Annotated in this window: 38 protein-coding genes (1 of these 38 running past the window's edge); 20 read left to right on the top strand and 18 right to left on the bottom strand. The window is 70.7% G+C overall.

Annotated elements, in window-relative coordinates; translation table 11 throughout:
* Positions 1-994, top strand: the 3' portion of a protein-coding gene (locus ABZ564_RS23135; RefSeq protein ID WP_360859593.1) for an LCP family protein. Its footprint begins 110 nt before the window's first position; 994 of the gene's 1104 nt are visible here — the last part of the coding sequence; the start codon falls outside the window, past its left edge; it ends in the stop codon at positions 992-994.
* A gap of 52 nt (positions 995-1046) precedes the next feature.
* On the opposite strand, the gene ABZ564_RS23130 is transcribed toward ABZ564_RS23135, so the two are convergent.
* The gene (locus ABZ564_RS23130; RefSeq protein WP_360859590.1) at positions 1047-2177 is read right to left on the bottom strand and encodes a hypothetical protein; all 1131 of its coding nucleotides are present in this window, start codon (positions 2175-2177) and stop codon (positions 1047-1049) included.
* Positions 2178-2383: 206 nt separating this feature from the next.
* Here ABZ564_RS23130 and ABZ564_RS23125 point away from each other — a divergent pair, with 206 nt between their 5' ends.
* A complete protein-coding gene (locus ABZ564_RS23125; protein WP_360859587.1) occupies positions 2384-2779 on the top strand; it encodes an NTP pyrophosphohydrolase in 396 nt (131 codons plus the stop codon).
* Positions 2780-2836: 57 nt separating this feature from the next.
* Here ABZ564_RS23125 and ABZ564_RS23120 read toward each other — a convergent pair whose 3' ends face one another.
* The 9 genes from ABZ564_RS23120 to ngcE all read right to left on the bottom strand — a co-directional run bounded on the left by ABZ564_RS23120 (position 2837) and on the right by ngcE (position 15033).
* On the bottom strand, positions 2837-4342 hold the full coding sequence (locus tag ABZ564_RS23120) for an amino acid permease (RefSeq protein ID WP_360859585.1): 1506 nt from the start codon (positions 4340-4342) through the stop codon (positions 2837-2839).
* 168 nt (positions 4343-4510) lie between these two features.
* Positions 4511-6439, bottom strand: coding sequence for a 1-deoxy-D-xylulose-5-phosphate synthase (gene dxs, locus ABZ564_RS23115; protein ID WP_360859582.1), 1929 nt, complete (start codon positions 6437-6439; stop codon positions 4511-4513).
* A gap of 222 nt (positions 6440-6661) precedes the next feature.
* Complete coding sequence (locus tag ABZ564_RS23110; protein WP_360859579.1) at positions 6662-7960, bottom strand: sugar ABC transporter permease; 1299 nt, start codon at positions 7958-7960, stop codon at positions 6662-6664.
* Positions 7957-8745 (bottom strand): ATP-binding cassette domain-containing protein, encoded by a 789-nt coding sequence (locus ABZ564_RS23105; protein ID WP_360859576.1) that lies wholly within the window; start codon positions 8743-8745, stop codon positions 7957-7959. Before ABZ564_RS23105 ends, ABZ564_RS23110 begins: the two co-directional genes overlap by 4 nt.
* 232 nt (positions 8746-8977) lie before the next feature.
* Positions 8978-10036 (bottom strand): substrate-binding domain-containing protein, encoded by a 1059-nt coding sequence (locus ABZ564_RS23100; RefSeq protein ID WP_360859573.1) that lies wholly within the window; start codon positions 10034-10036, stop codon positions 8978-8980.
* 131 nt (positions 10037-10167) lie between these two features.
* A complete protein-coding gene (locus ABZ564_RS23095) occupies positions 10168-11367 on the bottom strand; it encodes an ROK family transcriptional regulator (RefSeq protein WP_360859570.1) in 1200 nt (399 codons plus the stop codon).
* Between the two features lie 234 nt (positions 11368-11601).
* Positions 11602-12519 carry a carbohydrate ABC transporter permease gene (locus ABZ564_RS23090; RefSeq protein WP_360859567.1) on the bottom strand — a complete coding sequence of 306 codons (918 nt, stop codon included), beginning with the start codon at positions 12517-12519 and terminating at the stop codon, positions 11602-11604.
* A 94-nt stretch (positions 12520-12613) separates the two neighbouring features.
* Positions 12614-13537, bottom strand: a complete 924-nt coding sequence (locus tag ABZ564_RS23085; RefSeq protein ID WP_360859565.1) for a sugar ABC transporter permease — start codon at positions 13535-13537, stop codon at positions 12614-12616.
* A 50-nt stretch (positions 13538-13587) separates the two neighbouring features.
* Positions 13588-15033: an N-acetylglucosamine/diacetylchitobiose ABC transporter substrate-binding protein gene (gene ngcE / locus ABZ564_RS23080; protein WP_360859562.1), complete on the bottom strand. Its 1446-nt coding sequence runs from the start codon at positions 15031-15033 to the stop codon at positions 13588-13590.
* Between the two features lie 777 nt (positions 15034-15810).
* Between ngcE and ABZ564_RS23075 the strand changes: the two genes are divergently transcribed.
* The gene (locus ABZ564_RS23075) at positions 15811-19377 is read left to right on the top strand and encodes a GH92 family glycosyl hydrolase (RefSeq protein ID WP_360859559.1); all 3567 of its coding nucleotides are present in this window, start codon (positions 15811-15813) and stop codon (positions 19375-19377) included.
* 60 nt (positions 19378-19437) lie between these two features.
* Here the strand turns inward: ABZ564_RS23075 and ABZ564_RS23070 are convergent, their stop codons facing one another.
* Positions 19438-20082 (bottom strand): histidine phosphatase family protein, encoded by a 645-nt coding sequence (locus ABZ564_RS23070; protein WP_360859556.1) that lies wholly within the window; start codon positions 20080-20082, stop codon positions 19438-19440.
* A 165-nt stretch (positions 20083-20247) separates the two neighbouring features.
* Positions 20248-21141, bottom strand: coding sequence for a LysR family transcriptional regulator (locus tag ABZ564_RS23065; protein ID WP_360859625.1), 894 nt, complete (start codon positions 21139-21141; stop codon positions 20248-20250).
* Between the two features lie 153 nt (positions 21142-21294).
* Here ABZ564_RS23065 and ABZ564_RS23060 point away from each other — a divergent pair, with 153 nt between their 5' ends.
* Entirely contained in the window at positions 21295-22467 is a 1173-nt protein-coding gene (locus tag ABZ564_RS23060; protein ID WP_360859553.1) for an alpha/beta hydrolase, read from the top strand.
* Here ABZ564_RS23060 and yicI read toward each other — a convergent pair.
* Positions 22436-24688, bottom strand: coding sequence for an alpha-xylosidase (yicI, locus tag ABZ564_RS23055; protein ID WP_360859550.1), 2253 nt, complete (start codon positions 24686-24688; stop codon positions 22436-22438). The two genes, ABZ564_RS23060 and yicI, sit on opposite strands and share 32 nt — an antisense overlap.
* A gap of 268 nt (positions 24689-24956) precedes the next feature.
* Here yicI and ABZ564_RS23050 point away from each other — a divergent pair, with 268 nt between their 5' ends.
* Genes ABZ564_RS23050 through ABZ564_RS23035 form a run of 4 tightly spaced genes read left to right on the top strand, consistent with a single transcriptional unit; the run spans position 24957 to position 29422 of the window.
* Complete coding sequence (locus ABZ564_RS23050) at positions 24957-26186, top strand: sugar ABC transporter substrate-binding protein (protein ID WP_360859547.1); 1230 nt, start codon at positions 24957-24959, stop codon at positions 26184-26186.
* Between the two features lie 11 nt (positions 26187-26197).
* The gene (locus ABZ564_RS23045; protein ID WP_360859544.1) at positions 26198-27157 is read left to right on the top strand and encodes a sugar ABC transporter permease; all 960 of its coding nucleotides are present in this window, start codon (positions 26198-26200) and stop codon (positions 27155-27157) included.
* Positions 27158-27162: 5 nt separating this feature from the next.
* A complete protein-coding gene (locus ABZ564_RS23040) occupies positions 27163-28014 on the top strand; it encodes a carbohydrate ABC transporter permease (RefSeq protein WP_360859541.1) in 852 nt (283 codons plus the stop codon).
* Between the two features lie 28 nt (positions 28015-28042).
* The gene (locus ABZ564_RS23035; RefSeq protein WP_360859538.1) at positions 28043-29422 is read left to right on the top strand and encodes a GH1 family beta-glucosidase; all 1380 of its coding nucleotides are present in this window, start codon (positions 28043-28045) and stop codon (positions 29420-29422) included.
* Positions 29423-29499: 77 nt separating this feature from the next.
* On the opposite strand, the gene ABZ564_RS23030 is transcribed toward ABZ564_RS23035, so the two are convergent.
* On the bottom strand, positions 29500-29760 hold the full coding sequence (locus ABZ564_RS23030) for a GlsB/YeaQ/YmgE family stress response membrane protein (RefSeq protein WP_360859535.1): 261 nt from the start codon (positions 29758-29760) through the stop codon (positions 29500-29502).
* Positions 29761-30029: 269 nt separating this feature from the next.
* Between ABZ564_RS23030 and ABZ564_RS23025 the strand changes: the two genes are divergently transcribed.
* Entirely contained in the window at positions 30030-30887 is an 858-nt protein-coding gene (locus ABZ564_RS23025; protein WP_360859532.1) for a VCBS repeat-containing protein, read from the top strand.
* Positions 30888-31051: 164 nt separating this feature from the next.
* Complete coding sequence (locus tag ABZ564_RS23020) at positions 31052-31930, top strand: VCBS repeat-containing protein (protein ID WP_360859622.1); 879 nt, start codon at positions 31052-31054, stop codon at positions 31928-31930.
* Between the two features lie 101 nt (positions 31931-32031).
* On the opposite strand, the gene acnA is transcribed toward ABZ564_RS23020, so the two are convergent.
* Positions 32032-34746, bottom strand: coding sequence for an aconitate hydratase AcnA (acnA, locus tag ABZ564_RS23015; protein WP_360859529.1), 2715 nt, complete (start codon positions 34744-34746; stop codon positions 32032-32034).
* Positions 34747-34944: 198 nt separating this feature from the next.
* The gene (locus ABZ564_RS23010; RefSeq protein WP_360859526.1) at positions 34945-35622 is read right to left on the bottom strand and encodes an MOSC domain-containing protein; all 678 of its coding nucleotides are present in this window, start codon (positions 35620-35622) and stop codon (positions 34945-34947) included.
* A gap of 148 nt (positions 35623-35770) precedes the next feature.
* On the opposite strand from ABZ564_RS23010, the gene ABZ564_RS23005 reads away from it, so the two are divergent.
* The 8 genes from ABZ564_RS23005 (at position 35771) to ABZ564_RS22970 (ending at position 54774) form a co-directional block, all read left to right on the top strand.
* A complete protein-coding gene (locus ABZ564_RS23005) occupies positions 35771-37300 on the top strand; it encodes a UDP-N-acetylglucosamine 1-carboxyvinyltransferase (RefSeq protein WP_360859523.1) in 1530 nt (509 codons plus the stop codon).
* Between the two features lie 1075 nt (positions 37301-38375).
* Positions 38376-39281, top strand: coding sequence for a sterol desaturase family protein (locus tag ABZ564_RS23000; protein WP_360859520.1), 906 nt, complete (start codon positions 38376-38378; stop codon positions 39279-39281).
* Positions 39282-39397: 116 nt separating this feature from the next.
* On the top strand, positions 39398-48718 hold the full coding sequence (locus tag ABZ564_RS22995; protein ID WP_360859517.1) for an amino acid adenylation domain-containing protein: 9321 nt from the start codon (positions 39398-39400) through the stop codon (positions 48716-48718).
* Positions 48705-50390: an NAD(P)/FAD-dependent oxidoreductase gene (locus ABZ564_RS22990; RefSeq protein ID WP_360859514.1), complete on the top strand. Its 1686-nt coding sequence runs from the start codon at positions 48705-48707 to the stop codon at positions 50388-50390. The genes ABZ564_RS22995 and ABZ564_RS22990 overlap by 14 nt, the downstream gene beginning before the upstream one ends.
* Positions 50391-50401: 11 nt before the next feature.
* Entirely contained in the window at positions 50402-52045 is a 1644-nt protein-coding gene (locus tag ABZ564_RS22985) for an NAD(P)/FAD-dependent oxidoreductase (RefSeq protein ID WP_360859619.1), read from the top strand.
* A complete protein-coding gene (locus tag ABZ564_RS22980; RefSeq protein ID WP_360859511.1) occupies positions 52042-53097 on the top strand; it encodes an NADP-dependent oxidoreductase in 1056 nt (351 codons plus the stop codon). Before ABZ564_RS22985 ends, ABZ564_RS22980 begins: the two co-directional genes overlap by 4 nt.
* Positions 53094-54188, top strand: coding sequence for a Rieske 2Fe-2S domain-containing protein (locus ABZ564_RS22975; RefSeq protein ID WP_360859508.1), 1095 nt, complete (start codon positions 53094-53096; stop codon positions 54186-54188). Before ABZ564_RS22980 ends, ABZ564_RS22975 begins: the two co-directional genes overlap by 4 nt.
* Positions 54189-54249: 61 nt before the next feature.
* On the top strand, positions 54250-54774 hold the full coding sequence (locus ABZ564_RS22970) for a hypothetical protein (protein ID WP_360859505.1): 525 nt from the start codon (positions 54250-54252) through the stop codon (positions 54772-54774).
* A 270-nt stretch (positions 54775-55044) separates the two neighbouring features.
* On the opposite strand, the gene ABZ564_RS22965 is transcribed toward ABZ564_RS22970, so the two are convergent.
* Positions 55045-55803, bottom strand: coding sequence for a MerR family transcriptional regulator (locus tag ABZ564_RS22965; protein ID WP_360859502.1), 759 nt, complete (start codon positions 55801-55803; stop codon positions 55045-55047).
* 143 nt (positions 55804-55946) lie between these two features.
* Entirely contained in the window at positions 55947-56444 is a 498-nt protein-coding gene (locus tag ABZ564_RS22960; protein WP_360859499.1) for an ATP-binding protein, read from the bottom strand.
* A 123-nt stretch (positions 56445-56567) separates the two neighbouring features.
* On the opposite strand from ABZ564_RS22960, the gene ABZ564_RS22955 reads away from it, so the two are divergent.
* Both ABZ564_RS22955 and ABZ564_RS22950 read left to right on the top strand, forming a co-directional pair.
* A complete protein-coding gene (locus tag ABZ564_RS22955; RefSeq protein ID WP_360859496.1) occupies positions 56568-57422 on the top strand; it encodes a helix-turn-helix transcriptional regulator in 855 nt (284 codons plus the stop codon).
* Positions 57419-57607 carry a DUF397 domain-containing protein gene (locus tag ABZ564_RS22950; protein ID WP_360859493.1) on the top strand — a complete coding sequence of 63 codons (189 nt, stop codon included), beginning with the start codon at positions 57419-57421 and terminating at the stop codon, positions 57605-57607. Before ABZ564_RS22955 ends, ABZ564_RS22950 begins: the two co-directional genes overlap by 4 nt.
* The last annotated feature ends 64 nt before the right edge of the window (positions 57608-57671 follow it).

Below are 57671 nucleotides of genomic sequence, written 5' to 3'. Positions count from 1 at the left end.
GGTGTCGGCCCTGGTGCTCGTCGTCGCCGCGGGCGGTACCGCCTGGTGGCTCTGGAGCCGCCTCGACGGCAACATCAAGGGCGTCGACATCAACAAGGCGCTCGGTGAGGACCGGCCCGAGAAGCTGCCCACCAGCGGGCAGAACCTGCTGGTCCTGGGATCCGACTCGCGGGCCGGTTCGGAGAACAAGGAGCTGGGCGGCGGTGCGGGGGTCAGCGGGGCCCGGTCCGACACGGCGCTCGTCGTGCACATTCCGGAGGGCCGCCAGAAGGCCGTCGCCGTGTCCATACCGCGCGACACCCTGGTGACCCGGCCCGAGTGCGCCAAGGCCGACGGTGCGACGGTGCCGGCCAAGGACCGTGTGATGTTCAACTCCGTGTACTCGCAGGTCGGTCCGGCGTGTGTGGTCAAGACCGTCGAGAAGATGTCCGGGGTGCGCATCGACCACTACCTGGAGATCAACTTCGCCGGGTTCAAGGGGCTCGTCGACGCCATCGGCGGAGTGAACATCGACGTCAAGGAGCCCATCCACGACAAGAAGACCGGGCTGGACGTGGACGCCGGGCCGCACAAGTTCGACGGCACCGAGTCCCTGAAGTTCGTCCGTACCCGTTACAGCCTCAGCGACGGCACCGACCTGAGCCGCATCGGGCTCCAGCAGCAGTTCCTCATGGCGCTGCTCAAGGAGGTCAAGAGCCAGGACCTGCTGGGCAGTCCGACGAGCGCCTACAAGATCGCCAACTCGGCCACCGGCGCCCTCACCACGGACGACGAGCTGGCCTCCCTCACGTCCCTCGCGAAGTTCGCCCGGTCGATGAACGGGGTCGACCCGGAGTCGATGGAGACGATCATGCTCCCCGTCGAGTACGACAAGATCGACCGCAACCGGGTCGTGGCCGTGGAGTCGCGGGCGTCGGCCCTGTGGAAGGCGATCCGCGAGGACGCCCCCATCCCCGAGTCGGCCAAGAAGTCCCCGGCGCTGGGCCAGGGCTGACACGGACCGGCGGGGCCGCGGGATCGGAAGCGGTCGCGCGGCCCCGCCCCGTTCACACCCGCCGGGCCGGCCCCAGCGCGAGCCCCGGCTCGTCGTTCTGCCGGGCCACGTAGAGCCCGCCGTGCTCGCCGATCACCGCGAGCACCACGCGTCCCTGACCGTCGAGCGCCAACGCCGGGGGCGCCGAGGTGCGTTCGCCCGTCGCCGCCCACCACAGGCCGCCCGCCTCGTTCTCCGTACCGCAGGCGGCGAGCAGCACGCGGCCGTCACGGGTGCGGTGGGCGAGCACCGTGCAGTCGTAGGCGTCCAGTTCGGCGCGGAGGACGGCGACCGGGCCCTCGGCCGGGGTGTCCCCGATCGTGATGGCCGGGGCGTCCGGGCGGTGGGCGACGAGGGTGCCGGTGGTGGCGTCGGTCCAGTAGTAGGTGTTGCGGTCCGGCGCGGTCTCCAGCACGCTCACCGCGCCGCCGGCGATCCTGACGTTCAGGTTGGCGCCCTTCTCGAACGCGCCGCCCGGCTCGCTCTGGGTCCACCGCATGGCCTTGTTGGTGCCGGGGACGAGCAGCTCGATCCGCCCGGACTCGGCGACCGCGACGGCCATCGTCTCCTTGCCCAGGGTGCCCCGGAGGTCCTTCCACCCCTCCCACTTGCCGTTCTTGCCCTCGCGGCGCAGCATCATGCCGCCGTTGGCGTTGCGGACGAAGACGTGGACCGTGCCGGCCGGGGCGACACCGGCGGCCGGCGGGCCGATGCGGGCGGCCCTCTCGTCCCCGTCCTTGTACGGATTGCCCAGGGTCCGCCATGCGGTGACCGGGCGGCCCGTCTGGTACTGGATGGCGTGCACGAGGTCGACCTCCGGCAGGCCGTCCTCCCCGTCCACGCTCCGGCGCCCGATGAAGTGCACGTAACCGTCCGCGCCCTGGGCGAGGCCGAGGTGCGTCAGGTCCGGTACGGGGAAGAACTCCGGGCCCTGCCAGCCGGGTCCGCCGGGGCGTTCCTCGGTCCAGCGCAGGAGCCCGTCCTCGTCGCGCGCGTAGGCGGTGAGCCTGCCGTCCTTGCCACGCACGAGCCAGCGTCCGTCGACCGGGGTCTCGGCCGTCCCCCGGGCGCTGTCGGCGTCTCGCGGGGCGTCGTCGCCCTTGCCCGAGGCGCTCCCCTGGGCACGTCTCGACCTGACTCGCATGTCGTGGCGTCTTCCTTCCGTGATCGTCCGCTCCCGATCTGCGGCTTTGTGTCACGACCGGCACCCGGAAGTCGGGGAGCACCCATCATAGAATCACCGTTCGAACCCTTGGAATCACCGCGTCCGGCCCGCGTCCGGCCCGCGTCCGGCCCGCGTCCGCGACGCTTCGGGACCGCGTACGCGGCCGGACATGGCACCCTGGGCCCATGCCGAGCCCGCTGCCCCTGGTGATCGTCGACGCCGCCAATGTGGTCGGGTCCGTCCCGGACGGCTGGTGGCGGGACCGCCGGGGCGCGGCCGAGCGGCTGCGCGACTCGCTGGTGCCCTACGCCTCCGACGGGCTGCCCGGCCTGCCCGGCCCCGTCGACCTGGTCCTGGTGGTCGAGGGGCGGGCCCGGGACGTCGCTCCGGTGGCCGGGGTGCGGGTGGAGGCGGCGACGGGCAGCGGTGACGACCGGATCGCGGAGCTGGCGGCGGGCGCCGCGGCGGAGTCCTCGCCGCGGCCCTGCGTCGTGGTCACCGCCGACCGCGAGCTGCGGCGCCGGGTCGAGGCGCACGGGGCTCGGTGCACGGGCCCGCGCACGGTGCGACCGGGGGCGTGACGGCCGTCGGCGGAGGTGAGGCGAGCCACGCCCCGCGGTCGTGTCCGGGCCCGGCGGTCACACCCGCTTGCGGTGCATCCGGCTGTGCGAGCGGCCGTACGCGAAGTAGATGATCACTCCGATCACCATCCAGACCCCGAACCGCACCCATGTCTCGGCCGGCAGGTTGAGCATCAGCCAGACCGAGGCGGCCACCGACAGGATCGGGATCAGCGGCACCCACGGCGTGCGGAACGCGCGGTGCAGGTCCGGGCGGGTGCGGCGCAGCACGATGACGCCGAGGGCGACGACCACGAAGGCGAAGAGCGTGCCGATGTTCACCAGCGTCGCGAGCTCGTTGATGCTGGTCACCCCGGCGACGACGGCGATGACGACGCCGAGCAGGATGGTCGGGCGGTAGGGGGTGCGGAAGCGCGGGTGCGTCTTGGAGAAGAACCTCGGGAGCAGCCCGTCGCGGCTCATCGCGAAGAACACCCGGGTCTGGCCGAGCAGCAGGATCATGCAGACGGTGGTGAGGCCGACGGCGGCGCCGAAGCTGATGACGCCCGCGTAGAAGGGGTGCCCGACGGCCTTGAAGGCATCGGCGAGGGGGGCGCTGACGGACAGCTCGGTGTATTTCTGCATGCCGGTGACGACGATCGACACGGCGACGTAGAGCACGGTGCAGATGAACAGGGAGGCCAGGATGCCGCGCGGCATGTCGCGCTGCGGCAGCTTGGTCTCCTCGGCCGCGGTGGCGACGACGTCGAAGCCGATGAAGGCGAAGAAGACGATGGAGGCGGCGGTGAAGATGCCCATGACGCCGAAGTTCGTCGGGGCGTACCCGAAGATCAGCTGGACCAGCGGGGCGTCGAGCCCCGACCCGGAGGGCTGGGGCTCGGCCTCGGGGATGAACGGCGAGTAGTTCGCCGTGTCGATGAAGAACAGGCCGGCGATGATGACGATCAGCACGACGGTGACCTTCACGGCGACCACCACGGTGGTGACGCGGGCGGAGAGCTTCATGCCCAGCACCAGGATCACGGTGAGGATCAGCACCAGGACGAAGGCGAGGATGTCGAAGCCGAACCCGTCCGCCACATCCGGTCCGGCCAGCACGTCCGGCAGGTGCCAGCCGGCGTTGTCCAGCAGCGAACGGACGTAGCCCGACCAGCCGACCGCGACCACCGCCGTGCCCAGCGCGAACTCCAGCACCAGGTCCCAGCCGATGATCCAGGCGACCAGCTCGCCGAGCGAGGCGTACGAGAAGGTGTACGCGGACCCGGCCACCGGCACGGTGGAGGCGAACTCCGCGTAGCACAGGGCGGCCAGGGCGCAGACGACGCCGGCGACCACGAAGGCGATGGCGGTGGCCGGTCCCGCCGTCTCCTTGGCGACCTTCCCGGTGAGGACGAAGATGCCGGTGCCGATGACGACGCCGACCCCGAAGACCGTGAGGTCGAGGGCGGACAGGGACTTCTTGAGGGCGTGCTCCGGCTCCTCGGTGTCGCGGATGGACTGCTCGACCGTCTTGGTCCTGAACAGCCCGTTCCCGCTGGGGGGCAGGTCCTGCTGCGTGCTCACCGGCGTACCTCCACGCACTCGTCGTGCACGCCATGATTCGGAACCGGCCGGACCGCCTGTCCGCGGCACGCCTGCCGCGGCGGGATTTCACGCGAACGGGCCGGTCGGACCACTCGTTACGGGTGGGCCGACCGGCCCGTTCGGCCGAGGCGGGGGGGCGGGCGCGGGTCAGTCCCGGACGCGCTCCACCACGGTGCGGTCCTCCGCGCCCGTCCCGTAGCGCCCGTCGAGCTTGGCGACCAGGCCGGTGACCTGGCGGGCGATGTCGGGGGCGGTCAGCCCGATCTCGGTCATGACCTCCTTGCGGGAGGCGTGGTCGAGGAAGACCGGCGGGATGCCGAAGTCGCGCAGCGGTACGTCGACGTCCGCGTCGCGCAGCGCCTGGGAGATCGCGGAGCCGACGCCGCCGGCCCTGCTGTTGTCCTCGACGGTGACGACGACGCGGTGCCGCGCGGCGAGCGGGGCCATGGCCTCGTCGACGGGCTTGACCCAGCGGGGGTCGACGACGGTCGTCGAGATGCCCTGGGCGTCGAGCAGGTCGGCGATCTCCAGGCACATCGGGGCGAGCGCGCCGATGGAGACGAGCAGGACGTCGGGCCGGGCGGCGGCGGGCTCGCGCAGCACGTCCATGCCGCCCACCGTGGAGACGGCCTTGACCGAGGGGCCGACGGCGCCCTTGGAGAAGCGGACGACCGTGGGGGCGTCGTCGACCTCGACGGCCTCGCGCAGCTGGGCGCGGACCTGGTCGGCGTCGCGCGGGGCGGCGATCCGCAGGCCGGGTACGACCTGGAGGATCGACATGTCCCACATGCCGTTGTGCGAGGCGCCGTCGGTGCCGGTGATCCCGGCGCGGTCCAGGACGAAGGTGACCCCGCACCTGTGCAGGGCGACGTCCATCAGGACCTGGTCGAAGGCGCGGTTGAGGAACGTGGCGTACACCGCGAAGACCGGGTGCAGGCCGCCGGTGGCGAGGCCGGCCGCGGAGACCGCGCCGTGCTGCTCGGCGATGCCGACGTCGTAGATCCGGTCCGGGAACTCCTTCTCGAACCCGGCCAGGCCGACCGGCTGGAGCATGGCCGCGGTGATCGCGACGATGTCCTCGCGCTCGTGGCCGAGCCTGACCATCTCCTCGCCGAACACCGAGGTCCAGTCGAGACCGGAGGTGGCGACGGGCAGGCCCGTGTCGGGGTGGATCTTGCCGACGGCGTGGAAGCGGTCGGCCTCGTCGAGCAGGGCGGGGGTGTAGCCGCGGCCCTTCTCGGTGAGGCAGTGCACGATCACGGGGCCGCCGAAGCGCTTGGCCCGCTGGAGCGCGGACTCCAGGGCCTCGATGTCGTGGCCGTCGATGGGGCCGACGTACTTCAGGCCGAGGTCCTCGAACATGCCCTGCGGGGCGATGAAGTCCTTCAGGCCCTTCTTGGCGCCGTGCAGCGTCTCGTACAGCGGCTTGCCGACGACGGGGGTGCGCTCCAGGAGGTCCTTGCCGCGGGCCAGGAAGCGTTCGTAGCCGTCGGTGGTGCGCAGGGTGGCCAGGTGGTTGGCGAGGCCGCCGATGGTGGGGGCGTAGGAGCGCTCGTTGTCGTTGACGACGATGACGAGGGGGCGGTCCTTGGCCGCGGCGATGTTGTTCAGCGCCTCCCAGGCCATGCCGCCGGTGAGGGCTCCGTCACCGATGACGGCGACGACGTGGTCGTCCTTGCCGCGGACCTCGTTGGCCTTGGCGAGGCCGTCGGCCCAGCCCAGGACGGTGGAGGCGTGCGAGTTCTCGATGACGTCGTGCTCGGACTCGGCGCGCGAGGGGTAGCCGGACAGGCCGCCCTTGCTCTTCAGCCTGCTGAAGTCCTGGCGGCCGGTGAGGAGCTTGTGCACGTAGCTCTGGTGGCCGGTGTCGAAGAGGACCTTGTCCTTCGGCGAGTCGAAGACCCGGTGCAGGGCGATGGTCAGCTCGACCACTCCGAGGTTGGGGCCGAGGTGTCCGCCGGTCTTGGAGACCGCGTCGACGAGGAAGGTCCGGATCTCATCGGCCAGCTGGTCCAGCTGCTCCGGGGTGAGCCGGTCCAGATCGCGCGGTCCCGTGATGCGGGTCAGCAGCGCCACCCGTGCCTCCTTGCGTTCCAAGCCCGAGCGTCGAATGGAGGGCTGCGGCGCCCTCCATTCGCCCGTCTGGCTAATCTGATCGAACTTCTGCCGGATCTCGACGAGTCTAATGTTCCGGCCGCGAACGTGTTCATCGGGCGGTGCGTGGTGCGTCACTCGGGGGGCGCACGCGGGAGCGCCCGGCACCGGGGTACGGTGCCGGGCGCTCCTGCGGATCCGCGGTCAGGCGCGTCCTGCGGTCTTCTGGGTCTTGCGCGAGACCGAGTCGATGATCACGGCGATGAGGAGGACCGCACCGGTGATCATGTACTGGATCGCGTTCGACGACAGGTTCATCTGGTTGAGGCCCTGGACGATCGACTGGATGACCAGGATGCCCAGCAGCGCGGACCAGACCTTGCCGCGTCCGCCGAACAGGGACGTACCGCCGATGACGGCCGCGGCGATGCACATCATGAGCTGGTTGCCGCCACCGAGCGAACGGTCGGCGCCGCCGGTCGCGGAGGCCAGGAAGAGACCGCCGACCGCACCGAGCGTGCCGGAGATCATGAACACCGAGATGCGGATCCAGGACACGTTGATACCGGCGCGACGCGCGGCCTCGACGCCGCCGCCGACCGCGAAGACCTGGCGGCCGTAGGTGGTGCGGCGCAGCACGAAGTCGGTGAGGACCAGGATCGCGAGGAAGATCACCAGGGAGAGCGGGAGGCCCTGCTGCTGGTTGAACGCGTACGCCGCGAGGAGGCTCAGGACGGCGAGCAGCGCGGTGCGCAGGATGATCTCGCTCTGCGGGCGGTGCGGCAGCTCCGCGGCCTTGCGGCGCCGCGCGTCGCGCAGCTGAGCGAGGTAGAAGGCGGCGATCACGACCACGGCGAGGCCGTAGGCGGCGGCGATGTCCTCGAAGTAGTAGCTGGTCAGGTCGCGGACGAAGCTGCCGAGCGGGGTGGTGATGGTGGACTTCTCGCCCATCACCCACGTCTGCATGCCGGCCCAGCCCAGGAAGCCCGCCAGGGTCACGACGAACGCGGGCACGCCGATCTTGGCGAAGACGATGCCGTGGAAGGCGCCGATGACCGTGCCGGACAGGATGCCGAGCACGATGGCGAGGGAGTCGGGCATGTCCGTGCCGAGCACGGCCCACACCGCCCCCGCGAGACCGGCGACGGAGCCGACCGCGAGGTCGATCTCGCCGAGCAGCAGCACGAAGACGATGCCGACGGCCATGATGCCGGGGCCCGCCGCGTACAGCGTGATCTGGTCGAGGTTGTACGAGGTGAGGAAGTTGCCGGTCTCGAGCTGGAAGACGATCCCGATGATGATCAGGCCCACCACGACGGGCAGCGAGCCGATCTCGCCCGAGCGCACCTTGCGCTTGAACTCGGTCCAGTAGCCCTTGAAGCCCTGCTCGCGGACGAGCAGGCGGGGGTCGACGGCCCGGACCGCGCCGGCCGCCGCCGGCGGAGCGTCGGTGGCCTCCGCCTGGGCCGGGACCTTGGCCGAAGTCTCGTTGATGTTGCTCACTTGGAGGCCTCCGCGGTGCGGGACTTGCGGCGGGTCACGGCGTTGTCCGTGGCACCCGTGATCGCGGCGATGATTTCTTCGTGGCTGGTCGTCGCCACGGGGAAGGTGCCGTTGTTGTGGCCGAGGCGCAGCACGGCGACCTTGTCGGCGACGGCCTTCACATCGGCCATGTTGTGGCTGATGAGGATGACGCCGAGGTTCTGCTCGCGCAGCCGCTCCACCAGGTCGAGGACCTGTGCGGTCTGCTCGACGCCGAGGGCCGCGGTGGGCTCGTCCAGGATCACGATCTTGGGGTTGCCGACCAGGGCGCGGGCGATGGCCACCACCTGGCGCTGACCGCCGGAGAGCGCGGCGACCGGGATGCGGACGCTGGGGATGCGGATGGAGAGGGTGGACAGGAGGTCCTGGGCCCGCTTCTCCATGGCGACCTCGTCGAGGACGCCGCCCCTCTTGATCTCGCGACCGAGGAAGAGGTTGGCGACGACGTCCAGGTTGTCGCAGAGCGCGAGGTCCTGGTAGACGGTGGCGACGCCGAGGTTCTGGGCGTCGTGCGGACGGCTGATGTCCACCTTCGCGCCCTCCCACTCGATGACGCCCTCATCGATGGGGTGCACGCCGGCGATCGTCTTGACCAGCGTGGACTTTCCTGCACCGTTGTCGCCGACCAGGGCGACCACTTCTCCGGCGTGGACTTCGAGATCGACACCGGAGAGGACCTGGACCGCTCCGAATCGCTTGAAGACTCCACGCAACGCCAGCACGGGCGTCTTTGACACGTGAACCATCTCCTTCGCCGCCTGACCGGCGGGGATGTGCCGCCTGACCGGCGGAGACGCCACGCCACGAGGGCGGCGTCGACGTACGGGAAGTACTGAGGGGGGAGAGTGTCCGGCACCCGGCCGGCGGCGGGGTGGGAGCCGGCCGGGGCCGGACAGTCATGGGGCGGGCGGACTCCGCCGTGCGGCGCGGATCAGACCCGTGCGCGCCAGGGCCCGTTGGCCCTGGCGCGAGGAGGGACTACTTGATGCCCAGAGCGGTGCACTTGGCGGCGATGTCCGCCACGCAGACGTCGGCGACCTTGTAGATGCCGTCCTTGATCACGGTGGACTGGATGTTGTCCTTGTTCACCACGGTCGGCTCGAGCAGCGTGGACGGAACGCCGTCCGTCTCGCCCTGGGCGCCGAGGTCCTTGCCCTGGAGCAGGTTGACGGCGAACTGGGCGGCCGCCGGGGCGAGCTGCTTCGGCGACTTGTAGATAGTGAAGGTCTGCGTACCGGCGATGATCCGCTGGATGCCGGGGAGTTCGGCGTCCTGGCCGCCCACCGGGATGTCCTTGATGCCGGCGTTGCTCAGCGACGTGATGATGCCGCCCGCCATGCCGTCGTTGGCGGAGTAGACGGCGTCGATCTTGCCCTTGCCGACCGAGGAGATGGCGGCGGTCATCTTCTCGCCGGCGATCTTCGGGTCCCACTCGCCGGACGCCTCGTAGGCGATCTTGATCTTGCCGTCGAGGGACGCGTGGGCGCCCTTCTTGAACAGACCGGCGTTCGGGTCCTTCTCGTCACCGTTGATCATGACGAGGTTGGCGCCGGCCGCCTTGGAGCCGAGGGCGTCGAGGACGGCCTGGCCCTGGAGCCTGCCGATCTTCTCGTTGTCGTGGCTGACGTAGGCGTCGGCACCGGCGATGGCGCGGTCGTACGCGACGACCTTGACGCCCTTCTTGTGGGCGGTGGCCACCCACGCGGCGGACTTCTCGGCGTCGACCGAGGAGATCGCGATGACCTTGATGCCGTCGGCGATCTGCTGCTCGAACTGCTGCTTCTGCTGGCCGACGTCACCGGCCGCGTTGTTGTAGACGACCTCGCAGTCCGCGCAGTTCTTCTTGACCGCCTCGATGAACAGCGGCTTGTCCAGCGTCTCGTAGCGGGCGGTCTTGTTCTCCGGGAGCAGCAGACCGATCTTGGTCTTGCTGCCCGAGTCCGCCGAGTCCTTCTTGTCGTCGCCGGCCTTGCCGCACGCGGCGAGGGAGAGGGCCATCGAGACGGCGGCCGTGCCTATGACGATGCGTCGCGTCATTGCGTTCATTGGGGGTTGCCTCCCTGACGAGGCCGCAACGTCGCGGCCGAGGTGGCTGGAAGTCAACTCGGCCGCAGGGGCGGCGTCAAGGAGTAAATCCTTAACGAGATGACAACGGTGCCATTCGTTATCTAAGTGAAGGCAGGAGTGGCCGCAGGCAGGGTGCTCTCCAAAAGGGTTGAATCCCCCATCTCGCTCAGGACGAGGGCCAGTGCGCCCAGTACCTCCGCACGGCCCCCCAGGGCCCCTGGGAGCACCGAGAGCTGCCGCGCGGCACTGGGGATGGAGTAGCGGGAAACGGAGTCCCTGATGGGCCCGAGAACCAGCTCTCCGGCCTCCGCCAGCGAGCCGCCGAGCACCACGCGACTCGGGTTGAGCAGATTACAGAGGTTGGCGACTCCGCTGCCGATGTGCCGCCCGACGTCGCCGATCACCCGCCGGCACCCCGGATCGCCCTCGCGGGCCAGCTGGACCACCCGTTCCATGGTGAGATCGGGGCCGTGGCTGGACTGGAGCAGGGGCAGGACGTAGCGCGCGGCCGTGAAGGTCTCCAGGCAGCCGCGGTTGCCGCAGCGGCAGACCGGGCCCGACTCGTCGAGGGTGATGTGGCCGATCTCGCCGGCCGTGCCGCCGGGGCCCCGGTAGATGTGACCGTCGATCACCAGACCGGCGCCGACACCGCTGGCGACCTTGATGTACGCGAGGTCCCTGACCCCCCGGCCGCTCCCCCACACCAGCTCGCCGAGCGCGCCGAGGTTGGCGTCGTTGTCGACGTAGACCGGCACTCCGAGACGTGTGGCGAGCTCCTCGCTGGGGTTGATGCCCGTCCAGCCCGGCAGGATCGACGTGGAGCCCAGCGTGCCGGACTCGACGTCGATCGGGCCGGGTACACCGAGCCCCACCCCGATGACCTTGCCGGGGCTGATCCCGGTGGTGTCGATCAGGCGGTTGACCAGCTGTTCCGCCCGGCCGAAGCCCTGGGCGGACGAGGCGTCGACGTCCAGCGGCTCGGACTCCTCGGCGAGGACCTGGTGGGCCAGGTTGCCGACCGCCACGCGCAGGTGGGTGTGGCCGAAGTCGACGCCGATCACGATGCCCGCGTCCCCGCTGAGCGAGACGCTGCGGGCCCGGCGGCCGCCCGCCGAGGTGGGGGTCACCTCGACCGTGCCGCTGTCCTTCAGTTCGCGAACGATATTGGAGACGGTGGCCGCGGACAGGCCCGTGCTCCTGGCGATCTCCGCCTGGGTGAGCGAACCCGCCATGCGTACGGCGCGCACAACCCGCTCAAGGTTGGCGCGGTGCAGAGACGTCTGCGACCCCGGAGTCTCCATCCGACTCACTCCTGCCATATTCTCCAACATGTGAACTCTAAGCTGACCGTTTTGGGGTACTCCCCGTCAAGACCTTGAGCGGTCGAAGCCACCGATGAGCACCGGCCCCACCCCCCGCGGCCACGGCGAACTCCCCCGTACACAGACGAACCGCCCGCCGGCTGGGATGCCGGCGGGCGGTTCGCTCCGTTCGTAAGGTGCGTTCAGGAGGTACGGGCGGGCCGTACGGGCGCGTTACTTCACCGCGCCCGCGGTCAGCCCCGCGACGACCTGGCGCTGGAAGATGATGTAGGCCGCGAGGACCGGCAGCATCGCCATCACCAGACCGGCGAAGAGCCCGGACCAGTCGCCCTTGTAGCCCTGGCTGTTGGCCAGTTCGACCAGGCCCTGCGAGAGGACCCGGCTCTCCGGGTCGGTGTTCAGCACCGTCGGCAGCATGTACTGGTTCCACTGGCCCAGGAAGTTGAAGATGCCGACGCTGATCAGGCCCGGCTTGGCCATCGGCAGCATCACCTGGAAGAACGTCCGGGTGTGCGAGGCCCCGTCGATCATCGCCGCCTCCGCCACCGACCCCGGTAGCGTCCGGAAGAAGGAGGTGAGGAAGAAGACGGTGAAGGGCAGTGAGTACGCGATGTAGACCGCGATCAGGCCGTGCCGCGTGTTGAGCAGGCCCATGTTGTTCATCACGAAGAACAGCGGGACCAGCGCCAGGATGATCGGGAAGCTCATCCCGCCGATGAACAGGTAGTAGATGAAGCGGTTGCCCGGGAAGTCGAAGCGGGCCAGCACGTAGGCCGCCATCGAGCCGAGCAGCAGCGTGCCGATGAGCGAACCGCCCACCACCACGATGGTGTTGAAGAAGTAATCGCTCATGTGCGCCTGGCTCCAGGCGCGCGACCAGTTCTCGAAGTGGAGCTTGTCCGGCAGCTTCCACGGCGTCGACAGGATCGAGTCGTCGGTCTTGAACGACGACATGATCGCCCAGAGCAGCGGCATGACCACCAGGATCGCCCAGATGATCAGCACGCCGTGGGAGAAGACGTTGAGGGTCTTGCCCTCGCTGCTCTTCTCCTTGGCCGCCGGGGCGGGCGACTTGGACACGGGGGCCGGATCCGTCGCCGCGACCGCGGGAGGGGTTTCAGTGGCCTTCACGCGTGCTCACCTCGTACTACTGTCGAGCCGGCCGCCGCGGCCGGGCTGTCTTGCCTGCTGGGGGTCCGGGGAACGCGTCCCGGGAAGCGCGGCATCAGAACTCCAGCCGCTCGCGCCGGCCCAGCCGCATCACGACGGCGGCGAACGCCATGGTGACGATGAGCAGTCCGACACCGATCGTCGTCGCGTATCCGGCCTGACCGTCGCGGAAGGCGGTCTGGTAGACGTACAGCGGCAGGATCGAGGTCGAGTAGTCGGGGCCGCCGGGGCCGACCGTCATGACCTGAACGGCCGTGAACGCCTCGACGCCGAGGGCCAGGATGCCCATGTAGACCCAGCCCGACTGGATGGTGTCCCAGAGCAGCGGAACGGTGATCCTGAAGAACGTCGTGATGCGGCTGGCCCCGTCCAGGAGCGCCGCCTCGTAGAAGTCCCTGGGGATGGACGCCATTCCGGCCGAGAAGAGGACGACGAAGAAGCCGACCGTCGACCAGACCAGCACCACCATGACGCAGATCAGCGCCAGGTTCGGATCGCCCAGCCACTCCGGCTGGACGGAGTCGAGACCGATGCCCTTGAGCGCCGAATTCAGCATGCCCGAACGCGGGTTGAACGCGAACTGGAAGAGCAGGGCGACGATGACGATCGACAGGACCTGCGGGAAGAAATAGGCGATCTTGTAGAAGCCCGACCCCCGCACGCCGGAGACCGCGGCGTTCTTCCGCCGGCGGCCTCCGACGTTGAGCATGAAGGCGAAGAAGAGCGCGAGGCCCAGCGTCACCAGCGGCAGCACCAGCACCAGAATCACGCTGTGCTGGAGGGACTTCCAGAAGATGTCGTCCTTCAGCATCCTGGTGTAGTTGCCGAAGCCGACCATCTTGAAGTCGGGGCTCAGCCCGGTCCAGTCCGTGAAGGAATAGTAGATGGCCTGGATGAACGGCCAGATGACGAAGACCGCGTACAACACCAAGGGGACTACCAGGAACCCCACAATGAACCGGTACTTGCCGTGCTGCATCGTTTACCGACCCCGATCTTTCCGCGGGTGCCGCCGCTGGTGACGGTTGCTCACTGGTGCTTGTAGTGCTTGATGGACTGGTCCTTGGCCGCCGCGTCCGCGTAGGCCTGGATCTTCTTGATGGCCTCGGCCGGGGTCAGGCGTCCGGCCATCATCTCGCCGATGCCCGCGGTGCCGATCTGCTCCTTCTGGAGCTTCACGTACCAGTCCTGCATGCGCGGGTTCACCACGTTGTCGCCGGCCTTCTTCAGCGCGTCGACACCGGCCTGCATGGCCGTGGAGAGGGTCAGGCCGTCGGTGCCGCCGTTGAAGGCGCTCAGGGACTTGACCTGCTTGGTGAAGTTCTTCGAGGACTCCTCGGAGAGCATGATGCGCAGCTGCTCCATGCCGCCCTGCGGGTTCTTCGCCTTGGCCGGGACGATGAAGGGCTCGCCGCCGGACGCCCAGATGGTGCCGAAGGGCAGCTTGTCGGACGAGTCCAGGCCGGAGGGGGCCGCGACCATCATCTTGAAGTCCTTGGGCGTGGTCGGCGCCGCCTCGTTCTCCACCCACGAACCGTTGGGGATGAAGAGCGCCTTGCCCTTCGTCCACTCGGTCTGCGACTGGATGTGGGTCAGGCCCGGGGTGCCGTCGAGGATGTACCCCTTCTGCTTCAGCTCGTAGTACGCCTCGAACGCCGCCTTGACGGCGGGGTCCTTCCACGCGTTCGGCTCCAGGTTGTCGATCTTGTCGAGAACCTCGCGGCCGCCGATCTTGGCGATGAACGGGTAGAGCGAGAACGGCAGGTAGTACGGGTACTTGCCCGGGTACGTCCAGCCCGCGATGCCCTGCTTCTTCGCCTTCGCGCAGAGGGCGAGCATGTCGTCCCAGGTCTCGGGGTACTCCGCGTCGAGCTTCTCCAGCGCGGTCTGCGAGTACCACACGCCGTACACGGTGTACGCGTAGTACATGATCCAGACCGGGTCGCCGTCGAACTGGCCCATCTCGAGCACGCCCGGACGCAGGGTGTCGCGGACCTTCTTGTTCGGGTCGTCGTAGGACGGGGCGTCCATCAGCGGGGTCAGGTCGAGCAGCTGCTTCTTGCCGACGAGGACACCCATGTCCATCTGCTCGGCGCCGGAGTTGTCGATCAGGTCCGGCGGGGTGCCGCCGTTGAAGCGCGGCTGCAGCTGCGACTGGATCTTCTGCGTCGCGGTGTGCTTGATCTTGGCCTTCGGGAAGGCCCCGGCGTACACCTTCTCGGCGTCCTTCGCGTACTGCTCGCCGAAGCCGCCGTTGAAGATGACCACGTCGAGCGCGGCGCTCTCGTTGACGCCCAGCGGGTTCTTCGCGCTGGTCTTGCCCTTCTCGACCGGGTCGTCGCCGCCACTGTCGCCGCTCGCGCAGGCGGACAGGAAGCTCATGGTCGGGACGGTGATCAGACCGAGTGCGGCAGAACGCTTGATCACATCGCGACGGCCAAGGCCCTCATTCTTGTGGGCGGAGGTGGATCCCATGCTCAAGTCCTCGCCTTCTCCAGGACTCAGGCGGTGTGTACCGGTCGCCCCGTCGTAATTCGCCTCAGCGAAGGGCCCCGCCACCGCGGTCAGTTGCGCTTGGGTGGTGCAGATTTTTCAGGCTACCGATTGCCGTGGGGGGCGCCGGGGGACCGAACAGCCGACGCACCTGCGTCGCCGCGCCGTTCCGCCCCCGTGTCCCCCAGCCGCACAACCGGTGAACCAGCTGTGCGGACGCCGACAGGTATAGTCCATTTGCCGTCAACTGAGCAAGATCGAAAGCAAGGTTGAACGGCAGTCTTTCCCGAGTTGAGACCTCGCGGATACCTCGACACTCCGCACCCCCCTTCGGATGTAACGTTTTCCGCATTCCGGTCGATTCACCGTCCCGCTCTGATCCAACTCCTTGACACCGCGCGCCACTTCACTCCCTACTTGTCCTGCGCAGCTTCTGACAACGTTGTCCAGGCGCCCACTTCCCGGGAGGAATCGCTCGGCATGCACCCCCGACACCGTTCTCGTACGAGAAAAAGCAGCACGTCAGCACTGATCGCGGCCTCGTTGGTACTGGTCGTGACAGCCCCCACTGCGGCCGCCGCCCAATCGGCCGGATCGGGTGAAAGAGCCCAAGGGGCCACGGGCGAAAGGACATTCAGCACGTCCTTCGAAGAAGACGAAAAGCAGCCGGACTGGCGCAATACCGTAGAAGAGGGCCCTGACGGAAAGAAGCGGTCATCGGGTGTCGATGGCGGATTCTCCTCCGGAATACCGGGCAATGTGACCGACCAGGTCACCGATGTCCGCGCGAGCGACGAGAACACCGGCGGCGGGGAGGTGAAGGAAAACCTCGTCGACGGCGAATCCGGTACGAAGTGGCTGTCGTTCGAGCCCACCGCCTGGCTGGAGTTCGACCTCACCGAGCCGACCGAGGTCGTGACGTACGCGCTCACCTCGGCCGACGACCACGACGAGCGCGACCCCGAGGACTGGACGCTCCAGGGCTCCGAGGACGGCAAGACCTGGACCGACCTGGACACCCGGACCGGCCAGACCTTCAGCGAGCGCTTCCAGACCAAGTCCTACGACTTCACGGCGGACAAGGCCTACCAGCACTTCCGCCTGAACATCACGAAGAACAACGGCGCCCCCGACGCCCTCCAGCTCGCCGACGTCCAGTTCTCGGACGGCGACACCTCCGCCCCCGCACCCTCCGAGATGCGCAGCCAGATCGGCAACGGCCCGTCCGGCTCCCCCACCGCCAAGGCCGGCGCGGGCTTCACCGGCAAGAAGGCGCTGCGGTACGCGGGCACCCACAAGGCGGACGGCCGGGCGTACTCGTACAACAAGATCTTCGACGTGAACACGCGGGTCGAGCGGGACACCGAACTGTCCTACCTGGTCTACCCCCAGATGGGCGAGTCGGACCTGTCCTACCCGGCCACGCACGTCGCGGTGGACCTGGCGTTCACGGACGGCACCTACCTGAGCGACCTGCGCGCCACCGACACCAACGGCGGGCTGCTGACGCCGCAGGGCCAGGCCGACGCCAAGCGGCTCTACGTCAACCAGTGGAACAAGGTCGACGCCGCCATCGGTACGGTCGCGGCGGGCAAGACGGTGGACCGCGTGCTGGTCGCGTACGACTCCCCGAAGGGCCCGGCGAAGTTCCAGGGCTGGATCGACGACCTGAAGATCGCGCCCGCCGAGCCGGAGAAGCGCAGGGCGCACCTCTCCGACTACGCGTCGACCGTGCGCGGCACCAACTCCAGCGGCTCCTTCTCGCGCGGCAACAACTTCCCCGCGACGGCCGTCCCCAACGGCTTCAACTTCTGGACGCCGGTCACCAACGCCGGCTCGACCAGCTGGCTCTACGACTACGCGCGGGGCAACAACGACGACAACCTGCCCACCCTGCAGGCGTTCGCCGCGAGCCACGAGCCGAGCCCCTGGATGGGTGACCGGCAGACCTTCCAGCTGATGCCGTCGGCGGCCTCCGGCACCCCGGACGCCTCGCGCACGGCCCGCGCGCTGCCGTTCAAGCACGAGAACGAGACCGCGCGGCCGCACTACTACGGCGTGACGTTCGAGAACGGCCTCAAGGCCGAGATGACGCCGACCGATCACGCGGCGCGGATGCGGTTCACGTATCCGGGCGAGGACGCGAGCATCGTCTTCGACAACGTCTCCAACGACGGCGGGCTCACCCTGGACCCGGCCACCAGCTCGTTCACCGGTTTCTCGGACGTGAAGAGCGGCGGCTCGACCGGGGCGACGCGCCTGTTCGTGTACGGCGTCTTCGACGCGCCGGTCACCGCGAGCGGCAAGCTCTCGGGCGGCGGTGGTGACGACGTCACCGGGTACCTGCGCTTCGACGCGGGCAAGGACCGCACGGTCGACCTGCGCCTGGCGACCTCGCTGATCAGCGTCGACCAGGCGAAGAAGAACCTGGCCGCCGAGATTCCCGCCGCGCGCTCCTTCGGCCGGGTCGAGGACGCCGCGCAGGGCGCCTGGGACGCGCTGCTGGGCAAGGTGGAGGTCGAGGGCGCGAGCGCCGACCAGCTGACCACGCTGTACTCCAGCCTCTACCGGCTCTACCTCTACCCGAACTCGGGCTCCGAGAAGGTCGACGGCAAGGACAAGTACGCCTCCCCGTTCTCCCCGCAGGTCGGCTCGGACACGCCGACGCACACCGGCGCGAAGATCGTCGACGGCAAGGTGTACGTCAACAACGGCTTCTGGGACACCTACCGGACGACCTGGCCCGCCTACTCCCTGCTGACCCCGAAGAAGGCCGGCGAGATGGTCGACGGCTTCGTCCAGCAGTACAAGGACGGCGGCTGGATATCCCGCTGGTCCTCGCCCGGCTACGCGGACCTGATGACCGGCACCTCCTCGGACGTGGCGTTCGCCGACGCCTACGTCAAGGGCGTGGACTTCGACGCGAAGGCGGCGTACGACGCGGCCGTCAAGAACGCCACGGTCGTCCCGCCGTCCTCCGGCGTCGGCCGCAAGGGCATGGTGACGTCCCCGTTCACCGGGTACGCCGACACCACGACCCACGAGGGCCTGGCCTGGTCGATGGAGGGCTACGTCAACGACTACGGCATCGCGAAAATGGGCCAGGCGCTCTACGCGAAGACGCACGAGCAGCGCTACAAGGACGAGTCCGAGTACTTCATGAACCGGGCCCGCGACTACGTGGAACTGTTCGACGACAAGGCCGGCTTCTTCCAGGGCAAGGACGCCGAGGGCGACTGGCGGCTGCCGTCCGGCCTGTACGACCCGCGGGTCTGGGGCTACGACTACACGGAGACCAACGGCTGGGGCTACGCCTTCACCGCCCCGCAGGACAGCAAGGGCCTGGCCAACCTCTACGGCGGCCGGGCCGGCCTGGCCAAGAAGCTGGACACCTACTTCGCCACCCCGGAGACCGGCACCCCGGAGTTCGCGGGCAGCTACGGCGGCGTCATCCACGAGATGACGGAGGCCCGTGACGTGCGGATGGGCCAGTACGGGCACAGCAACCAGGTCGCCCACCACGTCACGTACATGTACGACGCGGCCTCGCAGCCGTACAAGACGCAGGAGAAGGTCCGCGAGGTCCTCGGCCGCCTGTACACGGGCAGCGAGATCGGCCAGGGCTACCACGGCGACGAGGACAACGGCGAGCAGTCGGCCTGGTTCCTCTTCTCCTCGCTCGGCTTCTACCCGCTGGTGATGGGCAGCGGCGAGTACGCGATCGGCTCGCCGCTGTTCACCAAGGCCACCGTGCACCTGGAGAACGGCCGCACCCTGGTCGTCAGGGCGCCGGAGAACAGCGCGAAGAACATCTACGTCCAGGGCCTGAAGGTCAACGGCAAGAAGTGGACCTCCACCTCGCTGCCGCACGACCTGCTGGCCAAGGGCGGGACGCTGGACTTCGACATGGGCCCGAAGCCGTCCGCCTGGGGCACCGGCAAGGACGCCGCGCCGGTCTCCATCACCCAGGACGACCAGGTGCCGTCCCCGAGGAAGGACGTGCTGAAGGGCGAGGGCCCGCTGTTCGACGACACCTCGGCCACCACCGGCACGGCCACCACGGTCGAGCTGCCCGTCCCGTCCGCCGCAAAGGCCGCCCAGTACACGCTGACCTCGGCCGGCAAGGCGACGGCGCCGGCCGGCTGGGTGCTCCAGGGCTCGTCGGACGGCAAGAGCTGGAAGGACCTCGACAAGCGGTCCGGCCAGACCTTCGCCTGGGACAAGCAGACGCGGGCCTTCTCCGTGAAGTCCCCCGGCTCCTACGCGCACTACCGGCTGGTGCTCGACGGTGAGGCGACGCTCGCGGAGGTGGAGCTGATCGCCTGACCCGCCCCGCCCGCGCGGACGGCCGGCAGCTCCCCGTGGGCTGCCGGCCGTCCGCCTTGCTCAGACCCGTTCCGGCGTCTCCGGGACCGCCGCCGGGAACAGGCTCTCCGGCAGGGTCACGTTCCACGCGGTGATGACCGGGTTGCCGTGTTCCCGGCCCAGCCGCGACACCGCGCCCGTGGCCAGCTGGAACAGGGTGCCCTCGGCCGGGGTGAGGCCCAGGTAGCGGGCGGTCAGGACGCGCAGGAAGTGCGAGTGGGCGACGAGCGCGATGTCCTCGTCGCCCACGCGCCCCGCCGCCTCCGCGACCAGGGCCAGCACCCGGTCCGCCCGCTCGCCGGCCTCCGCCGGGGTCTCGCCCGGATACGCCGGGGGCCCGGCCACCACCCCGTCCGTCCACAGGTTCCAGTCGGGCCGGGTGCGGTGGATCTCGTCCGTGGTGACGCCCTCGTAGCCGCCGTAGTCCCACTCGCGCAGCTCCGGGGTGATGCGGGGCGCGGCGAGCCCGGCGAGTTCGGCGGTGCGCCGGGCCCGGACCATGGGACTGACCAGGGTGAGCGCGACGGCGCGGTCGGCGAGCAGGGGGGCCAGGGCGCGGGCCTGGCGTTCGCCCAGGGGGGTCAGGGGCAGGTCGGTGTGGCTCGTGTGCCGCCCGTTGCGGGACCACTCGGTCTCGCCGTGCCGGATCAGGATCAGCTCGCCCATGTGAAGGCCATCCGCTCTCAGTGCTGTTCACGTTCTGTACAGGCGCCAACCCGCCGCTCCACGATCGCATTCCGGCCGGGTCGAAAAGAGCGGGCGCGCCCGGGAGTGACCTGATACGGCTACCGCGGCACCAAGGGCTCTCCCGCCAGGATGACGGGACAGCCCTTAGGCGGAGGGATCGGCCCGGAACCGGTCGGCGTCGGCGGACGCGTCGGCGTACGCGCGGATGAGCGGGGTCTCGGCCGCGGTGCGCCAGGCAAGGGCCCACCGGCAGGGGGGTGCGTCGCGGATGGGGAGGAAGACCAGGCCCGGCCAGGCGTAGAAGTCGGGCGCCTCGGCCGGTACGGCGGCGGTGGCCTGGCCCGAGGCGACCACGCTGAGCGCCTCCTGCCAGGTGGTGACCCGGGGCCCTCGGGGCACGGGGCGGCCGGAGGGGGTGTACCGGGGGTTGAGGGCCTCCTCCATGGAGGAGGGGATCGATCCGCCCTCGACCACGGCGCAGTCGCCGAAGTCCTCCAGGCAGACGGCCTCCCGCTCCGCGAAGGGGTGGTCGGCGGAGACCATCAGGAGCAGCGCGGAGGTGTGCGAGGTCGGGACGACGGTCAGGCCGGGTTCGTCGGCCGGCAGCCACACGTACACCAGGTCCACGTCGCCCGACAGCAGCAGGTCGAGCGGTGAGGCGGGCTGGATCTCGCGGTGCCGGACGCGGGCCTCGGGGTGACGGGAGTGGAACAGGTCGAGCGTGTCCTTGATCTGGAGGGCGTACGGGCCCATGGTGCCGAGGGTCAGGGCGCCCCGGGTGCCCCGGGCGGTGGCCCTGGCCGCCTCGATGCCCTGGGTGATCTGTTCGTGTCCGCGCTTGAGCGCCCCGTACAACTGCTCGCCGAGGGGCGAGAGGCGCACGGTGCGGGTGGTGCGGTCGAACAGAGAGCCGCCGATGAGCCGTTCCTGCTTCTTGACCGCCTGGCTGACCCGGCCCGGACTGACGCCCAGCCGTTCGGCGGTGCGGCTGAAGTGCAGCTCCTCCGCCAGGGTCAGAAAGATCTCGATCTCCCGCATCTCCACGCGCGGCCCCCGGATTCTTTGGTCCAGAGTCAAAAGACGTTACCAGGAACGCCGTTGATGCCCCGTGAACACCGAGGAAGACTGGGAAGCACCGCCCTCGCCCCGGGGTGTGCGCAGGCAGTGCCGACTGCCGTTCCAGGAGGTGCCGTGCCTGTCGGATATCTGATCCCGGTGGTCGTCGTCGCGATCGGCACGTGGTGCGCGCTGCGGCCGGTGCCGTGGGAGCACCCGCTGGGCCGCCCCGGCTACCTCTTCGGCCTGGCCGCCAACGAGCTGCCGTTCGCCGCCTTCTTCTGGATGCTGCTGGTCCCCACCGCGATGGCCTTCGCCCAGGACGACGTCGTGGACTCGCCGGGCGCCTGGGCGATCGTCGGGCTGGCCGTCGCGACCGCGGCCGGGCTCGCGGTGATCGCCCACCGCGCCTGGGGCGAGCGGGACCGGATCGAGCACGCGATGACCGAGGGGCTGGGCGAGGGGTGGCGCGCCTCCATCGACGCGGACCTCGCCGAGGGGCTGCGGAGCCGGCCCCCGTGGCTCCGCGTCCTGTTCGTGCCGGTCCTCAAGCGCCGCCGGGACGTCCGGCGCGTGGCCAACCTGTCCTACGGGGACGCGGGCCGCCGCAATCTGCTCGACGTGTACCACCACCGCGCCCGTCCGCAGGGCGGCCCCGTGCTGATCCACATGCACGGCGGCCACTACAGCGGCGGCCACAAGAACAGCCAGTCGCTCCCCCTCCATTACCGGCTGGCGAGCCGGGGCTGGGTGACCATCAGCGCCAACTACCGGCTGAAGCCCCAGGTCCGGCATCCCGAGCACATGATCGACCTGAAGAAGGTGATCGCGTGGGCGCGTGAGCACGCCCACGAGTACGGGGCCGACGCCTCGACCCTGTTCGTCGCGGGCAGTTCGGCGGGCGGCCACATGGGCTCGATCGCCGCGCTGACCCCCAACGACCCCGCGTTCCAGCCGGGTTTCGAGGACGCCGACACCTCGGTCAGCGGGGTCGTCGTACTGAACGGCTTCCTGGGCGCGTACTGGCACCAGGGCCCCGAGTCGTCCCCGCTGGGCCACGCCCGGCCGGACGCGCCGCCCATGCTGATCGTCCACGGCGACCTGGACCCGCTGGTGCCCGCCGCCGACGTCCGGGAGGTGGCCGACGGGCTGCGGGCCGCCTCCGCGAACCCGGTCGTCCACGCCGAGCTGCGGGGCGGCCACCACGCCTTCGACCTGTACCACTCGCTCCGCTTCGATGCGGTGGTCGACGCGGTCGAGGCGTTCGCCGCCTGGGTCAGATCACGGGAGCGGTCGTCCCGGACGTGACGTCCACGGTCTCGTACGGCCGGTCCGTGTCGGCGGTGACGCGGAGCGTGCCGCCCTCGCGGACCACCTCGTACGTGGCGGCGGGCTCGCCCGTGAGGCCGGGGACGGTCACCGTGCGGTGGAAGTCGCCGGTGCCCCCGGGGGCGTACACGCGGAGTTGGAGGTTCTCCGTCCAGTCGCCGTCCGGGCGGGAGGTGTCCGCGCCGAGCGGGAGGACCGCGCCGGGGCGGACCAGCAGCGGGAGGCTGTCGAAGCCGTAGGTGCCCCGGTGCCAGGCCGGGCCGGAGACGGTCTCGCCGGTGAGCAGGTGGGTCCAGGTGCCCTCGGGGACGTAGTACTCGACCTCGCCGTCCTCCGTGAAGACCGGGGCGACCAGCAGGTCGGGGCCGAGCATGTACTGCCGGTCCGCGGTGCGGGCGGCCGGGTCGTCCGGGAACTCCAGGAGCATCGGGCGCATGACGGGGACGCCGGTGCGGTGGGCCTCGACGGCCGCCCCGTAGAGGTAGGGCATCAGGCGGTGCTTGAGCTCGGTGAACTTCCGGGCGACCTCGACGGCCTCGTCGCCGAACTCCCACGGCACCCGGTAGGACGAGGAGCCGTGCAGCCGGCTGTGCGAGGAGAGCAGGCCGAAGGCGAGCCAGCGCTTGAAGACGGCCGGGTCCGGGGTGCCCTCGAAGCCGCCGATGTCGTGGCTCCAGAAGCCGAAGCCGGACAGGCTCAGGGACAGGCCGCCGCGCAGGGACTCGGCCATCGCCTCGAAGGAGGACCAGCAGTCGCCACCCCAGTGGACGGGGAACTGCTGGCCGCCGGCCGTGGCCGAGCGGGCGAAGAGGACGGCCTCGCCGTGGCCGCGCTCCTTCTCCAGGAGCTCGAAGACGGCCTTGTTGTACAGGTGCGTGTAGTAGTTGTGCATCCGCTCCGGGTCGGAGCCGTCGTGCCAGACCACATCGGTGGGGATGCGCTCGCCGAAGTCCGTCTTGAAGCCGTCGACCCCCTGGCCGAGGAGCGTGCGCAGCTTGCCCTGGAACCAGGCGGTGGCCTCCGGGTTGGTGAAGTCCACCAGTGCCATGCCCGCCTGCCACTTGTCCCACTGCCAGACGTCGCCGTCGGGGGTGCGGACGAAGTAGCCCTTGGCCGCGCCCTCCGCGTACAGAGGGCTCTTCTGCGCGATGTACGGGTTGATCCAGACGCAGATCTTCAGGCCCTTGTCCTTGAGCCGGGCGAGCATGCCCTCCGGGTCGGGGAAGACCGCCGGGTCCCACTCGAAGTCGCACCACTGGTACTCGCGCATCCAGAAGCAGTCGAAGTGGAAGACGGAGAGCGGGATGCCGCGCTCGGCCATGCCGTCGACGAACGAGGTGACGGTCGCCTCGTCGTAGGAGGTGGTGAACGAGGTGGTGAGCCACAGGCCGAACGACCAGGCCGGCGGGAGCGCGGGGCGGCCGGTGAGCGCGGTGTAGCGGGCCAGGACCTCCTTGGGGGTGGGCCCGGCGACGACGAAGTACTCCAGCGTCTGGTCCTCGACGCTGAACTGCACCTGGCCGACCGCCTCGGAGCCGACCTCGAAGGAGACCTTGCCGGGGTGGTTGACGAAGACGCCGTAGCCGCGCGAGGAGAGGTAGAACGGGACGTTCTTGTACGCCTGCTCGCTGCTGGTGCCGCCGTCCGCCTGCCACATGTCGACGACCTGGCCGTTCTTGACGTACGGGGTGAACCGTTCGCCGAGGCCGTAGACGTTCTCGCCGACGCCGAGCGCGAGCTGGGCGACCATGTGGTGGGCACCGTCGCCGGTGGTGGCGAAGGCGGTCCCCTTGCGTCCGGCGGCGGTCAGGAGCCGGCCGTCCGCGTCCCGGAACTCCAGGCCGAAGCCGCCGGCGGTGGGGAGCCGGAGGGTGAGCGGCCCGCTGGTGAGCTCGGCGGCGGCGCCGTCCTCGCGGGTGGCGGCGGAGGTGTCACCGGTGGCGCCGGGCAGGGCGAAGTCCGGGCCCGGGTGGCGCCTGCCCGCGAGGTGGGTGACCCGCACACCGATGACGCCTTCGGCGGGGGCGTACGCCTCCACGGTGATCAGGGGGGCGTTCAGGGTGTCCCCGCGCCGCGTCACGCGCTGGACCGCGGCGTACGCGGTGAGGCGGTCGGCGTCGAGGCGGAGGTCGCGGAGTTCGGTGGCGTACGAGGCGTGGACACCGTCTCGCATCTGCCAGAAGCCGTCGGTGAACTTCATGGGGGGTCCGTTCCTGTGGGTCCTGATTTTGATCGTACACAAAACAAATATTTTTCGAAGCGCTTCGACTGACGGACCGGAACCTTTGAATCCGCCCGAACACCGGCCCGCTGACCCCTGGTGAGCGGGCACGTTTCCTCTGTGTGACGTGCACGTCACCAGGACGGTCTAGAAACGGACGACCCCATGCCGTATTAGTACTGGCAGCAAACAAATCGGTCGGACGGCAGCGCAGCCGCCCGGGCCCTTGCCGACAAGAGGCAGCTGAATGTCGAACCGCTTCACCCCACGGGTCGCCGTCCCGCTCACCGTCGTCTCCGCGCTGATCGGCGGTGCGGTCCTCTCGGGCTGCGGCCAGCAGCGGGATCCGGACGTCTACACCGTTCTGAACTCCTCGACCGACGAGTCGTACCACCGCTGGGACGCCCAGACCCTGGCCCGGTGCAGCAAGCAGCTCGGCGTGACCATCGAGCAGCAGAGCGTCCCGGCCGCGCAGGTGATGACCAAGGCCCTGCGGATGGCGTCGTCGAAGTCGCTGCCGGACGTGCTCCAGCTGGACGCGTCCGAGATGCCGACGTTCGCCGAGGCCGGTGGGCTGATCCCGCTGAAGGACCTCGGCCTGACGACGAAGGACATCCCCGAGGGGATCGTGAACTTCGGCTCGTACGAGGGCACGTACTACGGAGCCGCGCGCACCGTGAACACGCTGGCCCTCTTCTACAACAAGGACATCCTCGACGAGGCCGGCCTGAAGGTCCCCACCACCTGGGCCGAGATGCGCGAGACCGCGAAGAAGCTGACGCGGGGCAAGCGGTACGGGCTGGCGCTCAGCGCGGGCGGCGCGGAGGACGGCGTCTTCCAGTTCACCCCCTTCATGTGGTCCAACGGCGGCGACGAGACGAAGCTCGACAGCCCCGAGGTGGCCGGGGCGCTGGACTACTGGAAGAGCCTGCTGGGGGACGGCTCGCTGTCCAAGTCCACGGTCAACTGGACCCAGGCCGACGTGAACGACCAGTTCATGGCCGGCAACGCCGCGATGATGATCAACGGCCCCTGGCAGGTGGAGACGCTGAACTCCAGGAAGGGGCTGCACTGGGGCATCGCCGAGATCCCGGTCCCGAAGGCCGGCGACGACTCGGTGGGTCCGCTGGGCGGCGGCGTCCTGACCGTGCCCAACACCGGTGACGAGCAACGGGAGAAGACGGCCGCGAAGATCATCGGCTGCATGTCCGGCGAGCAGGAGGAGATCACCTACGCGCTGAACAGCTGGATGGTCCCGGCCAACGAGAAGGCCGCCGCCGTGTGGCGGACGAAGGTGCCGGAACTGGACGCCCTGGCCGACCAGGTCGCCACGGCCCGTTCGCGTACCGCCAAGCTCGGTGCGCGGTGGTCGTCCGTCTCCCTCGCGCTGCAGAGCGCGTTCCAGTCCGCCCTGACCGGCGAGTCGAGCGAGGCCGCCCTCACCCGCGCCCAGAAGCGCGCGACGAGCGGGAACTGAGGTAACGAACCATGTCGACCACCACCGCTTCCGCGACCGCCGGCCCGGCGCCCGTGACGAAGAAGACCGCGAAGCCGCCGAACCCGGCCCGCGTCCGACGCCGCAGGCGGCTCGCCCAGTGGGGCTTCATCGCCCCCGCCGTGATCTTCATGGCGCTGTTCTTCGGCTATCCGCTCGTCCGCAACATCGTGATGAGCTTCCAGGACTACTCGCCGTCCACGTTCTTCACCGGCGAGTCCCCGTTCAACGGGACGGACAACTGGAGCAACGTCTTCAACGACGAGCTCTTCGGCAAGGCCCTGTGGCACACCATCCTGTTCACCATCGGCTCCCTGATCGGGCAGTTCTGCATCGGCCTGGGCCTGGCGGTCTTCTTCAACCGCCGCTTCCCGCTCAACGGCGTGCTGCGGTCGCTGATCCTGCTGCCGTGGCTGGTGCCGATGGTCGTCTCGGGTGTCGTCTGGCGGCGCATCCTCGACCAGGACACCGGCGTCCTCAACTCGTTCCTCGGCACGGTCGGCCTCGGCGGCGACACCCCGTGGCTGACCAGCACGAACATGGCGCTGATCTCGGTGATCCTGGTGAACATCTGGATCGGCATCCCGTTCAACATGGTGATCCTCTACGGCGGCCTCCAGGAGGTCCCCAAGGAGCTGTACGAGGCCGCCTCGCTGGACGGCGCCTCCGCCTGGCGGACGTTCCGCTCGATCACCCTGCCGATGCTGCGGCCGGTGATCACCGTGGTGCTGGTGCTGGGCTTCATGTCGACGGTGAAGATCCTCGACCTGATCCTGGCGCTCACCGACGGCGGCCCCGCCGACTCCACCCAGACCCTCGGCACCCTCACGTACCAGAACTCCTTCGTCCAGCTGGACTTCGGAGCAGGTGCCGTGGTCGGCAACATCCTGATCCTGATCTCCGCCGTCTTCGCGGTGTTCTACCTGCGGGCCAACCGCAACGAGGGGAAGTGACCGGCATGGCGAGCACCGTGCGTACCCCCGCCCCCACGCATCTCACCGGCCGGCCGAAGCGGCGCTGGGGCGCCATGGTCTTCGGCATCCTGGTGCTGTGCGTGATGCTGTTCCCGCTGTACTGGATGGTGAACACCGCGCTCCAGCCCGAGTCCGGGCTGCTGGAGGTCGACCCCGTCCCGCACGGCCTGGACCTGTCGGGCTTCCGCTCGGCCCTCACGGACCAGGGCGGCAACCTGCTGACCTCGCTGGCCGTCGCGCTCGGCGCGGTCGTCATCTGCCTGGCGGTCTCGGCGCCCGCCGCGTACGGGCTCGCGCAGTTCAAGCTGCGCGGCACCCGGACGGTCGTCTTCGGCACCCTGATCACCCAGATGGTGCCGGGCATCGTGATCGCCAACGCCCTGTACAGCGCGTACGTGGACCTCGGACTGGTCAACTCGTACGCCGGTCTCATGCTGGCCGACGCCTCGCTCGGCATCCCCTTCGCGATCGTCCTGATGCGGTCGTTCATGGTCGCCATCCCGCGCGAGGTCATCGAGGCGGCCGAGGTCGACGGAGCCGGCCGCTTCCGGACGTTCGTGCGGGTCGTGCTGCCGATGAGCCGCAACTCGCTGATCACGGCCGGGCTGTTCTCGTTCCTGTACGCGTGGAGCGACTTCATGTTCGCGCTGACGCTGAACACCACGGACGACGTCAAGCCGATCACCCTGGGCATCTACCAGTACATCGGCGCCCACGTCGGCGACTGGGGCTCGGTGATGGCCGCGTCCGTGCTGTCCGCGATCCCCGCCGCGGTCCTGCTCGTCCTCTCGCAGAAGTACATCGCCGCCGGGATCACCGGCGGATCGGTCAAGTAACCGCACCCCGAACCCCGGAGGGTTTTCCATGACTGACTTCCCCGTGTTCCCGCCCGGCTTCGTCTTCGGCGCGGCCACGGCCTCGTACCAGATCGAGGGCGCCGCGCGGGAGGACGGCCGCGGCCCGTCCATCTGGGACACCTACAGCCACACGCCCGGGAAGACGGACGGCGGCGACACCGGTGACGTGGCCTGCGACCACTACCACCGCTACCCGGAGGACGTGGCGCTGCTGCGTGAGCTGGGCGTGGACTCGTACCGCTTCTCGATCGCCTGGTCGCGCATCCTGCCGGAGGGCTCCGGGGCGGTGAACCCGAAGGGCCTGGACTTCTACTCCCGGCTGGTGGACGAGCTCCTGGAGGCGGGCATCGAGCCGGCTGCCACCCTCTACCACTGGGATCTGCCGCAGGCCCTGGAGGACCGGGGCGGCTGGCGGGTGCGGGAGACGGCCGAGCGGTTCGGCGAGTACACGGCGGTCGTGGCGGAGCACCTGGCCGACCGGGTGCCGCGCTGGATCACCCTGAACGAGCCGTGGTGCAGCGCGTTCCTCGGCTACTCCGTGGGCCGGCACGCGCCCGGTGCCAAGGAGGGGCGCGGCGCCCTGGCCGCCGCGCACCACCTGCTCGTCGGCCACGGCCTGGCGATGAAGGCGCTGCGGGCGGCGGGCGTCCGGGAGGCGGGCATCACGCTCAACCTGGACCGCAACGTGCCGGCCGCCCCGACGGACGCCGACCGGGCCGCGGTGGTCCGCGCGGACACCCAGCACAACCTGGTGTGGACCGAGCCGATCCTCGCGGGCCGCTACCCGGCCACCGAGGAGGAGACCTGGGGCGAGCTGATCACCGGGCAGGACTTCCGGCGCGAGGGCGACCTGGAGCTGATCTCCCAGCCCCTGGACTTCCTGGGCATCAACTACTACCGCCCGATCGTGGTCGCCGACGCCCCGCACCGCGAGCCGGACCCGGCGCTGCGGGTCGCCACGGACAACCGGTACGCCGAGACCGGATACCCGGACGTGCGGAAGACGGCGATGGGCTGGCCGGTCGTCCCGGAGTCCTTCACCGACCTGCTGACGGCGCTGAAGGACACCTACGGGGACGCGCTGCCGCCGGTGCACATCACGGAGAACGGCTCGGCGGAGTTCGACACCGTGGAGCCGGACGGCTCGGTGCGGGACGCGGACCGGGTGGAGTACCTGCGTACGCATCTGACGGCGCTGCGGGCGGCGATGGACGCGGGCGTCGACGTGCGGGGCTACTACGTGTGGTCGCTGCTCGACAACTTCGAGTGGGCCCTCGGGTACGCGAAGCGGTTCGGCGTCATCCGGGTCGACTACGACACCCAGGAGCGCACCCCGAAGGACAGCTATCGCTGGTATCAGGGGCTGATCGCGGCGCACCGGGCCTGACACCGGCGCCCGCGACACGGCGAACGCCCTGCCCACCGCGTGTGACGGTGGGCAGGGCGTTCGCCGTACGGCGCCGGTCAGGCGCGTCGTCGGGCCCACACCGGGCTGATGAAGGCGATGAGCACGGCGGCGACACCGATCTGGAAGATGTGGCGGATCCAGTCGATGCCCCCGGTGTCCCGCACACCGAAGGCGGTGGCGAGGGCGTTGCCGGCGATGGCGCCGACGATACCGAGCAGGACGGTCAGCCACAGGGGGATGGGCTGACGGCCGGGGACGACCAGCTTGGCCAGCAGGCCGATGACGAGTCCCGCGATGATGGCCCACAGAAATGACACGACAACTCCTCTTCTACCGCTGTCCGACTGGTTTCGGGAAGCTGACTTCCGCCTGCCCGGCATGCACCGGTGTACGCATGCCTCCCCGGACGACGGGCCGTCGGCCCTCCCGCGACGTCCGCATACCGGGGCGAAGTCGCTGCGTCGGCCGCATTTCGTCAAACCCTTGGAGACGTGAGGGACTCGTGAAAGGATCACTCCAATTCCGTGGCGTGTCCCCGTATCCCGCGGCGCGTCACGCCTCGCCCCACCATCCATGGAGAACACACGTGGCCAAGATTTCTGGCCGTCGGCCCGGCCGGGCTGCCGCCCGTCTCGCCGCCGCCGCGATAACCGCGGCCCTGGTCGCCACCGGCGCTGCCGCCACCTCCGCCTCCGCCGCCGATGTCGGCGACGCGCCCATGTTCGGCCTCTACGGCCTCAACAGCTCCGGCACCGCGTACACCTACGTGCCGCAGGGTGACGGCACCCTCTCGCCGCGCGTCGAGTTCGAGACCGGCATGACGGGCCTCGAGTTCGTCGGCCTGGTGGACAACGACGCGGACAATCTCGCGGACGGCCGCTGGCAGCTCGGCACCTCGGGCAACATCTGGTACTACGAGGGCAACTCTCCTTCCATCAAGGTCGGTTACGGCTGGGACACCTACAACACCGTCGTCTCGGTCGGCCAGTTCGGCGGCGCCGAGGCCGGCGACCTGCTCGCCCGCGACACCAAGGGCGACGTCTACCTGTACCTGGGCTACGGCGACGGCAAGGTCACCAAGCGCCTGAAGGTCGGCTACGGCTGGGACATCTACACCCAGATCGCCGGCAACGGCGACCTGAGCGGCGACGGCAAGAACGACGTCGTCGCCCGCGACAAGGCCGGCGTCCTGTGGCTGTACAAGGGCACCGGCGACCAGAAGGCGCCGTACGCCAAGCGCACCAGGATCGGCAGCGGCTGGAACCAGTACAACACCCTCTTCGCCGCCGGTGACCTGACCATGGACGGCATCACCGACCTGGTCGCGCGCAACGCCAAGGGTGAGCTGTACCTGTACCAGGGCACCGGCAACGCGGCCGCTCCGTACAAGTCGAAGGCCCTCATCGGCACCTCGGGCTGGAACACGTACCGCCTCTTCTTCTGAGCCGGTCACGGTGGTTACACACTCATGACGAAACGTGAAGGTTTCGCGCCGGAAATCGTGACACGATTCGGCTGAAACGGTGGCCCGCCGCCTGTGCGCGGCGGGCCACGTCCCACTTCACGATCCATGGAGTACTTGTGGCCAAAACCACTGGCCGGCACCACATGCGCATAGCCGCTCGCGCGGCAGCCGCGGCGCTCACCGCCGCCCTCGTCGCCACCGGCACCTCCGCCGTGGCCGCCGACGCCCCGCAGCCCTCGCTCGGTGCGGCGGCAGACCAGCCGGCGGCGGCGACGACCTCGGCCGCCGCGGTCACCCCGTCGTTCGCGCTGTACGCCGTGAACTCCGCGGGCACCGCCTACTCGTACGCCCCGAACGGCAAGGGTGGTCTCACCGCCCGCACGAACTCGGGCTCGGGCTGGGTCGGCGTCACCGCGATGATGCAGGTCGGCCACCAGGCCGACGGCGAGAGCGACGGTCTCTGGTTCCGCGAGGACAACGGGGACATGGGCTACCTGAAGTTCGACTCGTCGGCCATCAAGATCGGCTACGGCTGGAACATCTACAACAAGATCGTCTCCCCGGGGCAGATCGGCGGAGCCGCCGCCGGCGACATCCTCGCCCGCGCCACCAACGGCGACCTGTTCGTGTACCTCGGGTACGGCGACGGCAAGGTCACCAAGCGCATCAAGGTGGGCTACGGCTGGGACATCTACAGCGAGATCGCCGGCAACGGCGACCTGAACGGCGACGGCAAGAACGACGTCGTCGCCCGCGACAAGGCCGGCGTCCTGTGGCTGTACAAGGGCACCGGCAGCCAGACCGCGCCGTTCGCCAAGCGCACCCAGATCGGCAGCGGCTGGAACCAGTACAACCGTCTGGTCTCCACCGGCGACGTCGACCTGGACGGCAAGACCGACCTCATCGCCCGCAAGGGCGGCGAGCTGTACCTGTACAAGGGCACGGGCAACGCCACGGCCCCGTACAAGGCCAAGGTCCTGATCGGCACGAGCGGCTGGGACAGCTACAAGTTCCTGTTCTGAGCCACCCGGTAGTCGCTTCGTAGTTCCTGCCGGAACATGAGAGAGGGCCGCACCCCCGTCGCCGGGGATGCGGCCCTCTCGCCGTACTGGAGCCGGTCCGCTTACTTGCGGATCAGGCTGCGGAGCACGTACTGCAGGATGCCGCCGTTGCGGTAGTAGTCCGCCTCACCGGGGGTGTCGATGCGGACGACGCCGTCGAACTCCACACCGGTGTCGGTGGTGACCTTGACCGTGCGCGGGGTCGTGCCGTCGTTCAGCTCGGTGACGCCGGTGACGGAGAAGGTCTCCTCGCCGGTCAGGCCGAGGGATTCGGCGGTCTGGCCCTCCGGGAACTGGAGCGGCAGCACGCCCATGCCGATGAGGTTCGAGCGGTGGATGCGCTCGTAGGACTCGGCGATGACGGCCTTGACGCCGAGGAGCGCGGTGCCCTTGGCCGCCCAGTCGCGGGACGAGCCGGAGCCGTACTCCTTGCCGGCCAGGATGACCAGCGGGGTGCCGGCGGCCTGGTAGTTCTGCGAGGCGTCGTAGATGTACGACACCGGACCGCCGTCCTGGGTGAAGTCGCGGGTGAAGCCGCCCTCGGTGCCCGGCGCGATCTGGTTGCGCAGGCGGATGTTGGCGAACGTGCCGCGGATCATGACCTCGTGGTTACCACGGCGCGAGCCGTAGGAGTTGAAGTCACGACGCTCGATGCCGTGCTCCGTGAGGTACTGACCGGCCGGGGTGTCGGCCTTGATCGCACCGGCCGGGGAGATGTGGTCGGTGGTGACCGAGTCGCCCAGCTTGGCCAGGACCCGGGCGCCGGTGATGTCCTCGACCGGCGAGGTCTCCATGGTCATGCCCTCGAAGTACGGGGGCTTGCGCACGTAGGTGGACTCGGAGTCCCACTCGAAGGTGTTGCCGGTCGGGATCGGCAGCGCCTGCCACTGGGCGTCGCCCGCGAAGACGTCCTGGTAGGACTTGTTGAACATGTCCTCGCCGATGGCGTTCGCCACGACGTCGTTGACCTCGGCCTCGGTCGGCCAGATGTCCGCGAGGTGGACGGCGTTGCCGTCCTGGTCGACGCCGAGGGCGTCCTTGGTGATGTCGACCTTCATCGAACCGGCGATGGCGTACGCGACGACCAGCGGCGGGGACGCAAGGTAGTTCATCTTGACGTCGGGGTTGATCCGGCCCTCGAAGTTGCGGTTGCCGGAGAGCACCGAGGTCACGGCCAGGTCGTGGTCGTTGACCGCCTTGGAGACCTCCTCCGGCAGCGGGCCGGAGTTGCCGATGCAGGTGGTGCAGCCGTAGCCGACGAGGTTGAAGCCGACCTTGTCGAGGTACGGGGTCAGGCCCGCCTTGTCGAAGTAGTCGGTGACGACCTTCGAGCCCGGGGCGAGGGTGGTCTTGACCCACGGCTTGCGGGTCAGGCCCTTCTCGACGGCCTTCTTCGCCACGAGCGCGGCGGCGACCATGACGTACGGGTTCGAGGTGTTGGTGCAGGAGGTGATCGCGGCGACGGTGACGGCGCCGTGGTCCAGCTCGTACGTGGTGCCGTCGGGGGCGGTGACGGTGACCGGGTTCGACGGGACGCCGTTGGAGGCGGCCGGCGAGTCGGAGGCCGGGAAGGACTCCTTGCCCGCCTCCTCGTCGTCCGAGACGTAGTTGCGGACGTCCTGGGCGAACTGGGCCTTGGCGTTGGCGAGGACGATGCGGTCCTGCGGGCGCTTCGGGCCGGCGATGGAGGGGACGACCGTGGAGAGGTCGAGCTCCAGCTTCTCGGAGAAGTCGGGCTCGGCGGCCGGGTCCAGCCAGAGGCCCTGCTCCTTGGCGTACGCCTCGACGAGGGCGACCTGCTGGGCGTCACGGCCGGTCAGGCGCAGGTAGTTCAGGGTCTCGTCGTCGATCGGGAAGATCGCGGCGGTGGAGCCGAACTCCGGCGACATGTTGCCGATGGTGGCGCGGTTGGCGAGCGAGGTGGCGGCGACGCCCTCACCGTAGAACTCGACGAACTTGCCGACGACGCCGTGCTTGCGGAGCATCTCGGTGATGGTCAGCACGAGGTCGGTGGCGGTGGTGCCGGCCGGCAGCTCGCCGGTCAGCTTGAAGCCGACGACGCGCGGGATGAGCATGGAGACCGGCTGGCCGAGCATCGCGGCCTCGGCCTCGATGCCGCCGACGCCCCAGCCCAGCACGCCGAGGCCGTTGACCATGGTGGTGTGCGAGTCGGTGCCGACGAGGGTGTCGGGGTACGCCTGGCCGCCGCGGACCATGACCGTACGGGCCAGGTGCTCGATGTTGACCTGGTGGACGATGCCGGTGCCCGGCGGGACGACCTTGAACTCGTCGAACGCGGTCTGGCCCCAGCGCAGGAACTGGTAGCGCTCCTTGTTGCGGCCGTACTCCAGCTCGACGTTCTGGCCGAAGGCGTCCTTCGTGCCGAACTTGTCGGCGATGACGGAGTGGTCGATGACCAGCTCGGCCGGGGCGAGCGGGTTGATCCGCTCCGGGTCGCCGCCGAGCTCCTTGACGGCCTCACGCATGGTCGCGAGGTCCACGACGCAGGGCACACCGGTGAAGTCCTGCATGATCACGCGGGCCGGCGTGAACTGGATCTCCTGGCTGGGCTGCGCCTGGGAGTCCCAGCCGCCGAGCGCGCGGATGTGGTCGGCGGTGATGTTCGCGCCGTCCTCCGTGCGGAGCAGGTTCTCCAGCAGGACCTTGAGGCTGTAGGGGAGGCGCGCGGAGCCCTCGACCTTGTCCAGCCTGAAGATCTCGTACGACTCGTCGCCCACGCGCAGCGTGCTGCGGGCGTCGAAGCTGTTCGCCGACACGACAGTCTCCTTCATCAATGTGCGCGTAACTCCGCGCCGCGCCTCACCACGGCGGGCGCCGCGTGGTGCCGCCTCGGACCACCGGGCCATCCGCTGAGGTAAGGCTTAGTTAGGTAACCCTTACCGTGCGGCGCCCGCTGTGCGCCTTCGGCATATATCTCGATGTCGAGATAACTCTAGTACATGACCGCGGACGGGTCATGTCCGGGCGCCCCCCGTGGGCGGTGTGGCGCGCGTCCGGCGGCGGATCAGCTCCTTGGTCTCCTCGGGCAGCGCGTCGGCCGCGGCGAGGAGCGGCAGCAGCTCCGGCTCCAGGGTCATGGCCCGGAACTCCAGCGCGACGGTCACCTCGTGGGCGGGCCGGCGCACGATCTCCACGCGGTCGCCGGAGCGGACCTCGCCGGGTTCGATCACGCGGAGGTACGCGCCGGGCAGGGCCGCCCGGGTGAACCGCTTGATCCAGCCGTCCCGCTCCAGCCAGCCCTGGAAGGTCCCGCACGGTATCCGCGAGCACGACACCTCCAGGACCACGTCGGGCCCGATCCGCCACCGCTCCCCGATCAGGGCGCCGTTGACGTCCACGCCGAGGGTGGTCAGGTTCTCGCCGAACACCCCGTGGGCCAGCGGCCGGCCCAGCTCGGCCTCCCAGCCGTCCAGGTCCTCGCGCGCGTAGGCGTAGACCGCCTGGTCGGTGCCGCCGTGGTGCTTCACGTCGTAAACGCGGTCGCCGGCCAGCCCGACGGCGCCGGTGCCCTTGGGGCCGGGGGCGGTCACCGCGACGGGCCCCTCGACGGGCCGCTTGTCGATGCCGGTCGCGCCGAGCCCCTTCCAGGGGTTGGGGCGGGGGTGGCCGATGTTGACGGAGAGTGTGTGCATGAGGCGGGACCCTAGAAGCGACGGGGCGCGGGCGCGAGGGGGTTTCGGGGCCGCGCCCTTCACCCGTTCGCCCCGCCCGGCACACCACTCTCACCCGAACGGCACACCCCACGCGAGCGTCATCTCATATCTGAGATAGCCTTTCGGTATGTCAGATGACTACCTCGTACGTATCGGCAAGCTCATCCGTGACGCCCGTCAGCACCGGGGCTGGACGCAGAGTCAGCTCGCCGAGGCGCTCGGTACCAGCCAGAGCGCCGTGAACCGCATCGAGCGCGGCAATCAAAACATCAGCCTTGAGATGATCGCCCGCATCGGTGAAGCACTCGACAGCGAAATCGTGTCACTCGGCTACGCCGGCCCCATGCACCTGCGCGTGGTCGGCGGGCGCCGCCTCTCCGGCGCCATCGACGTCAAGACGAGCAAGAACGCCTGTGTGGCGCTGCTCTGCGCCTCGCTGCTCAACAAGGGCCGTACGGTGCTGCGCCGGGTCGCCCGCATCGAGGAGGTCTACCGCCTCCTCGAAGTGCTCAGCTCCATCGGCGTGCGGGCCCGCTGGATCAACGACGGCACGGACCTGGAGATCGTCCCGCCGGCCCGGCTGGACATGGACGCGATCGACGCGGACGCCGCCCGCCGTACGCGCTCCATCATCATGTTCCTCGGCCCGCTGCTGCACCGCATGGACGCCTTCAAGCTGCCGTACGCGGGCGGCTGCGACCTCGGTACGCGCACGATCGAGCCGCACATGATCGCGCTGCGCCGCTTCGGCCTGGACATCGCCGCGACCGAGGGCATCTACCACGCCCGCGTCGACCGCTCCGTCACGCCGGGACGCCCCATCGTGCTGACCGAGCGCGGCGACACCGTGACCGAGAACGCCCTGCTGGCCGCCGCCCGCCACGACGGCACCACGGTCATCCGCAACGCCTCCTCCAACTACATGGTCCAGGACCTCTGCTTCTTCCTGGAGGCACTGGGCGTACGCGTGGAGGGCGTCGGCACGACGACCCTCACGGTGCACGGGGTGCCGGACATCGACGTGGACGTCGACTACTCCCCCTCCGAGGACCCGGTCGAGGCGATGAGCCTGCTCGCCGCCGCCGTCGTCACCGAGTCGGAGCTGACGATCCGCCGGGTGCCCATCGAGTTCCTGGAGATCGAGCTCGCGGTCCTGGAGGAGATGGGCGTCGACTGCGACCGCACGGCGGAGTACGCGGCGGACAACGGCCGCACCCGGCTGGTCGACCTGACGGTCCGCCCCTCCAAGCTGGAGGCGCCGATCGACAAGATCCACCCGATGCCGTTCCCGGGCCTCAACATCGACAACGTCCCCTTCTTCGCGGCCATCGCGGCCTCGGCCCACGGCCAGACCCTGATCCACGACTGGGTCTACGACAACCGCGCCATCTACCTCACCGACCTCAACCGCCTCGGCGGCCGCCTCCAACTCCTGGACCCGCACCGCGTCCTGGTCGAGGGCCCGACGAGGTGGCGCGCGGCCGAGATGATGTGCCCGCCGGCCCTGCGCCCGGCGGTGGTCGTCCTCCTCGCGATGATGGCGGCGGAGGGCACGTCGGTGCTGCGCAACGTGTACGTGATCAACCGCGGCTACGAGGAGCTGGCGGAGCGGCTGAACTCGGTGGGGGCGCAGATCGAGATCTTCCGGGACATCTGAAAGCCTGCAAAAATGGCACCGCCACACCCCTTCTGACCTGCACAAACGCGAGTCGAGGCGGGGTGTGGCGGAGTCCCTGGGACTTCTCTGGCGACTTTGAACCAGGAGCGACGACTTCCGGCGCCGCGTTCTTCGCATGATGAGTCATCGAAAAGCTGTCGGGCTGAGCACGTGATGGAAAAGCCGAGGTCAGAGACCATCTCTCAGCTCGTCGTCCTGCGTGTGGCTGCCTGGAGCGTCAAACGAGCGTCATGACCGACAGCCGGTGAACAGGCCGCCAAAGCCATGTCACCCATCGGATCCGCCCCCGTCGGCTCCGGACGCCCGCTCACCTGTCACGCCCCGCACCATCTGTCCGACCGACATCATGGGCCATGCCCCAACGGACACCGGGCCCGCCGCAGCCGCTGCCACGGCCACCGCAAGACACACGTGCAGCACGTCCTGACCGGCATCGCCATCAACATCGAACGCCTCGCCTCACGCACAACTCGCCACCCCCACCGCCCCCGACGCCCCACGACCTTCCAGCAGTACCTCGATGCCCGCGGCCTGACCTGGGAATGCTGGTGGCGGCAAGGCGAATGAGCCGCGCGCACAAGATCCCCGACAGAGTCGCTCCTTGTTCGATCGCATGCAACGTTGACGGGCCGCCAGGTGGGGTGGGCCCGTATACCCGGGCCATTCTCTCCTTGCGGGCTCCTGTGCGGTCCGGTCGCTCGAGTTGTACCGCTCGCGTTCCGCCCGTGGCCCCACACGCGCCCTCACGGGACGATGGTTTCGGGCATATCCGCCGGGCCTGGACCCCGCGGTAACCGCTCTTTACGCGGGTGGCGACCGGCATGGCCGGCGCCGCCCCCGCGAGTGCGGAATCGTTACTTCCGGTCACCGGCACCCCGCGCCCTCCATACCGCCCCACGGGCACCGGACAATAAAAAAGAACTTCTTCTTATAAATTACCCTCGTGCGCCCCCCTTACCGCGCTGGCCAAAAAACGCCGTTCCCTCATTCACGGCCCCTCACGTCCGCTGCTACTCTGCGAACTCCCTATTCGGATGTGATGGAGATTCTCCGTATGGAAGATCGACCCGATACGGGGTCGCTGCCGGCGACTGCGTGGACCACTGGCGCGTCCGCCCGCGAGTGTCTTCGCTATGCCGCGTACCCGATTCTGCTCCTGTCCGCAGTCTGGCTCTTCACCTCGGTTCTGCGCTTCGACTGGGACCGGGGCCGGGCCGTCCAGCTCTTCCTGATCGGCACCATCGTCTATCTCGCGGCGCTGGAGCGGCTGATCCCGCACCGGACCGACTGGCACCCAAGCGGCCGGGAACTGTGCTGGTACGCAGCCTATTTCGGGTTCACCATGGTCGGCGCCGTGCTCGGCCAGTCGGTCGTCGCGGCCGTTCTGGCCGCGACCCCCGTCACGGGACCGGGGCTCGCGCTCGGGGCCGAGGTGCCCCTCGCGCTGCTGGCCTCCTCGCTGACCGGCTACCTCGCCCACCGCTGGGCGCATTCCAATCGGTGGCTGTGGAAGGTACACGGAATTCATCACGTCCCGGGAAAAGTGAACGTCGCCAATAATGGCGTCAACCACCTACTGGATGTCGCCTTCAAACAGGGCACGGTCCAATTGACACTGGGATTTCTCGGATTCTCCGCCGACTGCCTTTTCGCGGTGGCGCTCTTCACCCTTGTCCAAGGCTATTTCGTGCACGCGAACGTGGACGTCCGACTCGGTCCGCTCCACCACGTCCTGGCCGGCCCCGAGCAACACCGGCTGCACCACAGCGCCGACCTGGCCGAGGCCGGTCACTTCGGCGTGGACCTCTCGGTCTGGGACCGCCTCTTCGGCAGTTTCACCTGGCGACCGGACCGCCGCCCGGCGATCGTCGGTGTCAAGGACCGCGCCACGTTCCCGGAGACCGGCTCGATCGTCGCCAGCCTGCTCCACCCCGTGCGCCGCCCTCCCCACACCGCGTAGTCCCCCGTACCGCGCACACCCGCTCCGTACCGCGGCCTCCCCGCCCCGTACCGCGCCGTACCCCCATACACCCCCGCCCGGCCCGTACCGAGGCGTCGTCTCCACCGGATTGGACCATGACGGACTCACCCAGCGCCGCCCACCGCGACAAGGTCGCCATCATCGGCATCGGCTGCCGGCTCCCCGGACACGCGGGTGACCACCGGTCCTTCTGGCGCAATCTGATCGAAGGCCGGGACTGTCTCGTCCCCACCCCGGCGGACCGGTACGACACCACGACCCTCGGCAGCCGCGACCGGGCCAAGCCGGGCCGGCTGACCGGCGGACGGGGCGGCTACATCGACGGCTTCGACGAGTTCGACCCCCACTTCTTCGGGATCAGCCCGCGCGAGGCCGAGCACATGGATCCGCAGCAGCGCAAGCTCCTGGAGGTGTCCTGGGAGGCGCTGGAGGACGGCGGGCAGCGGCCCGCCGAACTGGCCGGGCGGGACGTCGGCGTCTTCATCGGCGCCTTCACCCTGGACTACAAGATCCTGCAGTTCGCCGACCTCGGCTTCGAGACGCTGGCCGCGCACACCGCGACCGGCACGATGATGACGATGGTCTCGAACCGCATCTCGCACTGCCTCGACTTCCGCGGCCCCAGCGTCTCGATCGACACGGCGTGCAGCTCCTCCCTGGTCGCGGTCCACCTGGCCTGCCAGAGCCTGCAGCGCGGCGAGAGCGAACTCGCCCTGGCCGGAGGCACCCTGCTGCACCTCGCGCCGCAGTACACCATCGCCGAGACCAAGGGCGGCTTCCTCTCCCCCGACGGACGCTCCCGCGCCTTCGACGCCTCCGCCGACGGCTACGTACGGGCCGAGGGCGTCGGCGTCGTGGCGCTCAAGCGCCTCTCGGACGCGCTGCGCGACGGCGACCCGGTGCACGCCGTGGTGATCGGCAGCGGGGTGAACCAGGACGGACGCACCAACGGCGTCACCGTGCCCAGCGCCGACGCCCAGGCCACGCTCATCGAGCGGGTCTGCGCCGAGGCGGGAGTGACACCGGGCAGCCTCCAGTACGTCGAGGCGCACGGCACCTCCACCCCCGTCGGCGACCCGATCGAAGCGCGGGCGCTGGGCCGGGTGCTGGCGCAGGGCCGGGCGCCCGGCGCGCGGTGCTACGTCGGCTCGGTCAAGACCAACATCGGGCACACGGAGGCCGCCGCCGGCGTCGCGGGCCTGATCAAGACGGCGCTGGCCCTCCGGCACCGCCGCATCCCACCCCACCTGAACCTCGAACAGCCCAACCCCGCCATCGACTTCGCCGCGCTGCCCTTCGAGATCCCGACCGCACCGGTCGACTGGCCGGAGCACGAGGGACCCGCGCGGGCAGGCGTCAACTCCTTCGGCTTCGGCGGCACCAACGCCCACGTCCTGCTGGAGGAGGCGCCGCCCCGCCCGCCGGAGGAGCCGCGCGCGACGGTCCGGACGCCCGCCCGCTCGGTCCTCCCGCTGAGCGCCCGGCACGCGTCGGGCCCGGCCGAACTGGCCGCGGGCCTCCGCCGCGAACTTGCCGCCGGAGTGCCCCTCGCGGACCTCGGGCACACCCTGGCCCACCGCCGCCAGCACTTCGAGGAGCGCCTCGCCGTCGTCCACTCCCCCCTCGGCCCGCCCGGCTCCCTCGACGAGGTACTGGCCGCCTGCGAGCGCGGGGAGCAGCACCCCCGGGCCGTGCGGGGCCGCGTCCGGGAGCCCGGGGCGCAGCGGCTGGTGTGGGTGTTCACGGGCATGGGGCCGCAGTGGTGGGGCATGGGGCGCGAGCTCCTGGACGCCGAGCCCGTGTTCCGGGAGGCGGTCGAGCGCTGCGACCGGGAGGTCCGGCGCCAGGCGGGCTGGTCGCTGCTCGACGAGCTGACCCGGCCCGAGGCGGAGTCCCGGATGGCCGAGACCTGGCTCGCCCAGCCCGCCAACTTCGCCGTCCAGGCGGGGCTGGCGGCGTTGTGGGAACACCACGGGGTGCGGCCGGACGCCGTCGTCGGGCACAGCACCGGCGAGATCGCGGCCTTCCACCGGGCCGGGGTGTACGGCCTGGAGGACGCCGTCCGGATCGCGCTGGCGCGCAGCGCCCTCCAGCACCGGCTCGCGGGCACCGGTGTGATGCTGGCGGCGAACCTGTCCGAGGAGGAGGCCGAGCGGCTGGTCCGCCCGTACCGGGACCAGGTGTCGGTCGCCGCCGTGAACAGCCCGGCGTCGGTGACGCTGTCCGGGGACCGGGGCACCCTTGAGGAGCTCGCCGGGCGGCTGGAGCGGGAGCAGGTCTTCGCCCGGTTCCTCGACGTCGAAGTGCCGTACCACAGCGTGCGGATGGACCCGATCAAGGCCGAGCTGCACGAGGCGCTGGCCGGGATCGCGCCGCGCGCCGCCGGTCTCCCGCTCTACCTGACCGCTCGCGAGGGGCGTGCGCTGGGGCCGGAGCTGGACGCCGCGTACTGGTGGGAGAACGTCCGGCGGCCCGTCCGGTTCCGTGCCGCGGTCGACCGGCTCGTCGACGACGGGTACACGCTGTTCCTGGAGATCGGTCCGCACCCGGTGCTCGGCCACTCGATCCGGGAGTGCCTGGAGGGCCGGGCCGTCGAGGGGGTGACGCTGCCGTCGATCCGGCGCCGGGAGGACGAGCCCGAGCGGTTCGCCCGCTCCCTCGCGGAGCTGTACACGCTGGGCGTCGACGTGGACTGGTCGGTGCTCCAGCCCGTGGGGCGGCCGGTGCCGCTGCCGGGCTATCCGTGGCAGCGGGAGCGGTACTGGGTGGAGCCCGCGCCGGTGGAACAGATCCGGCTCGGCCGGCTGGACCACCCGCTGCTCGGCCGGCGGACCTCCGCGCTGCAGCCGACCTGGGAGAGCCGCCTGGACACCGAGCGGCTGGCGTACCTGGCCGACCACCGGATCGAGGACAGCACGGTCTTCCCGGCCGCCGGGTACCTGGAGATGGCCGCGCAGGCGGTCCGGGCGCTGACCGGCGGCGACACGGCGACCCTGGCCGACGTCGAGTTCTCCCGGGCCCTGTTCCTGCCCGACGGCGAGGCGACGACCGTCCAGCTCGCCTTCGCACCGGAGGAGGCCGGGTTCACCATCGCCTCCCTCACCGGTTCCGGGACCGGGGCTTTGGACCGTACGGTCCACGCGAGCGGGGTCGTCCGCACCGGGCAGCCACGCCGGCTCGCGGAACCGCTGGACACGGACGCGGTACGGGCGCGGGCGGGGCGCCGGCTCGACCGGGAGGCGTGCTACGGCGAGCTGGCGGCGCTCGGCTACCACTACGGCCCGGCGTTCCGGGCGATCGACGAGGTGTGGACGGCGCCCGGCGAGGCGCTGTCGCTGATCCGGCCCACCCCGGGCATGGGCGACGGGGCCGCGGACTGCCATGTGCACCCCGTGCTCCTGGACGCCTGCTTCCAGACCATGCTCACCGCGATGACGCCGGACGGCGGCCCCTCCGCGGGGATCCGGCTGCCCGTCGGCATCGCGGAGCTGCGGCTGGACGCGGTCGGCGACCGGGCCCTGTGGGCGCACGCGACGGTGACCGCGGAGAGCGGCGAGGAACTGGTCGGCGACCTCGCCCTGTACGCCGAGGACGGGACGCCGCTCGGCCGGATCAGCGGCTTCCGCGCGGCGGCGGTGGACCGGGCGGCCTCCTCGGTGAAGCTCGGCACCATCGACGGCTGGCTGGCCGAGGTGGTCTGGGAGGAGACGCCCGCCGAGGCGCCGGAGGACGGCGGGACCGCCGAGGGGACCGGGGACGACGGCTCCCCCGCGCCCGACCTGGTGGTCTTCGCCGACGAGGGCGGGCTCGGCGCGCGGATGGCCGAGGCGGTCGTGGCGCGCGGCGGGCGGTGCCGGCTGGTCCGCCCGGGCAGCCGGTACCGGAGCGGGGCCCGGCACATGACCGTGCGGCCCGATTCGGCGGCCGATCTGCGCAGGCTGTTCGACGAACTCGGGCCGGGGTTCACAGCCGTGGTGCATCTGTGGAACCTCGATCTGCCCCCGCTGGACACGGTCGGCGCGGCGGACCTCGACGGGATCGGCACGGTCGGCGGCTACTCGCTCGTCCTGCTCGCCCAGGTGCTGCCCGAGGCGTGCCCGGAGGGGCGCCTGCACATCGTCACCCGGGGCGCCCAGGCGGTGGTGCCGGGCGAGCCGGTGGAGCCGTTCGGCGCGCCCGCCTGGGGCATCGGCCGGGTGCTGTGGCAACAGGAGCTCACCGGTCACAGCGGCAAGCTGATCGATCTGGACCCGGCCGGCGGTCCCGGCGAGGCCGAGGCGCTGCTGCGCGCGCTCGCGGCGGACGACGGCGAGGGCGAGATCGCGCTGCGGTCCGGGCGGCGGCACCTCAGCCGGCTGCGTCCGCCCGCGGGGCTGACCCGTCCGCTGCCGCTGCGGCTGCGCGCGGACGGCGCCTATCTGGTCACGGGCGCGTTCGGGGCGCTGGGGCGGCTGCTCTGCCGCACCCTGGTCCGGCGCGGGGCCCGTCGCCTGGTCCTGCTCGGCCGCACCGGCGTGCCGGAGCGCGGCGCGTGGCGGGGGCTCGATCCGGGCGGCCCCGAGGGGCGGCGGGTCGCGGTCCTGCGCGAGCTCGAGGCGCTCGGCGCGGAGGTGCTGGTCGCCGCGGTCGACGTGACCGACGCGGCGGCCATGGAGGGCTGGCTGGCCGGGCGCCGGGCCGCCGGTCTGCCTCCGGTGCGGGGCGTGTTCCACCTCGCGGGGCAGGTGCGGGACGTCCTGCTGCCGTCGTTGGACCGCGAAGCCTTCGACGCGGGCTACGGGCCGAAGGTGCACGGCGGGTACCTGCTGCACCGGCTGCTGCGCGAGGAGCCGGTCGAGCACTTCGTGCTGTTCGCGTCGGTCGCCTCGCTGCTGACCACGGCCGGTCAGGTCAACTACGCGGCCGGGAACGCGTTCCTGGACGCGCTCGCCCATCACCGCCGGGCGCTCGGTCTGCCCGCGCTCAGCCTGGACTGGGGGCCGTGGGCCACCGGCATGATCGAGGAGCTCGGGCTGGTCGCCCACTACCGGGACGCGCGCGGGATGAGCTCGCTGGCGCCGGAGGCGGGCATGGCGGTCCTGGAGCGGGTGATCGGGCAGGACCGGGCCCAGTTGCTGGTGGCCACGGTGGTGGACTGGCCGGTGTTCCTGTCCTGGTATCCCACCCCGCCGCCGCTGGTGTCGGCGCTCGCTGCCGCGGCGGCGCGGGAGGCCCCGGCGGGGCAGGGCGGCAGTCTGCTCGACGCGTTCCGCGCCGCCGACGAGGCGGGGCGTACGGCGTTGGTGGCCGAGCGGTTCGCGGCCCTCGCGGCGGGTGTGCTGCGGGTGCGGCCGGAGCTGGTCGACGCGGACGCCCGGCTCGGCTCGCTCGGTCTGGACTCGCTGCTCGCCATGGAGCTGCGGGCCCGGACCCACACCGAGCTGGGGGTCTCGCTGCCGGTGGTGGCGCTGCTCAGCAACGGGCCGGTGAGCGAGCTGACCGAGCGGCTGCACGCGGGGCTGACCGAGCTCGCGGCGGCAGGGGGGCCGGTGGCGGAGACGGCGGTGGAGTTGTTCACCGACGAGTCGTGCTACCCGCTCACCCACAACCAGCAGGCCCTGTGGTTCCTCCAGCAGCTCAACCCGGACGGCTTCGCGTACAACATCGGCGGCGCGGTGGAGGTGCGCGCGGAGCTCGACCCGGAGCTGCTGTTCGACGCCTTCCGGACGCTGATCGCCCGGCATCCGAGCCTGCGCGTCAACATCACCACCGAGGAGGGGCGTCCGGTCCAGCGGGTGCGGCCCGAGGCCGTCGCCGACACCGGTCTGCTCGATGTGTCCGGGCTGCCCTGGGACGAGGTCCGCGCCCGGCTGGTGGCGGAGTACCGCAGGCCGTACGACCTGGAGCGGGACCCCCTGGTGCGGCTGCGGCTGTTCCGGCGGGCACCGGACCGCTGGGTACTGATGAAGGCGGTCCACCACATCGTCTCGGACGCGATCTCCACCTTCACCTTCATCGAGGAGCTGTTCGAGGTCTACCACGGGCTGCGCACCGGCCGGCCGGCGGAGCTGGCCCCGGTCCGGGCCCGCTACCTGGACTTCCTCAACCGGCGGAACCGCTTCCTGGCCGGGCCCGAGGCGCACCGGATGCTGGAGTACTGGCGGGAGCACCTGCCGCGGGAGGTCCCGGCGCTCGAACTGCCCACCGACCGGCCACGCCCGCCGGTGCAGACCGACAACGGCGCCTCCGAGTTCTTCCAGCTCGACGACGAGCTCAGCGCCCGGGTGCAGACGCTGGCCCGGGAGCACAACGTCACCGTGTACACGGTGCTGCTCACCGCGTACTACCTGCTGCTGCACCGCTGGTCGGGGCAGGACGAGATCGTGGTCGGCAGCCCCGTCACCGGGCGCACCGAGGAGGAGTTCGCCTCCGTCTACGGCTACTTCGTCAATCCGCTGCCGCTGCACGTGAGCCTGGCCGGGGAGCCGTCGGTGGCCGAGCTGCTGGGCCGGGTGCGGGACACGGTCCTCGGGGGCCTCGACAACCAGGAGTACCCGTTCGTGCTGCTCGTGGAGCAGTTGGGCCTCCAGCACGACCCGAGCCGCTCGGCGGTCTTCCAGGCGATGTTCATCCTGCTCACCCACAAGGTGGCCGTGGAGCGCTTCGGGTACACCCTGGAGTACATCGAACTCCCGGAGGAAGAGGGGCAGTTCGATGTCACGCTGTCCGCGTACGAGGACCGGTCCGACGGGCGTTTCCACTGCGTGCTGAAGTACAACACCGACCTGTTCGACGCGGCGACGATGCGTCGGATGGCCGCGCACTACCAAAACCTCCTCGACGGCCTGACCCGCGCGGACGGCGAGCGTCCGGCGGGACGGCTGCCGATGCTGGAGGCCGGGGAACGGGAGCGGATCGTCACCGGGTTCGGCGGCGTCGGCCGACGGATCGACCACGACGTGCCGGTGCACGAGCTGATCGGGAAGATCGCCGCGCAGTTCCCGGAGGCGGTCGCGGTGTCCGTGCCGGGCGGGCGGCGGCTCGGCTACCGGGAGCTGGACCAGCGCTCGCGGCGCGTGGCGGCCTCGCTGCGCGAACGCGGCGTCGGCGCCGGGACGGTGGTGGCGGTGCGTCTCGCGAAGTCGCCGGAGCTGGTGATCGCGCTGCTCGCGGTGTGGCGGGCCGGCGGCGCGTATCTGCCGCTGGACCCGGACCACCCGGCGGAGCGGCTGGCCGAGCTGATGGAGAACGCCGGGGCCACGCTGGTTCTGACCGACGGGTGGCCGGGCGGGGCGGCCCGGCTGCCGGGACGGCCGGTCACCCTCGACGAGCTGGACCGGCCGGGGACCGAGGAGCGGCCGGAGCCGGCCGTGGGCCTCGACCAGACGGCGTACGTGATCCACACCTCGGGTTCCACCGGCCGCCCCAAGGCGGTGCGGGTCAGCCACCGCAACCTGGCCTCGGTGTTCGTCGCCTGGCAGCAGGAGTACCGGCTGGACACCGACGTCCGGGTGCACCTGCAGACGGCGGGCGTCTCCTTCGACGTGTTCACCGGGGACCTGGTCCGGGCGCTGTGCTCGGGCGGGACGCTGGTCCTCGTCGGCCGGGACCTCCTCTTCGACACCGCGCGGCTCTACCGGACCATGCGCGCGGAGGGCGTGGACTGCGGCGAGTTCGTGCCGTCGGTGGCGCGCGGGCTGCTGGCGCACTGCGAGCGGGAGGGGCTGGGCCTGGAGTTCATGCGCCTGGTGATCGTCGGCTCGGACGCCTGGCGGGCGGGCGAGCACCGGAGGCTCGTCGCGCTGTGCGGGCCGGGGACCCGGGTGGTCAACTCGTACGGGCTGACCGAGGCCACCATCGACAGCGCCTACTACGAGGGACCGGCGGAGGGGCTGGAGCCGGGCCGGATGGTGCCGGTCGGCCGGCCGCTGCCCAACAGCGAGCTGTACGTCCTCGACCGGCACGGCGAGCCGGTGCCGCCGGGGGTGGCCGGTGAGCTGTGGATCGGCGGCGCCGGCGTCGCCGATGGCTACCTGGGCGATCCGGAGCGGACCGCCGAGCGGTTCGTGACCCTCGAACCGGGCGGCGAACCCGTACGGCTGTACCGGACGGGGGACCTCGGGCACTGGGACGCGGAGGGGATGCTGCACCTCCGCGGGCGGGCCGACGGGCAGGTGAAGGTGCGCGGCCACCGGGTGGAGACCGGGGAGGTCGAGGCGCGGCTGGCCGCCCGGCCCGAACTGGCGCAGGTGTGCGTGACGGTACGGCGGGACGAGACGGGCGAGAACGTGCTGTGCGCCTACTGCGTGCCCGCGCCGGGCGCGGTGGCCGACGCCCGGAAGCTGCGCCGCCACCTCGCGGAGCAGCTGCCGACGTATCTGATCCCGGCGCACTTCACGGAGCTGTCCGCGCTGCCGCTGACCGCGAACGGCAAGGTCGATCTCGGCGCGCTGCCGGAGCCGCGCGCGGAGGCGGGACCGGAGCGGTACGAACCGCCGGTGACGCTGTACGAGACGCGGATGGCGGCGCACTGGCGATCGCTGCTCGGGCTGGAGCGGCCGGGGCTGCGGGACGACTTCTTCGAGGCGGGCGGCAGTTCGATCAAGCTGATCGAACTGATCCACCACCTGCGGACCGAGTTCAACGCGTCGGTGCCGGTCGGGCGGCTGTTCCGGACCAGCACCCTGCACGGCATGGCCCGCACCCTGGAGGACGTCGTCACCGGGCGGCTGCCCGGCGCCGAGCCGTACCTGTGGTTCAACCCGGGCGCGGACCCGGCGGCGACGGTGTTCTGCCTGCCGCCCGCGGGCGGGCACGGGCTGGTGTACCGGCAGCTCGCGGCGCGGCTGCCCGAGCACCGCTTCGCCGCGTTCAACTACCTGTCGGGTCCGGACAAGGCGGCCCGGTACGCGGATCTGGCCGAGGAACTGCACCCGGGCGGGCCGTACACGCTGTTCGGTTACTCCCTCGGCGGCAACCTCGCGTTCGAGATCGCCGGGGAGCTGGAGCGGCGGGGCCGCGCGGTGGACCTCGTGCTGATCATGGACTCGTACCGGATCGCCGAGGCCGTCGCCCTCGGCGAGGAGCACCTGGCCGAGTTCGAGGCGGAGCTCGCGGAGCACCTGCGGCGGCACACCGGTTCCGAGATCGTCGCCCGGGAGACCGTGGAGCAGGCCCGCGAGTACCTGGCGCACTGCGGTGCCCACCCGTCGCTCGGTGTGCTCGGCGCGCCGATCGCGGTGATCTCCGACCAGGACAAGCTGCTCCGCTTCGCGGCGGACGAGCCCGGCGGCTGGCACGGGGTCACCGCCGCCGGGTGCACCGTACGCGAGGGGCACGGGCGGCACGCCGAGATGCTCGACGGCTCGTTCCTCGACGGGAACGCGGAGCTGGTCCGGGCGCTGCTGGCGGGAGGTTCCACCCATGGGCGTGCGTGACGGCGGGCCCCGCTGGGAGGCCCGGCCTCCCGGCGGGCGGCCCCGGGTGATCATCATCGGCGCGGGCATGTCCGGTCTGGCCGCCGGCTGCTACGCGCAGATGAGCGGGCTGGAGAGCCGGATCTTCGAGAAGCACGTGCTGCCAGGGGGCTGCTGCACCGCCTGGGCCCGGCAGGGCTACCTCTTCGACTACTGCATCGACTGGCTGATCGGCACGGCACCCGGGACCGGGGCGAACGACGTGTGGCGCGAGCTCGGGGCGCTGGACGGGAAGCGGATCACCCTGTTCGACCAGTTCAACCGGGTGGTGACGGAGGACGGCCGGTCCGTCACGTTCTACAACGACCCGGACCGGCTCCAGGAGCACCTGCTGGAGCTCTCGCCCGGCGACGAGCGCCTGATCCGGGCGTTCTGCCGGGACCTCAGGCGCTTCGCGGGGCTCGACCCGCACTGGGAGCTGAAGCCGCCGCCGCTCAAGTCCCTGGCGGAGAAGGCGCGCACGCTGCTCGCGATCCTGCCGGCGTTCCGGCTGTACTGGCGCACCGCGGCCACGCCCATGCGCCGGTTCGCGGACCGCTTCGAGGACCCGCTGCTGCGCCAGGCGTTCCCGAACATGTTCCTCCAGGAGCTGACCGGCTTCCCGCTGCTCCCCTTCCTCTTCACGATGTCCTGCGCCTTCAACGGCAACGCGGGCTTCCCGGAGGGCGGTTCGCTGGGTCTGGCCCGGTCCGTGGAGGAGCGGTACACGGGGCTCGGCGGGCACATCGGCTACCGCGCCCGGGTGGAGCGGATCCTCGTCGAGGACGGGCGGGCGGTCGGCGTGAGGCTGCGGGACGGGCAGGAGCACTTCGCCGACCACGTGATCGCCGCCTGCGACGGGCCGACGGTGCTGGACCGGCTGCTGGAGGGGCGGTGGAGCAGCCCGCGCACCGAGCGGCTGTACACGGAGCTGCTGGACCGGCCGGACAACCTGTACCCGGCGGTGGTCTCCGCGTTCGTCGGGATCGACGGCCCGCTGCCCGCCGGTGAGCCGCACAGCACCACGTACCTCCTCGGTCCGGAGCGGGGCGCGGCGCTGCCGGGAAGCCTCCAGCACAGTCTGGTGGTGCAGCGGCGGTCCGACTACGCCGACGGCTTCGCGCCGGCCGGGAAGTCGGTGCTGCACTGCACGTACTTCACCGACCACCGGTCCTGGCAGGAGCTGCGGAAGGCGGACCGGCGGGCGTACCGGGAGCGCAAGCAGGAGGTCGTCGACTTCCTGCGGGGCTTCCTGGCCGAGCGTCATCCGGGCCTCGAGGAGCGGATCGAGCTGGTGGACGTGGCGACGCCGGCGACGACGGAGCGGTACACCGGCAACACCTACGGCAGCATCCTGGCCTGGAAGGCGTTCTCCGAGGCCGACGACGTGTCGACCGCGCTGGTGGACCGGGACCGGATGCGGCTGCCGGGGCTGAGCGGCTTCTCGATGGCCGGGCAGTGGACCGGGATGGGCGGCTTGATCCGGGCCGCGACCAGCGGCCGGTACGCGGTCCAGTTCCTCTGCGACGAGCTGGGCCGGGAGTTCCGGGCCTGGCCGAGCGAGGGTGCCGGGCCGTGGCATCCCGGGAAGCTGGGCCGGCTGCCACGACTCGAACCGCGGGGCGACGCCGGGAAGGCGGCGGTGGCCGAATGACCAGAAGGACCATGCTGATCGTCGGCGGAGGGCTCGGCGGGCTCTCCACCGGCTGCTACGCCCAGATGAACGGCTATCGCAGCAGGGTGCTGGAGATGCACGAGATCCCGGGCGGCTCCTGCACGGCCTGGGACCGGGGCGACTTCACCCTCGACTGCTGTGTGAGCTGGCTGCTCGGCAGCGGGCCGGGCAACGAGATGCACCAGATCTGGCTGGAGCTCGGCGCGCTCCAGGGCAAGCGGATGCGCAACTTCGACGTGTTCAACACGGTGCGTGGCCGGGACGGGCGGGCGGTCCACTTCTACTCCGATCCGGACCGTCTCGAAGCGCACCTGCTCGCCCTCTCCCCCGGCGACGCCCGGGTGATCCGCGACTTCTGCGCCGGGCTGCGGACCTTCCGCAAGGCACTGGCCCGCTACCCGTTCCTCACCCCGGTCGGGCTCATGGGCCGCCTGGAGCGCTGGCGGATGCTGGCGTCCCTGGTCCCCTACTTCAACGTGATCCGGCGCTCCATCGGCACGCTGATGCGGGACTACTCTCAGCGCTTCCGGGACCCGCTGCTGCGCGAGGCGTTCAATTTCATCCTGTACGAGAAGCATCCCAACTTCCCCGTGCTGCCGTTCTACTTCCAGCTCGCGGCGCACGCCGACGCCTCGGCCGGGGTCCCCGAGGGCGGCTCGCTGGGCCTGGCCCGCTCGGTCGAGGAGCGCTACCGGGGGCTCGGCGGCGAGGTCATGTACAACGCCAGGGTCGTGGAGATCCTGGTGGAGAACGACCGGGCGGCCGGGGTCCGGCTGAGCGACGGCACGGAGCTGCGGGCGGACATCGTGGTCTCCGCCTGCGACGGGCGCACCACGCTCCTCGACCTGCTGAAGGGCCGCTACCTCACCGACACGTACCGGGAGCTGTACACCCGGACCATCACGGAACCCGACATGGTCTTCCCCGGCTACCTCACGGTCTTCCTGGGGCTGCGCCGGCCCTTCCCGGACGGCGAGCCCTGCACCACGTACCTCCTGGAGGACGCGGTCGCGGAACGGCTCACCGGTATCCGGCACCCCAGCGTCAACGTGCAGTTCCGCAGCCGCCACTACCCGGAGCTGTCGCCGCCGGGCACCTCCGTGGTGTACGCCACGTACTTCTGCGACATCGCGCCGTGGCGGGAGCTGAGCACCGGTCCCGAGCAGTTCACCCGGATCCGCCGCGGCGAGGAGCTGCACACGCTGCCGGTCGGGCGCGGGCGCGACTACCAGCGGGCCAAGCGGCAGGTGCGGGACACGATCGTGGACTTCCTCGACGAGCGGCACCCCGGGCTGCGGGACGCGATCGTGGTGCGGGACGTGTCCACCCCGCTCACCCAGGTCCGCTACACCGGCAACTACGACGGCACGGTGCTCGGCTGGCAGCCGTTCGTGGACAGCGGCGAGACCGTGGAGCAGGAGGTCAAGCGACACGGTCCGGGACTGCCGGGGCTCGCGGACTTCTATCTGTCCGGCGTCTGGGCCACCACCGGCGGCCTGATCCGGGCCGCGGCCTCGGGACGGCACGTCATGCACTTCGTCTGCCGCGACGACGGGCGGCCGTTCACCGCCTCCGTCGACGACAGCGCCCCTCTCCCCGTACAACTCATCGAACCCGCAGGAGCGACCCCGTGAAGACCGAGAAGTGGATCGTCAGCCAGCACAACGACGGCGTGCCGGACGTGGACCGGATGTACGTGAAGGTGGTGGAGGAGCTCGACACCGACCTGGCCGAGGACGAGATGCTGCTGCGCACGCGGTACGTCTCCGTCGACCCGTACCTCCACGGGATCGCCCTGGACACCCCGGTGGGCGACCACATGGGCGCCGACTCGATCATGGAGGTGCTGGCGGCCGGGCCGCGGGCGATGTTCGGCGTCGGGGACCTCGTACAGGGCTTCGGCGGCTGGCGCACCCACCTGGTCAGCAACGGCGCGGGGGCGCTGTGGCAGACCGGCACGTTCCCGATGGTCTTCCCCGCGTACCGGAAGCTGGACCCGGCCCACTACGACGAGGCGCTGCCGCTGAGCACCGCGCTCGGCATCCTCGGCGGCGCCGGGATGACCGCGTGGGGCGCCCTCACCACCTTCCTGGCCGTACGGCCCGGCGACACGGTCCTGATCAGCGGCGCGTCCGGCGCGATCGGCACGCTGGCCGGGCAGCTGGCGAAGCGGGCGGGCGCGCGGGTGGTGGGCACGACCGGTTCGCCGGAGAAGGCGGCGCGGCTGACGGCGCTCGGCTTCGACGCCGTCGTCGTCTTCCGGCACGGCGGGGACCCGGCGCAGCTCCGCGAGGACCTGGCGAAGGCGGCTCCTGGCGGCGTCGACCGGTACTTCGACAACCTCGGCGGGGTCATGACCGACACCGTCTTCACGATGCTCACCGTGGACAGCCGGGTCGCGGTGTGCTGGCAGTGGGCGAGCCAGGTCGGCGGCGAGTGGACCGGGCCCCGGCTGCTGCCGTACATCATGTTCCCGCGCACGACGATCCGCGGGATCTTCGCGCTGGAGTGGTTCACCGAGGAGAACTGGGCGGCGCTGCACGCCGAGCTGGGGCCGCTGGTGCGGGCCGGCGAGATCCGCTACCAGCAGACCGTGCACCACGGCTTCGACTCCATTCCCGCCGCCTACCGCAGCCTGTACACCGACCGCGCGGCGTCCTTCGGCAAGGTGCTGGTCGAGCTGTGAGGCGCGGCCACACCCGGGCGCTCACGGAGGGCCCGAGCCCGGCCGACGCGCACGAGCCGGTCCTGCCGTACCCCGACGGCTGGTTCTCGGTGGCGTTCTCCTCGGAGGTGGTGCGGGGGGCGCTGCTGACCCGGCCGCTCCAGGGCGAGGACGTGGTGCTCTACCGGCTCCGCGACGGCGAGGTGCGAGCGGTCCGCCCGTACTGCCCGCACCTGGGGGCGCACCTCGGGCTCGGCGCGTTGGAGGGCGACGAACTGCTGTGCCCCTTCCACCGCTTCGCCTTCGGCCCGGACGGCGCCTGCACGCGGACGGGGTACGGCACGCCCCCGCCGCCGTCCTCGGATCTGACCCTGCTGCCGGTGCGCGAGGTCGACGGCGCCGTCTTCGTGTGGCGGCACCACGACGGGCGGGCGCCGGACTGGGAGCTCACGCCCTGGCACACGCTCGGGACGCGGGCGCCGCGACTGGCCGCGTGGGAGATGGCGGGGCACAGCCAGGACGTGGTCGAGAACACGGTGGACATCGGACACTTCACGCCGCTGCACGGCTGGGGCGCGTCGGAGGTGGCCGAGCCGGCGGTCTTCGAGGGGCGATCCTTCCGAATCTCGGTGCGCTCCGAGGAGCGGGTGCCGCTGCTGGGCGCGAGTCCGCTGGAGGTGACGCTGGAGGGCAACGGGATCAGCCGGGTGCACGTGTGCACGGCGCTCCCTCGGTTCGGGGTGCGCACCTGTGCCGTATACACGACCACGATGATCGCGCCCGCGGCTTTCCAGCTGCGCCAGACGAGCCGCTTCGAGGTGGCCGAGCCGGCCGCCCTGCCGGCCCCGCTGGCCCGCTGGGTGAGCGGCTCGGTGCACCGGCTGCTGGCGGGTGTGATGTTCCGGGGCAACTGCGCTTTCGTGTCCCAGGACTTCCCGGTCTGGGCGACGAAGCGGTACGTGTCTCCGCCCCGGCTGGCCCGCGGCGACGGCCCGATCGGCCCGTTCCGCCACTGGGCCCGGCAGTTCTACCCGCCGGACCGGCTACGGGCGCGGGTGCCGTCGTCGGTGGTGCGGGGAGCGGCGGGGGAAGCGGAGAGCAGGGTGACGTAGCCCGGCCGCTCCGAGAAGCCGGGGGCGGGGGATTGTCAGAGGCGGTCGTTAGTCTGCGGCCATGATTACCTCGACGTGGGACGCCCTGGCGGCGACCCCCCTCTCCGAAGTACGGCGCCGCGCGGCCGTCATGGACGAGCTCGCCAAGGTCGCCCCGGTGACCGTGCCCGGCGCGCAGCGTCTGGCCTGGAACGACGGGGGCGGCCAGTCCGCCGTCTGGTACTTCGCGGAGGACGGCCGCGCGCTGCTGCTGACGTTCGACCACGAGGCGCAGCTGAACATGTTCGGCGAGGACGAGTTCGCCCTTCAGGAGGCTTTCTACAAGGGCGTCCCCGACGACCTCGTCGCCCTGGTCCGCGACCGTCCGGAGAGCTACGAGTCGCTGAACCTCACGGACTTCGCGACGGGCCGGACGATTCACTACGCGGGCGGTGTCTTCTGGTACGACGGCACGCGCTGGCACGTGGCCGACGGAGTGGCGGAGTACTGCCGTCGCGAGGACATCGACCTCTTCAACGAGTCCGGCTTCGACTACTGCCTGCGCGGTTACTGCTTCGGCCGGGAGTTCACGCCGGAGATCCCGTAGCGGTCCCTCGCCGACGAAGGCGTGCCGTTCAACGAACTGATCGCCGCGCCGGTGGAGCGGGCCGCCGTGGACGAAGGAGAAGCCGCTCGCCCCGGCCCTGCGTCGTCCCTGCCGCAGGACGACGGTCCGCCGCCGGGCCCGAACGCGGCCCGCCCCCGTCCCACGGCGGCCGCGCCCTGTGCCGGGCGGCGTCGGCTGCTGTGCGCGGTGCCCGCAGGTGCCTTACGCCTGCGCCCCGGGCCGCCCCGGTGCCGGGGCGGCCCCCTCTCCTCAGGTGAGGCGGTCCGCGGTGTACGCCTCGATGGCGTCGCGCTGGAAGGCGGCGAGGCCGGGGGCGATGGCCTCGTAGGCGGCACGCCAGTCGGGGTTGTCGACGACGGACCGCCCCATGGCCAGGTGCTCCTCGGCGGAGACCGGTCGCAGGGCGGACAGCATCCGGTAGTGGGCGTCGGTCTCGGCCTGCACCGGAGCGGAGTCCGCCGCGTGGCCGGCGGCCCGGAGTTCGGCGAGGCGGATCATCCGGGCGGTGCGTTCGCGCTGCCCGGCCTCGATGTCCTCCGCACTCATCCCGGCGACGTGATGGGCGACCCGCTCGGCGTGGGCGGGGAAGTCGCGCAGGCTCTCCTGGTACTGGTCGGGCTGGACGCCTTCGAAGAGGTTCTCGGGTCGGTTGATGGTCATGGGGGCGTCGTCCTTCCTGGACTGTTCCAGTTCGGCGATCGTGCGGGAGACGGTGGTGGCCAGCGTGTCGAGCCGGTCCCGTTCGGCCAGCAGCCGCCGGTGGTGGCCGCGCAGGGCCTCCACCTGGTCGACCTGCTCGGCCAGGACCCGGCCGATGTCCTCCAGGCCCAGACCCAGTTCCCGCAGGACCAGGATCTGCTGCAGCACCAGGAGCTGGCGCTCGCCGTAGTACCGGAGGCCGCCCGCCCCCGTGCGGGCGGGCGGCAGCAGGCCGATCTCGTCGTAGTGCCGCAGGGTTCGCGCGGTCACTCCCGGCATCCGGGCCACCTCGGCGATCGGCCAGTCCATCGCCGTCTCCCCTCGTCGTCGCCGTCCCGAGCCGGTCTCTCCGGCTCTGTTCACGACCGTAGAAGCTGCCGCAGCGGCAACCGCAAGCCGGGCGAACCGGTGGACGCCCCCACCGGCCGGCTCTCCGGCCGCCGACAGTACTTCTAGAGGGTCGCCGGGCCGGGGATCTCGTACTCGGCCCACACCGTCTTGCCCGGTCCCTGTGCCCTGGGGTACCAGCCCCAGCGGGACGCGATCCCCTCCACGAGCAGCAGCCCCCGCCCGTCGTCCGCGAGCCCGGGCGCGAGGAGCTTCCCGGGCCCGGGCGGCACCCGCTCGCCCCGGGTGTCGGTCACCTCGATCCGCGCGGCCGGGACGGGCCGTTCCACGAGCCGCAGCAGCAGATGGAAGTCCCGCCCGGCCACGTGCCCGTGCCGCACCGCGTTCACGGTCAGCTCGCCGGTGATCAGGACGACCGCCTCGTGCGTCTCCGTCCCGTACGGCAGACCCCAGGCGTCCAGCCGGACGCCGGCCAGGCGGCGGGCGAGCCTGGCGCCCCGGGGCGTGGAGGTGAACCGCATGGCGAAAGCCGGGGTGCCCAAGTGGGGCAATTCGCGGACGGGTTGCGCGGGGCGGCGAGGGCTGTCGATGTTGCTCGTCATGACCACGAGGGTCCTCCCGGTGGCGTAGCGTGACCAGTGGTGACGCACCGACGCGAACCCCTTGTACGAGCGGTGTCGGCACCGGTACGCGGGGCACGGCGCGAAAGAGCGGGGCAGGGTGCGATGACAGCTGAAGACATTGGTCCCGAGGCGGAGGGCGGCGCCCGGGCAGCGGACAAGGCGGGCCAGGACGTGGTCATCGCCTTCGGGCAGAGCCTGAAGACCTTACGGGTACGGGCGGGCATGCAGCGGGAGGAACTGGGCCGACGACTGGGGTACTCGGCGTCGACCATCGCCTCTTTCGAGCAGGGCCGCAGGATTCCGCCGCCGAGGGCGATCGACCGGGCCGACAAGGAGCTGGGCGCGGACAACCTCCTGGTGGTGTGGAAGGACCAGGTGGAGAAGGCGCAGTACCCGGCGTTCTTCCAGGGCATGGCGCAGTTGGAGAAGCAGGCGATCGAGCTGTTGGTCTACGACACACATGTGGTCAACGGCCTGCTCCAGACGGAGGAGTACATGCGGGCACTGCTCGCCATGCGACGTCCGTCTCTGGACCAGGAGACGATCGAGCAGCGAGTGGCTGCCCGGATGGCACGGCAGGACATCTTCGACCGCCGCCCCACTCCGCTGCTGAGTTTCGTGACGGATGAGGCCGTCCTGCGGCACCGGTACGGCGGCCGGCAAGTGGTGAGGGGGCAGTTGGAGCACCTTCTGCTTCTGGGCCAGCGTCGTAACGTCGAGCTCCAGGTGATGCCGACCGACTGCGAGGACAATGCGGGTGTGAACGGGCCGTTCACCGTCATCACCCGCAAGGACGGCAAGAAGTACCTGTACGTCGAGGCGCTGAACACCAGCACCCTGGCAACCGATCCTGAGCAGACGGTTCTCGCCGCAGCTCGCTATGGGATCATCCGTTCACAGGCTCTCAGCCCGCGAGAGTCACTGGCGTTCATCGAGAAGTTGCTGGGAGAACTATGAACAACACCGAACACCTCGCGTGGTTCAAGAGCAGCTACAGCGGCACGGAGGGCGGCCAGTGCATCGAGGTCGCGGCCGGTGCGGGAACCGTGCACGTCCGTGACTCCAAGGTCGCGGCCGGGCCCGTCCTCCAGGTATCGCGTGCGGCGTGGGCCGGGCTCGTCGGGCTCGCCGCGGCGCAGTAGTACAGACGGCGTTCGTACGCGCGGGAGCCCTGCCGGTCCGGACCGGCCGGGGGCCCCCGCGGGT

The organism is Streptomyces sp. NPDC019224, assembly GCF_040632605.1.
Lineage (GTDB): Bacteria > Actinomycetota > Actinomycetes > Streptomycetales > Streptomycetaceae > Streptomyces.
The sequence above is the reverse complement of the archived record's forward strand: the minus strand, read 5'-3'. Positions and strand labels throughout refer to the sequence as shown.

What these genes read in the sequence shown, in the direction of transcription:
- ABZ564_RS23130 (WP_360859590.1), bottom strand. Translation starts at nt 2,177, where the DNA reads ATGCGAGTCAGGTCGAGACGTGCCCAGGGGAGCGCCTCGGGCAAGGGC.
- ABZ564_RS23125 (WP_360859587.1), top strand. Translation starts at nt 2,384, where the DNA reads ATGCCGAGCCCGCTGCCCCTGGTGATCGTCGACGCCGCCAATGTGGTC.
- ABZ564_RS23105 (WP_360859576.1), bottom strand. Translation starts at nt 8,745, where the DNA reads ATGGTTCACGTGTCAAAGACGCCCGTGCTGGCGTTGCGTGGAGTCTTC.
- ABZ564_RS23100 (WP_360859573.1), bottom strand. Translation starts at nt 10,036, where the DNA reads ATGACGCGACGCATCGTCATAGGCACGGCCGCCGTCTCGATGGCCCTC.
- ABZ564_RS23095 (WP_360859570.1), bottom strand. Translation starts at nt 11,367, where the DNA reads ATGGAGACTCCGGGGTCGCAGACGTCTCTGCACCGCGCCAACCTTGAG.
- ABZ564_RS23085 (WP_360859565.1), bottom strand. Translation starts at nt 13,537, where the DNA reads ATGCAGCACGGCAAGTACCGGTTCATTGTGGGGTTCCTGGTAGTCCCC.
- ngcE (WP_360859562.1), bottom strand. Translation starts at nt 15,033, where the DNA reads ATGGGATCCACCTCCGCCCACAAGAATGAGGGCCTTGGCCGTCGCGAT.
- ABZ564_RS23070 (WP_360859556.1), bottom strand. Translation starts at nt 20,082, where the DNA reads ATGGGCGAGCTGATCCTGATCCGGCACGGCGAGACCGAGTGGTCCCGC.
- ABZ564_RS23065 (WP_360859625.1), bottom strand. Translation starts at nt 21,141, where the DNA reads ATGCGGGAGATCGAGATCTTTCTGACCCTGGCGGAGGAGCTGCACTTC.
- yicI (WP_360859550.1), bottom strand. Translation starts at nt 24,688, where the DNA reads ATGAAGTTCACCGACGGCTTCTGGCAGATGCGAGACGGTGTCCACGCC.
- ABZ564_RS23050 (WP_360859547.1), top strand. Translation starts at nt 24,957, where the DNA reads ATGTCGAACCGCTTCACCCCACGGGTCGCCGTCCCGCTCACCGTCGTC.
- ABZ564_RS23045 (WP_360859544.1), top strand. Translation starts at nt 26,198, where the DNA reads ATGTCGACCACCACCGCTTCCGCGACCGCCGGCCCGGCGCCCGTGACG.
- ABZ564_RS23040 (WP_360859541.1), top strand. Translation starts at nt 27,163, where the DNA reads ATGGCGAGCACCGTGCGTACCCCCGCCCCCACGCATCTCACCGGCCGG.
- ABZ564_RS23035 (WP_360859538.1), top strand. Translation starts at nt 28,043, where the DNA reads ATGACTGACTTCCCCGTGTTCCCGCCCGGCTTCGTCTTCGGCGCGGCC.
- ABZ564_RS23020 (WP_360859622.1), top strand. Translation starts at nt 31,052, where the DNA reads ATGCGCATAGCCGCTCGCGCGGCAGCCGCGGCGCTCACCGCCGCCCTC.
- ABZ564_RS23010 (WP_360859526.1), bottom strand. Translation starts at nt 35,622, where the DNA reads ATGCACACACTCTCCGTCAACATCGGCCACCCCCGCCCCAACCCCTGG.
- ABZ564_RS23005 (WP_360859523.1), top strand. Translation starts at nt 35,771, where the DNA reads ATGTCAGATGACTACCTCGTACGTATCGGCAAGCTCATCCGTGACGCC.
- ABZ564_RS23000 (WP_360859520.1), top strand. Translation starts at nt 38,376, where the DNA reads ATGGAAGATCGACCCGATACGGGGTCGCTGCCGGCGACTGCGTGGACC.
- ABZ564_RS22995 (WP_360859517.1), top strand. Translation starts at nt 39,398, where the DNA reads ATGACGGACTCACCCAGCGCCGCCCACCGCGACAAGGTCGCCATCATC.
- ABZ564_RS22990 (WP_360859514.1), top strand. Translation starts at nt 48,705, where the DNA reads ATGGGCGTGCGTGACGGCGGGCCCCGCTGGGAGGCCCGGCCTCCCGGC.
- ABZ564_RS22985 (WP_360859619.1), top strand. Translation starts at nt 50,402, where the DNA reads ATGCTGATCGTCGGCGGAGGGCTCGGCGGGCTCTCCACCGGCTGCTAC.
- ABZ564_RS22970 (WP_360859505.1), top strand. Translation starts at nt 54,250, where the DNA reads ATGATTACCTCGACGTGGGACGCCCTGGCGGCGACCCCCCTCTCCGAA.
- ABZ564_RS22965 (WP_360859502.1), bottom strand. Translation starts at nt 55,803, where the DNA reads ATGGACTGGCCGATCGCCGAGGTGGCCCGGATGCCGGGAGTGACCGCG.
- ABZ564_RS22960 (WP_360859499.1), bottom strand. Translation starts at nt 56,444, where the DNA reads ATGACGAGCAACATCGACAGCCCTCGCCGCCCCGCGCAACCCGTCCGC.
- ABZ564_RS22955 (WP_360859496.1), top strand. Translation starts at nt 56,568, where the DNA reads ATGACAGCTGAAGACATTGGTCCCGAGGCGGAGGGCGGCGCCCGGGCA.
- ABZ564_RS22950 (WP_360859493.1), top strand. Translation starts at nt 57,419, where the DNA reads ATGAACAACACCGAACACCTCGCGTGGTTCAAGAGCAGCTACAGCGGC.